Consider the following 44,056-nt stretch of genomic DNA (forward strand, 5'->3'; position numbering starts at 1 on the left):
CATGGTGCCAGACGCGCTGGCCGTGGCGCCACAGCACCTGGGCGGTGAACAGCGTGTGCGTCCGGTTGCGCAATGCGACAAGCTGCTCCCGAGCCGCTTCCCGGTTTTCCGGCTTGCTGAACCACTGGCCGTCGCAAACCAGCAATTGGTCTGCACCGATCACCAGGGCTTCCGGCTCGCGCCGAGCGATCCGGATGGCCTTGGCCTCGGCCAACAGGATGGCGGCATCGGCGGGGGAAAAGCCGTCAGCCCTGGCAGCTTCCTTCAGCGCCGCCTCGTCCACCGCTGCCGGCACGGCCTCGAACTCGAGCCCCGCCGAGCGCAGCAGCGCCTGCCGCGTTGCGGAGGAAGAAGCGAGGATGATGCGCGTCATGCGCCGATCAGTCCCGGCTTCGGCCCGTTCTGTGACCGGCGCGTGTGCCACGCCTCCATCAGCTGCAGAACGGTGGCCGCGGTTTCCTCGATGGATCGGCGGGTCACGTCGATCACCGGCCAGCCATGGCTGGTGCAAAGGCGGCGGGCGGCCTGGATCTCGGCCTTCACCGCCTCGAAATCCACGTAGTCATTGGTGTCCTGCCGCACGCCGCCCGCGCCGATGATCTTCAAACGATGCCGCCGGATATCGATCAGCGCCGTGGTGTCGATGGTCAGCCCGATCACCGGGCAGGGCGAGTTGTCCAGTTCGGGCGGCAAGGGAGAGGTGGGCACGATCGGCACATTGGCCGCCTTGATGCCGCGGTTGGCGAGGTAGAAGCAGGTGGGCGTCTTGGAGGAGCGGGAAACGCCCACCAGCACGCAATCCGCCTCCTCGATGCCGGCCACGCCCTGGCCGTCGTCATGCGCCAGCACATAATGCATGGCGTCGATGCGGCGGAAATAGTCGGCATCCAGCACATATTGCGCCGCACGCTTCTCCTTGGCCTGCTGCCCGAGCTGGGCCTGCAGCAGGTCCATCACCGGGTCGAGCACGGACAGGCAAGGCACGCCGATCTGCTGGCACACCTCTTCCAGCGCATGGCGCAGCGAACGGTCCACCAGGGTGAACATGACCGGCCCGGGCTCGGCCTTGATGCCCTCCAGCACCTGCTCGAGCTGCAGGTGCGATCGCACCAGCGACCAGCGGTGATGCACCACATGCGGGTCGGAGAACCGGGCCAGCGTGGCGCGGGCGATGGAATTCAGCGTTTCGCCGGTGCTGTCGGAGACAAGGTGCAGGTTGAACATGCGGTGCGGCATCGATTCCGGGTGTTTCTCGGCGCGGTCAGGGTGCGATCCCACCCTTTTGCAGGGTGGAGAATAGCGGGGATTGGTGTGGAGAATGGGGACAAGATTCGCCTCCGGCCACCCCACCCTGGAGAAGCGGGGATGAATCGCACGGAATCAATGCCCTGGGTATGATTCCCCGGGATACCACCCGAGAGTCCGGGAAAACGCGAAAAAACCCTGTGCAGCACATGATTCTCTTATGAATCATGCTTGTGGAAAACTTTGTGGACAGAGTGTGTGGGCATTGCGTCCACCTTTTCCACAGGCCCAATAGACTCCCACCTTTCTTAAAGACTCTTTTTCATAGAGAGAGGGCGCATGGAAAACGCGTCAAAGCCCCTGCTGCGTGCCTTCTCCGGAGAGGCCCTCTGGCCGCCGCCCTTCTGGCTCATGCGCCAGGCCGGGCGGTATCTGCCGGAATATCGCGCCACGCGCGCTCAGGCCGGCGACTTCATCAGCCTCTGCACCACGCCGGAGCTGGCAGCGGAGGTGACTCTGCAGCCGATCCGTCGCTACGGGATGGATGGGGCAATCCTGTTCAGTGACATCCTGATGCTGCCCTGGGCCCTGGGGCAGGATCTCCGCTACGCTGAGGGAGAGGGTCCGCTGCTGGCGCCCATCCGCGATGCGGCGGGACTGGCGGCGCTGCAGCCGGCAGCCGTGAGAGCACGCATTGCCCCGATTCTGGAGACCGTGGGTCGGGTACGGGCAGGCCTCGCCCAGGAGGCACCCGGCACGGCGCTGATCGGCTTCGCCGGCAGCCCCTTCACGGTCGCTTGCTACATGGTGGATGGCAAAGGCGGCAAAGAATTCGCTGAAACGCGTCGCCTTGCCCATGCCGACCCGTTGCTGTTCGGCAAGCTGATCCGGCTGCTGGTGGACAGCACGGTGGAATACCTGCTGGCCCAGGCAGAGGCCGGCGCCGAGGCACTGATGCTGTTCGATAGCTGGGCGGGCCTGCTTTCCCCCGCCCAGTTCCGCCGCTGGAGCATCGAGCCCGCAGCGGCCATTGTGCGGGGCATCCGCAAGGTGCGGCCGGACATCCCCTTGATCGGCTTCCCCCGCCTCGCCGGCCCGCTGATCGTGGAGTATGCACAGCGCGTGGGCACTGGCACGGTGGCGATGGACACCGGCATGGATCCGCGGTGGGCGGCCGCCAACGTGCCGTCCGAGATCACGCTGCAGGGCAATCTGGACCCGCAGGCGGTGGTGGCCGGCGGGGCGGCGCTGGAGGCTGAGGCGCGCTCGGTTCTGGCGGCCATGCGGGGGCGGCCTTTTGTGTTCAACCTGGGCCACGGCATCGTGCCGCAGACCCCGCCGGAGCATGTGGCGGCGCTGACGCGGACCATCCGCATCGGGTAAGGGCAGCATCCGCAGTCAGGGCTGAAGCGTTGGCTTTCCGAAAATGGAGGAAAAACGGCCGTTCCTGTGCGCTACAGCCCTGACCTGGAGCCATCAAAGCCCGCTGAGGCGGACACCATCGCCGCGCTGAAGGAAGCGCTGCGCTAGGGACGCGCCGTCCGGTCCCTGAATGCGAAGGGCTACGGGGCTGCGGAAGGGTGAGCTGCAGGTACTGTCAGGACTGGCGGCAGAGCTGCGCAAGGCCTTTTCGCTAGGCCAGGACGTTACAGGGTGGTGATGCGCTTCTCCACCAATCCCGGAGGCCTGCGGGATGACAGCGTCCAGTGCCGCGCGGCTTGGCGCTGAAGATGCCCGGCGAACAGCTGGGGGTCAGGAGACGAGATCAGCCAGGACTTTGTGATGGCCGATGCACCCCCCTCTCCTCGCCGTCGATCCCCAAAGCCCGGGCTGGCAACCTCAAGCTGCTGGCCGCCACCACGGACTAGCCGCGGATCCTGAAGAAGGGTTTTCCGCCATGCAGCGCGGCGCGGAAAAGGTGCTGGGCAGTGGGCACGGGAACACCACGCTGAAAAGCCTGGGCAGCCACCCCAACTCCCACAGCCTCGGCGGACCCTCTGGACCCAGGCTTCGCTACGTTTCGGCGACTATGTGGCCAAGCTGTCCCTGGTTCCGGTTTCCACCGACCTGCTGGCCCTGGCTGGCGAAAGCGTGGCCACGCGCGGCAGCCGGATGCACTACGCGACGCCATAACCGAGTTCTTCGCCACGAATGGGGCGAATGGGAGCGGCGCGCCCCGCTTCTCACCGCTTTGGATTGCATGCCGGTGGAGGACGCCTCCGTGCCATGGCTGGAGGAGAAGCGCCTTCACTGAACTGTTGCGCGCATCACTGCGCCGCCATAATCCGCCTGGGACGAGGCCCTGATTCGTGAGATCGACGCCTTCAATCCCTGGAAGGGCATCAAGGCACACTGTTCACTCGGCGGGATCGCGGGCCCGTCGCGAAGCCTATCCGGCCTCCATCCGCTTCCGCAGCAGCCACAATGTCTGCCCGGTCCATGACCCTGTGATGCCGTAGCGCGGGGGCGGTGATGCCGCAGCCCTACTCCCGCCCCGCCTCCGCCGCCAATGTCCGGAGCCGCGCCGTGTCCCAGCCCGACAAGGTCACATGGCGGCGGCCCGTCTGCTCCGGCGGTGCTCCCCGCTCCGGTGCAAGGGAAAGGCGCAGCGCATTGTCCGGTGTGAGCCAGCCCAGCCGGCCAGGCCATTCCACCAGGACGATGCCGTCCCGGGCCTCGTCCCAGCCCAGCTCCTCCAGCTCATCGGGGCCGGACAGGCGATAAAGATCGAAATGGTGCGCAGGGCCGCTGGGCAGGTCGTAGCCTTGCACCAGCGTGAAGGAGGGCGATGGCACCTCCAGCATCGGGTCGCCCGCCGCCGCGCGCAGAAAGGCGCGGCAGAAGGCGGATTTGCCGGCGCCGAGCGGCCCCTCCAGCAGGATGGCGTCGCCGGCCCGCACGAGCGTGGCGGCACGGGCGGCCAGGGCCTCGGTGGCGGCAAGGTCGAAAAGCGTCAGGTGCAGTGTGTCGGCCATGATTGGCGCTCAATCTGCCCTTGGCGGCTGCGCCAGGGCAAGTTGCGCCCTCGTCGTACCGGTGCCCAAATGATCTCGCCGCTCCGGGAGCCTTGTCATGGAAGAATCGCACCACGTCCTTTCGCTGTTCGAGCCTATGGTGCTGCTGGCGGCGGCAGTTCTGGCCGTGCCGCTGGCGAAGCGGGCGGGTCTGGGCCCGGTGCTCGGCTATATTGCGGCGGGGGTGGCAATCGGGCCCTTCGTCCTGGGCCTGTTTGGCGAGCCAGAACGGGTTGCGGGACTGGCGGAGCTGGGCATCGTGCTGCTGCTGTTCATTATCGGGCTGGAGCTCAACCTCGGACGTCTGTGGGCGCTCAGGCGTGACATTTTCGGCCTGGGCACGGCGCAGATGCTGGGCAGTGGCGGGGTGATGGCGCTGGCGCTGCGCTTCGCCGCCGGCTGGGCCTGGCCGGCGGCCATTGTGGCCGGGCTGGGCTTGGCGCTTTCCTCCACCGCCCTGGTGCTGCCGCTGCTGGAGGAACGGGGCGAGGTGGAGGCGCCGCATGGCCGCACCGCCTTCGCCATTCTGCTGCTGCAGGACCTGGCCATCGTGCCGCTGCTGGCGCTGGTGGCGTTTCTGTCCCCGCTCGCCGTGGCCCAGCAAGGCTCGGCCTGGGCGGCGGCGGGAACTGCCGTCGCGGCCCTGGCCGCCGTGGTGCTGGCCGGACGCTTCCTGCTGAACCCGCTTTTCGGCCTGCTCGCCCGTTCCGGCGCGCGGGAGATCATGACGGCCGCAGCCCTGCTGGTGGTGCTCGGCGCCGCCGCGCTGATGGCCTGGGCCGGGCTCTCCATGGCCATGGGCGCATTCCTGGCCGGCGTGCTGCTGGCGGAGTCGAATTACCGGCACGAGCTGGAAGCCGACATCGAGCCGTTCCGGGGCCTGCTGCTCGGGCTGTTTTTTCTGTCCGTGGGAATGGGGCTTGATCTCGGTGTGATCGCGGCGCGCTGGCCGGTGCTGCTCGCCGGCGTACTGGCGCTGGTGCTGCTGAAGCTGGGCACGACCTATGCCGTGGCGCGGCTCTTCGGCCATCCGCCCGAAGTGGCGCTGCGGGCCGCGTTGCTGCTGGCCCAGGGTGGGGAGTTCGGCTTTGTGCTCTACGGCACCGCGGCGGTGGCGGGGGTGCTGGCACCGGAACAGGCCAGCCTGCTGACCGCGCTGGTGACGCTGTCCATGGCGACGACGCCGCTGGTGATCCGCTTTGGCCCCGCCCTCCTGCGTCGCTGCGGGCAGGACATTCCGGATGAAGACTACTCGGAGGCCCACGGCAGCGTGCTGATGATCGGCTTCGGGCGGTTCGGGCAGCTGGTGACACAGGTGTTGCAGCGACAGGGCGTGGCGGTGACGCTGCTGGACAACGATCCGCGCCGCATCGAGGAAGCGGCGCGCTTTGGCGCCCGGGTCTTCTACGGCGATGGCACACGGCTCGACGTGCTGCGCGCGGCGGGGGCGGAGCGGGCGCGGCTGATCCTGGTCTGCACTGATCGCCCGGAAACCACCAGCCGCGTCCTGGCAATCGTGCGGGAAGCCCTTCCCGAGATTCCTTGCCATGCCCGTGCCTTCGACCGGCCGCATGCGCTGGCGTTGCTGAAGGTCGGGGCCGCCAGCGTGATGCGGGAAACACTGGAATCCGCCCTGGCCTTCGGGCGGGAGGCGCTGGTCGGGCTGGGCCTCTCACGCGATGAGGCCGAGGAGGTGGAAGCCGAAGTGCGCCGGCTGGACCGTGAACGCTTCAAGGCGCAGCGCCTGCATGGTGCGGTGACGCCGCAGGACCTCTTCACCATGCGCCCCGAGCCGCTGACCCCGAGGCGAGGAACGGCCGCCCCCGCGGAGGGGCAAGCGGTGGCGGACTAGTTCAACAGGGGTGCAAGGTGGGGCTCTGTGCCCCTCAATCGTCCGGGAGGGGCGTTATTTCCCGCACCTCCCCTTCTGGACGGATCAGGCCTTTTGAGGCTTCAGGCCTGCGGTGCGGCGGGTCCGGGAGGGGACGCGCTTGCCGTTGCGCTCCGCCGCTTCTAACCCGAAACGGTTCAGAAAAAGGGAAAACCGCGCCATGGCCACTGAAACGGACACGGCCTTGGTGCGGCCGGGCATCGCCCAGCTCTTTCTGGGCTTCCTCCTCCTGGGCCTGACCGGTTTTGGCGGCGTGCTGCCGCTGGCACGGCGCATGATGGTGGAGGACCGGCGCTGGCTCAGTCCGGCGGAGTTCAGCGACCTGCTGGGCCTCTGCCAGTTCCTGCCGGGCGGCAACATCATCAACATGTCAGTCGCGGTGGGGCTGCGCTTCCGGGGGGCGGCGGGAGCGGTCGCGGCGCTGCTCGGGTTGATCGCGGCACCAACGGCCATCGTTATCCTGCTCGGGACCATCTACGATCAGTATTACGACGATCCGCAGGTGCGGCATTTCTTTGCCGGGCTGGCGGCGGCGGCGGCGGGGCTGCTGATCGCGGTTTCGGTGAAGATTGCCGTGCCGCTGCGCGGTAAATGGCCCGGCATCGGCGTGGCCTGTGCCGGCTTCCTGGCCATCGCCATCCTGCGCCTGCCTTTGCTGCCCACCATGCTGGTGCTGGCGCCGCTCAGCATCCTGGCGCATGTGCGGCTCGCACGATGACAGGAACGCTCGCCGCCCTGGCGCTGATCTTCACCCAGCTCTCGCTGCTGGCCTTCGGCGGCGGCAACACCATCCTGCCCGAGATGCAACGGCAGGTGGTGGAGCTTCACCAGTGGATGTCGGCGCAGCAGTTCAGCGCGTTGTTTGCCCTGGCGCAGGCAGCGCCCGGCCCGAACATGATGGTGGTCCCGCTGGTGGGATGGCATGTGGCGGGCTGGCCGGGGCTGCTGGTCACCAGCATCGCCAAGTTCGGTCCCTCATCTCTCGTCACGGCGCTGGTGCTGCACGTCTGGAATCGCTTCCGCGAGGCTCCGATGCGGCGCACCGTGCAGGCCGGGCTGCTGCCGGTGACCGCTGGTCTGGTGGCCGCCAGCGCCGCCATCATCGTGGAGGCCACGGCGCTCAACGCGGTGCTGGCCGGCATTGCCGCCCTTGTGGCGGTGCTGAACCTGACGACGAAGCTGCACCCGCTGCTGCTGCTGGCCGCCGGTGCGTTGCTGGGCCTGACGGGGATCGGCCAGGGATAACGGGCTTCGCTTGCTTGGGCTTGTGTAACCGCCGGGCACTCCGCCGCCTTCCATTCTGCGCAAGTCACAGGAGGAGAAAGCCATGGCCGATCGGATTCCCCTGCCGGAGGAAGCCCGCGCGCCGGAGAATCCCGCCGGCCCGGATGACGGGATCCACCACCTGGCGCCGGACCTGGCCTATGCCAGGCTGATGATCGTCAACGTCGCCTTCCTCGGCCTGCCGGACAGCGGGGACCGGGGCTGGGTGCTGGTGGATGCCGGCCTGCCGGGCACCAAGGGCACCATCCGGGAGGCGGCGGCCCGGCGCTTCGGCAGCACTGCCCGCCCGGCCGCGATTCTGCTGACCCACGGGCATTTCGACCATGTGGGTGTACTGGAGGATCTGGCTGAAGAGTGGGATGTGCCGGTTTACGCGCATCCGCTGGAGAAGCCGTATCTGGATGGCAGCGCCGCCTACCCGCCCCCGGCGCCCGAAGTGGGCGGGGGGCTGATGGCCCGGTTGTCGCCGCTGTTTCCGCGCAAGCCCCTCGACCTTGGAGCAAGGCTGCACATGCTGCCGCAGGATGGTACCCTGCCCTTTGCGCCGGGCTGGCGCTGGTTGCACACGCCCGGCCACAGCGTCGGCCACGTGTCTTTCTGGCGGGAGGCCGACCGGAGCCTCGTGGCGGGCGATGCCGTTGTCACCACACGACAGGAATCCGCCTATGCCGCGGTGGCACAGACGCCGGAGCTGCATGGCCCGCCCGCCTATTTCACGGTGGATTGGGAGGCCGCCGCCCAATCGGCACGGCAATTGTCCACCCTGGAACCCGAAACAATGGTGGCGGGACATGGCCGGGCCATGGCGGGGCCGGCCCTGCGCAGTGCCTTGCACGAACTGGCGGCGAATTTCGAGCGCCTTGGCATGCCGGAGCGCACGCGCTACGCCGAAGCCCCCGCCCGTGCCGAGGATGGCAGCGCCTATCCGAAACCTTGAGGGGCTAGGCAAGGATCGAGGGGGGACTCCGCCCCCTCATGCACCCGGCAGGATTGTTCCCTGCGTCCGGGGGACAGCGCCGCTAGGCTTCCAGCACGATCTTGCCCAGATGCGCCCCTGACTCCTGATGGCGGAAGGCGGCGGCGATCTCCTGCATGGCAAAGGCGCGGTCGATCACCGGGCGCATGCCCGTGCCGTCAATGGCGCGGATCATCTCCCGCTGGTGACGATGGCTGCCGACGATCAATCCCTGGAGCCGCTGCTGCTTGGCCATGAGCAGCGCTGTCGGCACTTCTCCGGAACGGCCCGTCAGCACGCCGATCAGCGCGATGTGGCCGCCGATGCGGGCGGCGCGGATGGACTGCTCCAGCGTGCCGGGACCACCGACTTCGACCACCTGATCGACACCGCGTCCGCCCGTCCAGTCCTGCACTGCCCTCCCCCAGTCCGGTGTGGCCTTGTAGTTGATGGTGTGCGAAGCCCCGAGCTCGCGCATGCGCTCCAGCTTGGCATCGGAGGAGGAGGTGGCGATCACTGTCGCACCCATCATCCGGGCGAATTGCAAGGCGAAGACCGAGACACCGCCGGTGCCCAGCACCAGAACCACGTCGCCTGCCTTGAGGCCGCCATCCACCACCAGCGCGCGCCAGGCGGTGAGGCCGGCGGTGGTCAGCGTCGCCGCCTCAGGGGCCGACCAGCCCCGGGGTGCGGCGGTGAACCAGGAAGCCGGGCGCACCACCGCTTCCCGCGCATAACCGTCGATGCCGTCGCCGGGCACGGTTTTGAAGTCGCCGGTTTCGGCCGGCCCGTCCTGCCAGAGCGGAAAGAAGCAGGACACGGCATGGTCGCCCGGCGCGAAGTCGCGGACGCCCTCGCCCACTGCCTCCACCACGCCGGCGGCGTCGGACATGGGGATGCGCCCGTCCTCGGTCGGGATCGCCCCGATGGCCACGGCGTAGTCGTGATAGTTCAGCGAGCTGGCCTGCACGCGCAGGCGGATCTCACCGGGGCCGGGCGCGCGAGGCTCGGGCAGGGTTGTCCGTTCCAGGCGGTCCAGCCCGCCTGGCGCGCGCAGCTTGATGGCGTTCATCCGCTTCTCCTGATGGCCGTGTCTGGCTCGGGAGGTAGGCGGCTTTCCCGCTGGAACAAGCGAGGCCGGGGTTCAGCCCCGCATCAACCGCTGGAACAATTCGACGCCTTCGGCCAACTGCCGCACCGCCACGGCCTCGCGCGGGCTGTGGGCCGTGTCGATCGAGCCCGGTCCCAGGATCAGGCAGGGGGCCAGGGCCTGCAACTCGCTGGCGTCGGTGCCGAAAGGCTTTGTTTCGGCGCGCTTGCCCGTCGCGGCCTCGGCGGCGCGCACCAGCGGGTGGTCGGCGGGCATTTCCGGCGGCAGGCCCTGACGTGTCACCGTCAGCGCCACGCCCGCACGCTCCGCCGCCGCCTGCACCGCCTCGACAACGGGCGTGGGGTCGACCGAGCGGGAATAGCGGAACTTGATGCGCGCGGTGGCCTTGGGAACAGTCACGTTCAGCGCCGTGCCGTGATTGTCGAGGATCAGGTTGAAGTCGCTGAAGACGGGATCATAGGCCGCATCGTGCAGTGCGGGATCGATGCGCAGCCGCTCGGCGAGCGCCTTCATCTCGGCCAGGAAAGGCACCAGTGCCCAGTTGGCGTTGCGCCCGGTGCCAAGCGAGGAATGCGCCTGCACGCCTTCCGCCACCGCCACGAAGTCGATGTTGGAGCGGTGGCCGCGCACCGGCACCAGCCCGGTGGGCTCGGCCACCACGATGGCACGCGGCGCGGCGCGGCGCGCCAGGGCCGAATGCTCGGCGATCAGCCTGGCGCCCTGCTTGGTGGTTTCCTCGTCGGTGGTGAGGAGCAGGGTGGCGGGCACGCCCTCGGGCAAGGATTGCGCCGCGACGATGCAGGCCGCGACCTGCCCCTTCATGTCCGTGGAGCCCAGCCCATGCAGCACGCCATCGGCATCGATGCGGCCGGAGAAGGGGTCGGTGGTCCAGCCGGTGTCGGGCACCGTGTCCATGTGGCCTGACAGCGCGACGCCTCCCGGCGGGCCGCGATGCGCGACAATCACCTGCTTCGCCACCCCGGCAGGGTCGGTGAAGTCCAGTCGCTCGACCTCGAAGCCGCCCAGTTCGGCGGCGATGCGGTCCGCGACCGGCAGGTTGGAGACAAAGGACCGGCTGTCCAGGCGGACGAGGTCGGCGGCGAGGTGGGCAACGGCATCGGTGTGCATGGCGCAGAGCCTCCCTTGCCGCGAGGCTCAGGGCAAGACAGGCTGCGCCGCCATGCAGAACCCGGCCTATCTCGATCCCCGCAGCGGGGCCACCTTCCCGCTCCACACGCCCCTCTGGTGCGGCCCCGAGGGCCAGCCGCTGATGCTGACCGACCTGCCCGGCCTGAGCCGGGGCCAGATCGACAGCGGCACCCGCAGCCTGTGGCGCTATGCCGCCGCCCTGCCCTTTCAGCCGGCATCGCCTATCACCCTGGGCGAGGGCTGCACGCCGCTGCTACCGGGCGAATGGGATGGCCTGCCGGTCCGGTTCAAATGCGAATGGTTCATGCCGAGCGGCTCGTTCAAGGATCGCGGCGCCTCGGTGATGCTGTCGCTGCTGCGGGAACAGGGGATCGATCATGTGCTGGAGGATTCCTCCGGCAATGGCGGCGCCGCCATCGCCACCTATGCGGCGGCGGGCGGCATGCGCGCCAAGATCATGGTGCCGGAGTCGACCAGCCCGGCCAAGACGGTGCAGTCCCGCGCCATGGGGGCCGCGATCGAGCTGGTGCCCGGCAGCCGGCAGGATTGCGCCGATGCCGCCGTGGCCCAGGCCCGGGACATCTTCTACGCCAGCCACAACTGGCACCCCTTCTTCCTGCACGGCACCAAGACCCTGGCCTATGAGCTGTGGGAGGATCTGGGCTTCCGCGCGCCCGACAACATCATCATTCCCTGCGGCGCGGGCTCCAACGTGCTGGGCTGCGGCATCGGCTTCGGCGAATTGCTGCGGGCGGGCGAGATCACGCGCCTGCCGCGGCTGTTCGCGGCCCAGCCGGCGCATTGCGGGCCGATCGCGCGCGAGTTCCTGGGAATGCCGCCTGAAGAGGCGCGCCCCACCATTGCCGAGGGGACCGCCATCGCCCAGCCCATCCGCGCATCCGAAGTGATGGGCTTCCTGCGCGAGAGCCAGGGCGGGGCCGTGCTGCTGGAAGAGGAGGAGATCGTCGCCGCCACACGTGGCCTGGCGCGGCGCGGCCTTTATGCCGAGCCCACCTGTGCCCAGGCGGCGGCCGCCTTCGGCCGGCTGGTCGCCGATGGCACGATCGGCCGCGACGAGGTGACGGTGGTGGTGCTGACCGGCACCGGGCTGAAATCCACCCAGCGCCATGCCGAGCTGCTGGGGCTTTCCCTGTGAGCGGCCCGCGCATCGCCCTGCTGGGCTTTTCCATCGAATGCAACCGCTTCGCACCTCCCGCCGCCGAGGCCGATTTCCGGGCCCGCTGCTGGCTGGAAGGCGAGGCGCTGCTGGCCGATGCGCGCGCTCCCACCTCGCGCACGCTGGGCGAGATGCCGGGTTTCGTGCAGGCCATGGATGCAGCCGGGCCGTGGCAGCCGCGCCCCCTGCTGCTGGCCTGCGCCGAGCCCAACGGCCCGGTGCTGGAGGCCGATTTCGCCGCCATGATGGAGCGCTGGCGCGAAGGGCTGTCCGCCCTGCGCGGCACGGTGGACGGTGTTTACTGCAACCTGCACGGCGCCGGGCTGACAACGGAACGCGACGATCCCGAAGGCGCCATCCAGGCGCTGGTGCGGGAGGTGCTGGGCGACGTGCCCTTTGCGTGTTCCTACGACCTGCACGCCAATGTTTCGGACGGCATGGTGCGCGACTGCGATGCCTTTGTCGGCTACCGCACCAACCCGCATGTGGACATGCGCGCACGGGGCGTGGAATGCGCCGCGCTGCTGCGCCGGCTGCTGCTGGGCGACCGGTTCCACCGCGCCTTCCGCCGCCTGCCGATCGTTCCGCCCTCCACCAGCCTGCTGACCGCCAAGGGGCCCTATGCCGAGGTGATCGAGTTCGGCCAGGAGCGGCAGAAGCTGCTGGGACCGAAAAAGGTCGCGAACGTCTCTGTGATGGGCGGTTTCGCCTATGGCGACACGCCCTTCAACGGCTTCGCCATCATTGTCACCGGCCCGGACCGCATGGCCTGCGAGGCTCTGGCCGACCAACTGGCCCGTGACGCCTGGGCAAAGCGCGACCGCTTTGTGGCCCGGCTGACGCCGTTGCCCGAAGCCGTGCAGCGGGCGCTCTCCACAGAGGTGCCGCTCTGCTTCGCCGATGTGGCGGACAATCCCGGCGGCGGCGGCGGCGGCAACACCATGCATATCCTGGCCGCCTTCCATGAGGCGGGGGTGGCGGAGACGCTGATCGGCATCATCCACGACCCCGCTTTGGCGGCGGAAGCCCACGCGCTGGGGCTGGGCACAGGCTTTGCCGCCCGTTTCAATCGCGCCCCGCGCGACAGCTTCGCGCACCCCTTCGCCGCGCAGGCCGAGGTGGTGGGGCTGTCCGATGGCCGGGTCACCGGGCGCCGCGGCCTTTATGCGGGCAACATCGTGGAACTGGGGCCAACGGCGGCGCTGCGGCTCGGCGGCATCACCGCGGTGGTCGTCAGCAACCGGGCGCAGTGCGCCGATCCGGTGTTCTTCGAGCATCTGGGGCTGGATGTCGGCGCCGCGCGCTGCGTGGTGGTGAAGTCGCGCGGGCATTTCCGCGCCGGCTTCGACGAGTTCTTCTCGCCTGGCCGGATCATCGAGGTGGATGCGCCCGGGCTGACCTCGCCCGATCTCGCCCGCTTCGCCTGGAAGAAGCTGCCGCGGCCGCTGCTGCCGCTGGATGCGTCGGCGCGCTGGCCGTGATCCTCGGGGCAGCCATGCCTTTCATTTGGCCCCCGTGACCTCGGGCGCCATTGGTATCATATAACGGGCCAACGAACCCGCCCGACCCACTCCGGCAGGAAGGCCAAGCCCCATGAGCGATACCGCCAGCGACACCGTTCCCGTGACCGTCCTCACCGGCTATCTCGGGGCCGGCAAGACCACGCTGCTGAACCGCATTCTCAGCGAAAACCATGGCAAGAAATTCGCCGTGGTGATCAACGAGTTCGGCGAGCTGGGCGTCGACAACGACCTCGTCATCGACGCCGACGAGGAAGTGTTCGAGATGAACAATGGCTGCATCTGCTGCACCGTGCGTGGCGACCTCGTGCGCATCCTGGGTGGCCTGATGAAGCGGAAGGGCAGGTTCGACGGCATCATCGTCGAGACCACCGGCCTGGCCAATCCCGCCCCCGTGGCGCAGACCTTCTTCATGGACGAGGATGTGAAGCGGGCGACCCGCCTCGACGCCATCGTCACCGTGGTGGACGCCAAGAACCTCATTGCCCGGCTGGAGGACAGCAGCGAGGCGGAGGAGCAGGTCGCCTTCGCCGACGTGATCGTGCTGAACAAGATGGATCTGGTGAGCGAGGAGGAGGCAGCCGAAGTGGAGCGGCGCATCAGGGCGATCAACCCCTATGCCGAGATCCGCCGCGCCACCAAGTCCGACGTGCCGGTGGAGGCGGTGATCGGCCGCGATGCCTTCAAGCTGGAGCGCATCCTGGAGCGCGAGCCGGACTTCCTCGAATCCGACGAGCATGAGCACAATGACGATGTGATCTCCATGTCCTTCGAAGTCAGCCAGCCGATCGACGCCGAGAAGTTCAACCAATGGATCGGCAACCTGCTGCAGAGCAAAGGGCAGGACCTGCTGCGCACCAAGGGCATCCTGGCCTACGCCAACGAGGACCGGCGCTTCGCCTTTCAGGCCGTGCACATGATCGCCGATGGCGACTTCATCGGTCCCTGGAAGGAGGGCGATCCGCGCAAGTCCAAGATCGTCTTCATCGGCCGCAACCTGAACCGGCCGCAGCTGCGTCGCGGCTTCGAAGGCTGCGTGGCCGCATGAGCGAAACGGTCAACGACGCCGATTTCCTGCTTTCCACCCGCGGCACCAGCCAGGAGCTGGGGTCCTGGGTGGCGTCGATCGCCTTCGACGAAAAGGGCAGAGGTGCCGCCGTGGCACTGTCGGACGGCACGGTTCGAATGGCCGCCATGGACGCTGAATGGCGGACCGTGGAGGCGCATGACGGTGCCGCCCTGTCCCTGGTGGCTGATGCCGGCGGCGGCTACCTGTCCGGCGGCGACGACGGCAAGCTTCTGCGTGTCTCGGCCGAGGGCGAGATCAGACAACTCGCCGATCTCGGAGCCATGAAATGGGTCGAGCACCTGGCGGTGCATTCCTCGGGCCTGCGCGCCGCGTCGGTCGGCAAGAAGGTGCATCTGTTCGGCAAGGATGGCGCGACGCTGAAGGTGCTGGAGCACCCCTCCACTGTCGGAGGCGTCGCCTTCGACACCAAGGGTAAGCGGCTGGCCGCAGGGCACTACAACGGCGCCAGCCTGTGGTTCGTGAACAGCAAGGACGACAAGGCGCGCGTACTGCCCTGGAAGGGTAGCCACCAACTCGTCAAGTTTAGCCCGGACGGCACCCATGTGGTCACCACCATGCAGGAGAACGCGCTGCATGGCTGGCGCCTGACGGACCAGCAGGACATGCGGATGTCCGGCTATCCCACCAAGATCAAGTCTTTCGACTTCACCAGCAAGGGCCGCTGGCTGGCCACAGCGGGGGCGGACTGCATCGTGCTGTGGCCGTTTTTCGCCGGGGGGCCGATGGGCAAGCCGCCAGTGGAGCTGGCTGGAGGCGACAGCGTGATCTGCACCCAGGTGGCGTGTCACCCGCAGCACGAGGTGGTGGCGGCAGGCTTCCAGGATGGGCTGGTGCTGATGGCCGAGATCGGCTCTGGCAAGATCGTTCCCGTGGCGGCTCCCGGGCGCGGCGCGGTATCGGCGCTGGCCTGGAACCCGGCCGGTACGCAACTTGGCTTCGGCACCGAGACGGGCTTCGCCGGACTTGTGGATCTGTCGAAGCGGTAGAACAAGGCCAGGGCGGCCACCATGCCGCCCTGCTCCGCATCCCGATGGGTCGCACATCGCGTCCTGTGCCGGCATCGCAAGAAGAACCGCACCTTTCTCGGTGTACCACTCGGCGCCACTCAGGACACGCGGCAGGCGACGCTATGGCCAGCTCTGCAACGGCAAAGAACTCGTCGGATTTTACTGAGCTTAAGCTTGGCCGCATAGTTTTATGGGGTCGGGGTGTTGCCTGCTGCTACATTCGTGAATTGAAACTCTTGTGATAAATCGCCTTTAAGTTGTAAGAAACCTGAAAGTTCTTCCTTAAGGTGAGTGGTCAGAGATGGAATTTGTCCTCAACAATCTGAGCCGCCCGCGAATGTTCGGCGCTGCGGCCGTGGCAATGGGCCTGATGGCCGTGGCCCTTCCGGGCCAGCAGGCCCGGGCGCAGAACGCAACTGCAACCTCGACCATGCAGATCACGGCCACAGTGCTGAAGCTCTGTGCCGTGACCGCCACCAACCTGGCCTTTGGCGATTACACTCCCACCGAGGCCAAGGATGGTCAGGCCGAGTTGCAGGTGCTCTGCACAACCAACACGCCCTTCAACGTCGCGCTCAACCTTGGCACAGCCACCACCGCCGCGGCGCGGGTGATGGCCGGCACTGTTGCCGGTTCGACGCTGAACTACGCCTTGTACCGGAATTCCGGCCGTACGGATGTGTGGGGCGATGCGGCAGGCACCGACACCTTTTCCGGCACCGGCACGGGCACCACACAGACCATTCCCGTTTACGGCCGCATTCCCGCCAATCAACGCCCCCAGCCCGGCCTCTACACCGACACGGTGACCGTCACCTTGACCTACTGAGGAAGGACGCCGTCATGCTCACGCGGAAACGTCTTCTTGCCACGCTTTGCGCGCTTGCCCTGGCGGGTCTGTCCGGCCATCCCGCCTCGGCCGGCTCCCTGGAGGTATCGCCCGTATCGACCGACATGGCGCCCGGTCAGCAATCCTCCATCGTGACGGTGACCAATCGCGAGCCGCATCCGACCTCCGTGCAGGTGCGGGCCTTCGCCTGGTCGCAGGATCGCCGCCACGACACGCTGACGCCAACGCAGGATCTTCTTGTCAGCCCGCCCGTGTTTCAGCTCGCACCCGGTGCCTCGCAGGTGGTGCGGCTGGTGCTGCGGCGCACGCCCAACGACGCCGAGCGCGCTTTCCGCCTTCTGGTCGATGAGATTCCGGGCCCGGCGCAGGAAGGGCAGCAGGTGCGCTTCGCCCTTCGGCTGTCGCTGCCGGTGTTTGCCCATTCCACCAACACCGGGCGGGCCGAGCTCGACTGGCGCATCATGCCGGACGGTGTTCTATCGGTGACCAACCGGGGCACGCGGCGAGCTCAGCTCGCGGGCCTGACCCTGGCCGGCCCCGGCGGTGCGCGCATGGCACTGGCCGAGCCCGAAAACCCCTATGTTCTTCCCGGCGTAGACCGGCACTGGCAGCTCCGCGGCGCGGTGCCAAGGCCCGGCTCGGTGCTGCGCGCCAGCGGCGTGGGCGAGGCAGGGCAGTTTGCGGTCGACATTCCTGTCGCGGCCAGCCGGTAGGCGTCGGCGATACGGGCTTTCGGGGGCATTGACCGGCCTGCTGGCCTTCTGGGCTATCGGGCCGGCCTTGGCGGCGGAGCGGGTCATGCTGCTCGACGTCGTGGTGAACGGCCAGAGCCGTAACACCATCGGCACTTTTACCGAGCGGGATGGCGTTGTGGCGGCCCGGGCGGTGGATCTGGGAGAGCTGGGCATTGTCATCCCTTCCGGAACCGCCGCGCCGGAGGCCGAGATCCCGTTGCGCAGCCTGCCCGGCGTGAGCTTCTCCATCGACGAGCCAAACCAGCGCATCAGCTTCACCGCCGATGACCGTGCGCTGCTGGCCGCTGAACTTGGCGCCGCTTCCGCCGCGAGGGCTGCCACGGCGTCGGTCGCCGAGAACCGCTTCGGCGCCCTGGTCAACTACGACATCAATGTGACCTCTTCCGCCGGCCGGACCCTGGGCGCCGGCTATTTCGATGGTCGCCTGTTCGGCCCGCCCGGCGTGCTGAGCACCAATTTCCTGGGTTATACCGAGAGCGGCCCCTATGCGGAGCCGGTGGTCCGCCTCGACAGCACCTTCGTGCGGGAGAATGAGGGGGCGCTGCGCCGCTATGAAGTGGGCGATTTCATTGGCGGCGGACTGGGTTGGACCCGGCCTGTGCGGCTAGGCGGGGTGCGCGTGTCCAGCGATTTTGCGCTGCGCCCGGACCTTGTGACCTTTCCCGTGCCGGTGGTCACCGGCTCGGCCGCGGTTCCGTCCACGGTGGACGTGCTGGTCAACGGTGTGCAGCAGCTTTCCACCTCCACCGGCACGGGCCCCTTCGTGATCCGGCAATTGCCGGTGGTGACCGGGGCTGGGCAGGTGGCCGTGGTGCTGCGCGATGCTCTGGGCCGGGAAACGGTGAGCAGCCTGCCCTTCTATGCATCCTCCGCCCTGCTCGCGCCTGGGCTGCTGGCCTATTCCGCGGAGCTCGGCTGGGTGCGGCGCAATTACGGCTTGGTCAGCAATGACTACGGTACCCCCGTCGCCATGGGCACGGCACGTTTCGGCGTGAATGACTGGCTGACGGTGGAGGGCCATGCGGAGGGCGGCAGCCGGCTGGCCATGGGTGGGGGCGGCGTGGTGCTGGCCCTCGGCGGCTTCGGCGTGCTGTCGGCCGCCGTTGCGGCCAGCCAGGCCCAGGGCGAGCGTGGCGAGGATTCCGGCTGGCAGGCAAGCTTCGGCTTTGAGCGGGTGACAACGGGAATCAGCTTCGGTGCGTCGGTCACCTGGGCCAGCCGCGGCTTCGCCGATGTTGCGGCGCTGGACGGATCTTCCTATCCCCGCAGCATCGCGCGGGCTAGCCTGTCCCTGCCTGTGGCGGGCGGATCCTTCGCCATGGCCTTCGCGGGCGTGGAACGCGACACCGGCCTCCAGCGGCCACGCCAGGGCGAGAGGGAGCTGCAACTTCCTGGTGCGGCCATTCTGTCAGCCACTTATTCCCGCACCCTGTTCGGCAACGTGACGCTCTACGGCACCGCCTTCACCGACATGTCCGGGCAGGGCGGCACCGGCGCGCTGTTCGGTGTGACCTTTCCGTTCGGCCAGCGCAGCACGGCATCGGCCAATGCGTCGCTCGATCAGGGGCGGGGCTATGGCGGCGTGCAGATGTCGCAGGGTGCGGTCACGACGGGCGATTTTGGCTGGCGTGCCTATTCCTCGGCGGGCGGCATCACCCGCCAGCTCGCCGAGGCCGAGTACAAGGCCTCCACCGGGCGGATCATGGCCGGCATCGACCAGTTCGGGCCCGATACCGCACTGCGCGGCGGGCTGCGCGGGGCGATCACCACCATTGGCGGCGGCACCTACCTGTCCGACACAGTGCAGAACAGCTTCGCGGTGGTGGATACCGGCGGCTTGCCCGACGTCACCATCCTGCAGGAGAACCGCCCTGTCGGCCGGACCGACTCCCGCGGCCGCCTTCTGGTTCCGAATCTGAGGCCGCATGAGCGCAACCGAATCGGTGTCGCGCCGGACGACCTGCCGGCGGATGCGGTGGTGGCCGATACCACGCGCATGGTCAGCCCACGCAACCTCTCCGGCCTGGTGGTGCGTTTCCCGATCGACCGGGCGTCCAGCGCCCGCATTCGCCTTGTGGATGCCCAGGGGGTATCGCTGCCGCTCGGCAGCATTGCCACCTTGGCCACGGATGCAGGCATGCCGCCCGGGGAGCGGCTTCCCGTCGGCTATGATGGCGAGGTTTTCGCCACCGGCCTGACCCCGCGCAACCGGCTGGATCTGCGCCTGCCGGGGGGCGGGATCTGCGCCGCCGAGTTCGAGTTCACGCCGGCGCAGAACGACCTGCCACTGCTGGGACCGGTTCCATGCCGCTGACGATCCACCTTCGCCGCGCCGTGCTTGCCGTCGCCGCCTTGGCCCCCGGCTCGGCAGGCTGGGCGGCCTGCACCGTCACCGCGACCCCGATGGCCTTTGGAGAATACCGGCCGACGGCAACGCAGCCAACCGCGAGCGCCGGGTCGATCACCCTGGTGTGCAGCCAGTTGCTGACCCTGATGCCAACCTACAAGATCTCGCTATCCGCGGGCGGTGGGAGCTTTGCCGACCGGCGCATGACATCGGGCGGGTCGCAGCTGCGCTACCAGATCTATCGGGATGCGACCTATCGGCAAGTCTGGGGCGACGGCACGGCGGGAACCACGGCGCTCTCCGATACGCAACTCCTGAACCTCCTGGCAATGGGCAAGAGCTATCCGGTCTATGGTCTGATCCCTGCCCGGCAGAATGTACCGCCTGGCGTGTACGGCGACACCATCCTGGTGACGGTGACGTATTGAGCGGCCCCGTTCCCGAGCTGCCGCATTGACGGGGTCCACGGGTTGTTCCGGCGGCCGCGTCTGTCTGGAACACCCTCAGTAGATGACGGTGACCACCACCGGTCCGCCCTCGGACTCGGTAATGATCCGCGTGAAGGTGGTGTTGGGGTGCGCGGGCGCGGCGGGTTGGCTGGCCGTGCTGGTTGTGCCGGTTGCACGAACCACATGAGGCGCACTGCCTGAGCAGGACACCGTCAGCGCATCGCGGCGCGCCGCCGCCACAAGGCAGGACGGTGCTAACACGCGAGCGCTTACCATCAGGGTGGAGCGGAAATTTTCCGCCTGCGCCTCAGCACAGCCCAGAACCAGAGCCGCCGCAGCCATGATCGGTCCAGCCACTATCCCGCGCATCCGTCACCCTCTGCCAGACCCTCGCGGTACGGGAACACGATTTCAATGTCTTCGACCAGAACGAGGAGGACCATTCTGGGACACAACCGATCACATCAGCGATAGTTCAAGCGGCAACGAGGGATTGTGGTGTCAGCGGCGTTCAACGCGCGAGACAGGCTTCGACCAGCTTGCGAAAGGCAGCCGCGCGGTGGCTGATGGCATGTTTGGCTTCCGTGCCCATCTCCGCAAAGGTCCGGCTCTCGCCGTGGGGCTGAAACATGGGATCGTAGCCGAACCCCTTCTCGCCCCGCGGGGGCCAGATCCACTCGCCGGGTGCACGGCCTTCAAAGGCTTCGGTATGGCCATCCGGCCATGCCAGCGCCAGGGCGCAGGTGAACCAGGCCGTGCGGTCGGGATGCAGGCGTGCCAGGGCCTCCACCCGGTTCATGGCGGCGACGTAGTCGCGCGAGCCGTCTGGCTGCTCGGCCCAGTCAGCCGTGCGCACGCCCGGATCGCCGCCCAGCGACGCCACCGAGAAGCCGCTGTCATCGGCCAGCGCCACCATGCCAGACGCCTTTGCCGCTGCCAGCGCCTTCAGCCGGGCATTACCGATGAAGCTGGTTTCCGTTTCTTCCGGCACCGGCAGGCCCAGTTCGGCGGCGCTGACCACCTGAATGCCGTGCTCGGCCAGCAAGGCGGCATTCTCCGCCACCTTGCCGGCATTGTGGCTCGCCATGACGATGCGCCGCTCGGTGAGCGGACGACGCTCGCCGCTCACAGATGCACCGCGCGGCGCTGGGCGGCGAAAAGTTGCTCCGTTCCCTGGCGTGCCAGTGCCAGCAGCCGCAGGAAATGGTCCTCGGAGAAGGGAGCGCCCTCCGCCGTTCCTTGCAGCTCAACGATGCCGCCTTTGGCCGCCAGTACGAAATTGCCATCCGTCTCGGCGGCGCTGTCCTCGGCATAGTCGAGGTCCAGCACCGGCTCGCCCTTCCAGATGCCGCACGACACGCCGGCCACCTGGTCGCGCAGCGGGTTGCGCTTGATCACGTTCTTCAGCACGCAGTGCTCGAAGGCCTGGTGCAGCGCCACCCAGGCGCCGGTGATGGCGGCGCAGCGCGTGCCGCCATCGGCGGTCAGCACATCGCAATCGATGGTCACCGCCATCTCGCCCATGGCGCGGCGGTCCACCACGGCGCGCAGGCTACGGGCGATCAGCCGTTGGATCTCCTGGGTACGGCCGGATTGCTTGCCGCGCGCCGCCTCGCGCTCGCCCCGTGTGTGCGTGGCGCGCGGCAGCATGCCGTACTCGGCATTGATCCAGCCTTCGCCCTTGCCGCGCAGGAAGGGCGGCACCCGCGTTTCCACGCTGGCGGTGCACAACACCTCGGTATGTCCCAGGCGGATGCGGCAGGACCCCTCCGCGTGGCGTGCCGCACCCGCTTCCAGGATGACGGGGCGGAGCGCGTCGGCGGCGCGACCGGAAGGCCTTGGTGCGGGCATGGGTGGGATCCTGTGCAGTTCTCGGCGGGGCGGCAATGCGCCGGGTGGCGGCGGGCTGTCAAATGTGGGTGGCATGGAACCCTGAACCATGCGGCCGAGTTTGCACTCGCGAAGGAACAGGAGATTGCCCCATGGATGAAAACTCGACCGCCATGACCTCTACCCGGCACCATCCCGTGGCTGCCCGCGAAGAGGAACTGAACCCCGTGCAGCGCGCTGCCTACGTGACCGCCGGACTGATCCTGGCTGCCGCCGCTGCACGGCCCCGTCCGAACTGGGGGCTCTCCTTGCTGGCGCTTGGTGCCGGCAGCCTGCTGGCGTGGCATGGTGCCGAAGGGCGATGCCCGGTGAAGGGAGCCTTGGTCCGCAATGGGTTCATGCAAAGCTGAGCTCTTCAGCCTCCGGCAGGCACAGCCTCCGGAGATAGGGCGATGACGCCGCGATGCAGCTCCTCCAGACAGCTAGCCTCGGTCTGACGTTCGGTGCCGGAAGCGCGTGCGGCCGCGTAGCTGACCCGTAGCGGGCTTTGCGGCGCATCGTCCCGGTCCAGCACCACATCGAGATGGCAGAAGGTGGTTTGGTAAAGCCAGATCTGCGCGGCGCCTTCCCGGCGCCGCAGCCTGGGTTCCCCTAGATACCGGCGCAGCGCGTCAGGTGACTGGCCGAGCAGCTGTGACACGGTCAACGGCGTCTGTTGAAGGCGCGGCATAGCGGGCGCGGATGTGGGCTCCATGCCCGCCAGTCCTGCCCGATAACTGTTCAGCACCTGTTGCAGAACCGCTTGCCGGTCGAGCGCGGGCTCTTGTGCACAGGCGCTGAGCGCCAACAGCAGCGATGCGGGCAGCCAGGGGATGAACCGCATCACGGGCATTTATTGGCCAGGACCCGGCAGGACAACGAAGGCTCGTCAGCCTTCCTCAACCGTCTCCGGTGTCGGCAGATAGGTCGTCTGCGGCATGGAGTCGCTCAGCATCTCCATCCGGCCGGAAAGCTGCCCGCCCTCCTCAACCTGGAGGCGGCGGCAGCGTGCGGTGCCAAGCACCCTGCCGGAAGCACGGATCACCAGGTTGCCGCGCGCGGTGATGGTGCCGTCGAAGGTGCCGACGATCTCGGCATCCTCCACCTCGACCTCGCCGCGGAACACGCCGCTCTGGCTGATGAACAACTCGGTCGCGTGCAGCATCTGGCTGTCGATGGTGCCCTCGACCACCAGACGCTCAGCATCGGTCACCGTGCCCTGCAGGCTGATGCCGCGGCCTACCACCATGGTGCGGCGCTCGGCCGAGACTGGCGTCGGCAGGGTTGGCGCGCTGCGCGGAGCGGCGGGCATGGGGGATGGCGAGCCATGCTGCGCCCCGGCATTCACCGGCGGCCGTGGCGGCATGCCCACTCCGATCGGCGGCTGGCTGGGCTTCGGCGGCATGTTCATGGCGGCCTCCTGGCTTGGCGCGGGGCGGAAGGGCGGCACGGCCAGATCGGGGTCGCGCGCCACCGGCACCGTGGTGGGCGCGGTGTCCTCATGCTCCGCCGCGCCAGGCGCGGGGGCGTTGGTTTCTTCGCGGCGGCGGCGGAAGACGGACATTCTGCGCACCCTGTGTTGCACGGCGGGGATATTGAGGCGCATCCCGGAATGGTTCCGGAAACGTGATGCGTGCTTCCCGGCTATCATGCACCGGCCGTGACCGGCAACGGCACCGCCTGTGGAAAACGTCGCATTTCAGCATCTTCTCCCGGTTGCTCCTCCATCAGGTTGTGAAATGGGGATCTTTTTCGCCAAAAAGGCGATGCGCGGCCTCGGATGTGCCGCTCCTCCCCTGTGGGGCGCCCGCCGCCGCTATGCCCGCGTCGTGCCGGCTGCTATCGGCACGGCTCCAGGCACGACCGAAAGGCTCCGCATTCCATGGCCGCACCCACCCTCGACATCCTCGGCATCGGCAATGCCATTCTCGACGTGCAGGCGCGGGCGGAGGAAGCTTTCCTGGTGGCCCAGGGCATGGAGCGTGGCGCCATGACGCTGATCGACACGGCCCGGGCCCAGGCGATCTACGAAGCCATGGGGCCAGGCGTGGAGAGCAGCGGTGGATCGGCCGGCAACACCTGCGCCGTGGCCGCGGCCATGGGCGCGCGTGTCGGCTTTCTCGGCAAGGTCGCCGAGGACGCGCTGGGCGAGGTCTTCGCGCATGACATCCAGGCCGCCGGCGTTTCCTTTCCGACGCCAAAGCTGAAGGGCGGCGCGCCCACCGCCCGCTGCCTGATCCTGGTGACGCCGGATGGCCAGCGCACCATGAACACCTATCTGGGCGCCTGCGTGGAGTTCGGCGAGGCCGATGTGGACGAGGCGATGGTGGCCTCCGCTGCGGTCACCTACCTGGAAGGCTACCTGTTCGACCCGCCGCAGGCCCAGGCGGCGTTCCGCCGGGCTGCCGCCGTGGCGCACCAGAACGGCCGACAAGTGTCCATGACGCTGTCCGATCCGTTCTGCGTCGGCCGCCACCGCGAGGCCTTCCGCGCCTTTGTCGCCCGTCAGACCGACATCCTCTTTGCCAATGAGGCGGAGATCATGAGCCTTTACGAGACGGACAGCTTCGAGGATGCCGTGGCGGCGGTGCGGGCCGAGGTGAAGCTCGCGGCTCTGACGCGGTCCGAAAAGGGCAGCGTGGTGGTTTCCGGCGATGCCACGCACGAGGTCATGGCCGAGCCGACCAGGGTTGTGGACAGCACCGGCGCCGGCGATGCCTACGCTGCCGGCTTTCTGGCCGCGTTGACCAGCGGCCATGCCCTGCCGGAATGCGGCCGCTGGGGATCGGTCGCCGCCGCCGAATGCATCAGCCATTTCGGCGCCCGCCCGCAAACCGACCTGAAAGCGCTGCTCGCCCGCTGAAGGGGGACGTGCCTTGGCCGCCTGGCTCGACGCCTTTGTCGCCACCTTCGGGCTGATCGGCCTGGGCGCCGTGCTGCGCGCCCGGATGCTGACCGACGGCGCTGTCTGGGCGGGCATGGAGAAGCTGGTCTTCACCGTGCTGCTGCCGGCGCTGCTGGTATCCTCCATCGGTGCGGTGGATCTGTCGAAGCTGCCGCTGGGCAGCCTGGCGGCGACCATCTGGGGCACGCTGGCCGTCGGCGCCGTGTTGTCGGTGGTGCTGGCGCGGCTTCTCGGGCATGGCCATGCCGCCATGACCTCTGTGCTGCAGGGCGGCATCCGGTACAACAACCTGATGGCCTTCGCCGTCGCCGGCGCGGTGCATGGGCCGGCCGGCATCGCCATGGGCGGCATCGCCACCGGGCTGATCGTGCCGTTTGTGCAGGTGACGATCACGGTGGCCTTCGCGCTCGGTGATGGAAGGCGGCCAAGGCCGCTTCGCCTGGTGTGGCAGATCATCACCAATCCGCTGATCCTTGCCTGTCTGATCGGGCTGGCGCTGGCCGTGGCGGGAGGTGTGCCGTTGGGCGTGGGCGGGCTGTTGCGCGCCCTGGCCCAGGGCTCGCTGGCGGTCGGGCTGTTGTGCGTCGGCGCCGCGCTGACGCCCGGGGCGCTGACGGCACAGCCTCCCACCCAGCTTCTGACCGGGTTCCTGAAGCTGTTCATTATGCCGGCGATCGCGACGGCGCTGGCCCTGGCACTGGGTCTGGAGCCATTGGCCGCAGCCGTCGCCATCCTGTTCATGGCGCAGCCCACCGCTTCCACCTCCTATGTGCAGGCACGGGTGATGGGTGGCGATGCACCACTGATGGCGGCGATGATCACCACCCAGCACGTGGCGGCCATGGTCACATTGCCGCTCTGGGTCTGGCTGCTGGCCCGCTGAGCCGCAGCTCCATGATCCGCGCAATGGTCCCGCCAGTGTGCCGGGAGACCAGCGCTGGCGTGGCCGGACCAGGCAGCGCATGATGCACCGCACATTGCCTCGTTGTGTCATGGGTGAAAACGGAATGGATCGGGATGGGGAACCAAGCATGCCGCGGCGGCGGTCCATCCTCGGTGCCGCTGCGTCGGCATGCCTGGGCATAGCTCCGGCGCAGGCCCAGCCTTTATCCTCCTGGCCGGACCGGCCGCTGCGCTGGGTGGTGGGATATCCGGCGGGCGGTCCCAGCGACACCTTTGCCCGGCTGATCGCGGAGCGGATGGCGCCGCAGCTTGGTCAGGCGATGCTGGTGGAGAACCGGCCCGGAGGCGGGGCCGTGGTCGCCAGCGAGGCCGTGGCCCGCAGCGTGCCGGACGGCTACACCTTGCTGCATTCCGACAATGGCAACCTGGTCTACAACCCGGCCCTGTACGGCCGGCTGCCCTATGACCCCGATCGCGACCTGACCGCGGCCGGCTTTATCGGCCGGTTCCCCTTGTTTCTGGTGGTGCGGTCCGGCGGCTCGCCCAGCTTCGACGATTTTGTCGCTGCGGCGCGTGCCCTGCCGCCCAACTACGGCTCGCCCGCCGTTGCCTCGCCGCACCACCTGGCCATGGAGATGCTGAAACGCCGCGCCGATTTTCCCGCCGACCATGTCCCTTATCGCGGCGGTCCGGCGGCGATGCGGGACCTGATCGGCGGCCGCCTGGACAGCGTGCTGATCGACTCCGCCACCGGCATCCCCTTTCTGCGCAGCGGCAGGGTACAGGCCCTGCTGGTGCTGTCGGAAAGGCGTTCGGCGCAGATGCCGGATGTGCCTACAGCGTTGGAGCTGGGCATTGGCGATGCGGTGGCATTCGGCTGGCAGGCGATGCATGCGCCGGCCTACACGCCGCCGGCCATTCTGGATCGGCTGAACCGCGAGTTGCGCAGCGCCGTCGCCTCGGAGGCGATGCAGCAGCGGATGCACGATTTGGGCGTTGAAAGCGCCGCCTGGTCGCCCGGTGAGCTGAACGAGTTCGTGGCGCGTGAAGCGGCGGTCTGGCGCCCGCTGATCCGGGAACTCGGGATCCGGCTGGACACCTGACGAGGACCGGTTCAGCGCCCCAGCCGCTGCCGGACCAGGGCGCGTGCAGCCCGGAACGCCGCCTCCGCGTCCAGTGCCGTGGTGTCCAGCGTCAGCGCATCGTTGGCCGGCTTCAGCGGTGCCACGTCCCGCCCGGCATCCTGCGCGTCGCGAGCCTGCAACTCCTTGAGCACGGTGGCTTCCTCGGTCGCCACGCCCCGGTCCAGCAATTCCAGCCAGCGGCGGTGGGCCCGCGCCTCGGGGCTGGCGGTGACGAACAGCTTCACCGGTGCGTCCGGAAACACCACCGTGCCGATGTCGCGCCCGTCCAGCACGGCGCCATGGGTGCGGCCGAAATCCCGTTGCCAGTCCAGCAGCGCCGCCCGCACGCCGGGAATGGCCGCCACGGCGCTGGCGGCCCGGTCGGCCTCCGGCCCGCGCAGGTCCGGGCGGGCCAGATCGGTGGGCGAGAGACTGCGCGCGGCGCCTTCCGCAGCGCCGGCATCACGCGGGTCAGCCCCTGCATCCAGGACCCGGCGCCCGGTGGCGCGGTAGAGCAGTCCGGTATCCAGGTAGGGCAGGCCCAGCTCTGCGGCCAGGCGGCGTGCCAGGGTTCCCTTTCCCGCCGCCGCCGGACCGTCCACCGCGATCACGGTGCCGCGGAGGCTCACCGCGGCGCCTCGTCCCTGACCGCTTCTTCCCCGGCCGCCCGGTTGATCAGGGCGGCGAAGCCGGGAAAGGATGTGTCGATGAAGCTGGCATCGTCCACCGCCACCGGCTGCGGCGTGGCCAGGCCGAGCACCAGGGCACTCATGGCGATGCGATGGTCCATGTGGGTGACAACCATGCCGCCCCCCGCCGGCGGTCCGCCCACCCCGTGCACGAAAAGGTCGTCGCCCTCGATCGACACGGTTGCGCCGTTCGCTTCCAGCAGTGCTGCGGTGGCCGCGACCCGGTCGCTTTCCTTGACGCGCAATTCCCCCAGGCCGCGGAAGCGGCTCACGCCTGCGGCACAGGCGGCGGCGGCGGCCAGCACGGGGAACTCATCCACCATGGAGGGCACGCGGGAAGGCGGCACGTCCACCGCACGCAGCGCACCGGCCCGGACGGTGATGTCGCCGACGGGTTCGCCGCCCTCAATGCGCTCGCCGCCGATGCTGAGGTGGGCACCCATTTCGCGCAGGGTGGTGAACAGCCCGGTGCGCAGCGGGTTCAGCCCGACATTCTCCACCGTCAGCTCGGACCCCGGCACCAGCAGCGCAGCGACCAGGGGAAAGGCGGCGGAGGACGGATCACCCGGGACAACGATCGGGGCGGCGGTCAGCTCGGGCTGTCCATCCAGCTCGATCACCCGCCCCTCACCCTCGACCATCACGCGAACGCTGGCGCCGAAATGACGCAGCATGTTCTCCGTGTGGTCGCGCGTCGCATGCGGCTCCACCACGCGCGTCGTGCCCCGCGCGCAAAGCCCGGCCAGCAGCACCGCCGACTTCACCTGGGCCGAGGCCATGGGCAGGGTGTAGTCCAGCGGCATGGGCTCCGCCGCGCCTTCCACGGCGAGCGGCAGGCGCCCGCCCGCGCGCCCGGTGAAGCGTGCGCCGAAGGCGGCGAGCGGTTCCATCACCCGCTTCATCGGCCGGGAGCGCAGCGACGCGTCGCCGGTCAGAACGGCGAAGATCGGGTGGCCGGCCAGCAGCCCGCAGATCAGCCGTGCGGCGGTGCCGGAATTGCCCATGTCCAGCACATCGGCCGGCTCCACCAGACCGCCGACGCCGCGCCCGGCCACAATCCAGTGGCCCTCGCCCAGCCGCTCCACCGTGGCGCCTAGGGCGCGCATGGCGGCGGCCGTGCGCAGCACGTCCTCGCCTTCCAGCAGCCCGGTGATCTCGGTGCGGCCCACGGCCAGGGCGCCGAACATCAGCGCGCGATGGCTGATGGATTTGTCGCCGGCGACCGCGAAGCGGCCCGAAAGCCCGCCTGAGGGGCGATGCGACCGCAGCGGACGGGGTGAAGGGATGGAGGCTGTGTCGTGACCCATGGCGTTCGGGGTTTGACATGGGGCCAGGGTGCGTGGCAATGCGCCCCGTGCTTCTCCGGGCCGGCCCATCTCTGGCCCGACTATCCCCGGGATCAATACGCTGATGGCCAAGCCCGAACTGGGTCTGAAACGCACCTGCGTCGCCTGCGGTGCCAAGTTCTACGATCTGACCCGCCAGCCGGCGGTCTGCCCGAAATGCGACACCGAGCAACCGGCCGAACAGCCGCGCGCCCGCCGCGCCGCGGCGCCGGTGGAGGAAAAGGTCAAGAAGCGTGTGCCGGCTGCCGCCGACACCGATTCGGAAGACGATGTCGAGCTGGAGGATGTCGGCGACGACGACGCCCTGGACGACAGCGACGACCTCGAGGACAGCGAGGACGATCTGGATAGCGAAATCGAGGTCGAAACCGACCGCGAGGACGAGAACTGATCTGCCGCCGGGCGCCCTGGCGCCCGGCGCTTCCCGCGGATCTTTCTGGCCAGAAGGCCTTCCACCGCGCTCCGCCATCGGGCAACCGCTTGGCAGGCGCTGGCGTTTTCCTGCGCACTGCAGGGAAGCCCAGGGAAGCAAGGCCATGGCAGCCACCGCTAAAAAGACCGACCCGACCCTCTGGGAGCGGGTGAAGCATCGCGTCACCGAGGGCGACAAGGGCGGCAAGTCCGGCCAGTGGTCGGCCCGCAAGGCGCAGCTCGCCACCTCCGAATACAAGAAGGCCGGTGGCGGCTACCGTGGCTCCAAGGGCTCCGACAACCACCTCCAGCAATGGACGGAGGAGGAGTGGGGCACAAAGTCCGGGCAGAAAAGCGGCCACACAGGCGAGCGCTACCTGCCGAAGAAGGCGCGCGAAAAGCTTTCCGACTCGGAGTACAGCCGTTCCACCGCCAAGAAGCGGGCCGACACCAAGAAGGGCAAGCAGTTCAGCGCGCAGCCCAAGGATGTGGCGCGCAAAGCGGCCAGCACCCGGCGCACCGACGGGCGGAGCGGCGGTGGCACCACCAAGCAGGCCCTGATGCAGGAAGCGCGGAAGCGCAACATCCCCGGCCGGTCACGGATGGACAAGGCGGCTCTGGCCAAGGCCCTGGGGCACAAGGCATGAGCTCGCCGAAGCATGACCCGAAGGACACGCTGGCGGAGTTCAAGGAGGCGGTGAACATGACCCCCGCCGCCCTGCGCAAGTGGCTGCAAAGCGAGGAAAGCCGCTCAGTCGGCATGACCAGCGAAGGCGAAAAGGTCACCGGCCAGGATGGCGGCGAGGCGGTCGGACACCGGATGGGCGAGCGCATCCTGGAGCTGAAGGGCAAAAAGCAGGCCGATCTCGACGATGATGATTATGCCGCCATGCGCAAGGTGATCGGCTATGTTCACCGGCATATCAAGCAGCGGCCGAGCGGCGATGTCAGCGACACACGCTGGCGTAAATCGCTGATGAACTGGGGCCACGACCCGGTGAAGGACTGAAGCGCCGGGAATTCTCGGCTCAATAGCCCAGGGAAAAGGCGGCGATCCGAACCAGGGCACTGACCACCAGAAGCACCAGGATGATGCGGGACAGGGTGGGAATGGAGGGCATCACCGGCAGATGGGGGCCTGCCCCGCCTTCCGGCAAGCCCCGGCCTTTGGCTACTCCGTCCCCTGGCAAGCCCGCTCCGCATCGCTTATCCGGAATGCCATGGACGCCATCGATGCCCGCCTCGCTGCCCAGTACGAGGCATACCCCTACCCTCAGCGCGATCCGCGGGACGAGACGAAGCGCCTGATCGTCGGCAGCCCCAGCCATCTGCGCGAGATCGACCACTGGATCTTCGGCGCGCGCCGTCCGACTTCGGTGCCGCTGCGCGTGCTGGTGGCCGGCGGCGGCAGCGGCGACGGCACGATCATGCTGGCGCAGCAGATGCAATCGGCCTCGCGCCCGGGCGAAGTGGTCTATCTGGACCGATCCGCCGCCGCGCGCGGCGTGGCCGAAGCGCGCGCGCGGCAGCGCGCTCTGCGCAACATCCGTTTCGAAACCGGCTCGCTGCTGGACCTGCCGGGGCTAGGCCTGGGCGCGTTCGACTACATCGATTGCTGCGGCGTGCTGCACCACCTGCCGGACCCGGCTGCAGGACTGGCCGCGTTGGCCGGCGCGCTGGCGCCGGGCGGCGGCATCGGTCTCATGGTCTATGCCCCGCATGGCCGCACCGGCGTCTATATGATGCAGGACGCGCTGCGCCTGCTGGCCCCCGACAGCGAGGCGCCACCGGCCCGTGTGGACATTGCCAGGCGCCTGTGGAAGCAGACGCCGGACACCGCCTGGCTGCGCCGCAACCCCTGGATCACCGACCACATCGATGGCGGTGATGCCGGACTCTATGACCTGCTGCTGAACCCGCGCGATGTTTCATTCAGCGTGCCGCAGCTGGCGGCGCTGATCGAGGGTGCCGGCCTGACACTCCGCTGCTTCGTGGAGCCGTTGCGCTACGATCCGGACCGCTACCTCAACGATCCTCGCCTGCGGGCCCGCACAGCTGCCATGGACCCGGTGGCGCGTGCCACCCTGGCCGAGGCGATCTGCGGCAATATGGGCATCCACATCGCCTATGTGACGCGGGACGAGGCGCCCCGGCCAGACTGGAACAGCGATGCCGCCGTGCCGGTGCTGCGCGAGCTGGACGGGCCCACCCTGGCCAAGGGGCTGGCCACCGATGGGGTGCTGCGCGTGACCTATGACAATCTGCGCGTCGGCGTGCCGATGCCGCGCCTCGCCGCCGCCATCCTGGCGCTGGTGGACGGGCAACGCAGCCTGGGGGAGATCGGCGACATCCTGGCCGGCCGCGGCATCGCGCGCGACACCTACCGCCGTGACCTGGCACAGTTGCGCGACGGGCTGGAGCCGCTGAACCGGCTGCTGCTCGCGGCACCTGCGGCATGAGCGAGGCCGACAGCCGCCCCGTGCTGGTGATTTTCGGCGCAGCCATCCGCCCCGATGGCGGCCCCAGCCTGACCCTGCGCCGCCGCGTCATGGCGGCGGTGGAGTTCGGCGCGACGCTGGACAGCCCGCTCTACATCCCCACCGGCGGACAGGGCCGGCATGGCCCACCCGAAGCCGAGGTGATGGCACGGCTGCTGCAGGATCTGGGTGTGCCCGGTCCTGCCATCCGGCAGGAAGCGACTGCCCGCGACACGCTGGAGTCGGCGCGTGCGTGCGCCGCCATGCTGAAGGGCCGTACGGGCCTGGTCTGGGCGGTGAGCAGCGGTTACCACCTGCCGCGCTGCGTGATGCTGTTGCGTGCCTTCGGCCTGCAGGCGCGCGCCGCGCCGCCGCCCGAAGCCGCTCACGGCTTCCGCGAGCGCTGGTGGTGGCGCGGCCGCGAGGCGCTGGCCCTGCCCTATGACGCGGTGCTGGCGGGATGGGAGCGGCTGCGGAGGCACTGAGGTGCACCGTCTGGCCGGCGCCCGTCCCGCATGTCAGTCTTCCCGGCCAGAAATCCAGGGAGACGCCGCATGAGCATCGCCAACGAGACGCCTTGGGAACCCAGCCAGCGTTATCCGGAGCCGCGCTTCCGCGCCTTCGACCCTTCCTTTCTGCGCTTCCGGGCCATGAACGGCACGGTGGAGAAGATCGCCGGCGGCTGCCGCTGGGCCGAGGGGCCGGTCTGGTTCGGCGACCACAACTGCCTGCTCTGGTCCGACATCCCGAACAACCGCATCCTGCGCTGGGACGCGGCGGGCGGGCAGGTCTCGGTGTTCCGCGGGCCGGCCAACTTCGCCAACGGCAACACGCGGGACCGGGAAGGGCGCCTCGTCACCTGTGAGCACCTGACCCGCCGGGTCACCCGCACCGAGCATGATGGCCGCATCACCGTGCTGGCCGACAATCACGGGGGCAAACGGCTGAACTCCCCCAATGATGTGGTGGTGAAGTCGGACGGCTCCGTCTGGTTCACCGATCCGCCTTTCGGGATCCTGGGCTATGTCGAGGGCGAGAAGGCGGAACCGGAACTGCCCCAGGGTGTCTGGCGCATCGATGGGCAGAGCGGCGCGCTGACGCTGGTAACGGACGAACTGGCCGGACCGAACGGCCTCGCCTTTTCCCCGGATGAGCGCATCCTCTACGTGGTGGAAAGCCGAGCCGAGCCGCGCCGCATCGTGGCTTACGACATCGCGGATGACGGCCGCGCCACCAACCGCCGCACCGTGGTGCAGGGGGAGCCGGGCGAAACGCCGGATGGCTTCCGCCTCGACACGGAAGGCAACCTCTGGTGCGGCTGGGGCATGGGCAGCGCCGAGTTCGACGGGGTGCGCGTGTTCAGCCCCGGGGGCGATGCGCTCGGTCATATCGACCTGCCGGAACGCTGCGCCAACCTCTGCTTTGGCGGGGTGCACCGGAACCGGCTCTTCATGGCGGCCTCGCGCTCGGTTTATGCCGTGTACCTGAACGCGCAGGGCGTGGCCGGTGGCTGAACGCCCGATGAATGCCTGCTCAACGGTTTGCAACGCACCATGAAAGTGGATATGCAAACCACTCGCAATGGCATGCGCTAGGCTTGAGGCAGGGCCAGGGCGGGGCGGTTGCGCCCCTCCTTCAGCCGAGGCCGCCATGACCGACCGACTGCACCGCCGTTCCCTGCTGGCTGGGATGGCCGCCCTGCCCTTCCTGGGAGCCGCCGCCTCGGCGCAAGGTGCGGGGCGAGCGGTTCAGCATGGCCAGGGCAGCACCTCCATTCCTGCGCGACCGGGTCGGGTGGCGGTGTTCGACGTGGCGGCGCTCGACATCCTGGCAGCCTTGGAGGTGACAGAGCCGGTGGTGGGCATTGCCAACAGCAATGCCTGGCCGGCCCCGATCGCCACCTTCCAGGACCAGCGCTTCACCAGGCTGGGCACGCTGTTCGAGCCGGATTACGAGCGGGTCAACGCCGTCCGGCCGGAACTGATCGTCACTGGCGGCCGCTCCAGCGCCAAGTACCAGGAGCTGGCGAAGCTGGCTCCCGCCATTGACCTGTTCCGCGACACCGCGGCGCCGCTCGATACCACCTTCCGCAACACCGACCTGCTGGCAGGCATCTTCGGACGGGAAGCGCAGGCCGAGGCGCTGAAGCAAAAGGTGACCGATGCCGCCGCTGCGTTGCGGGCCGAAACGGCGCGGCGCGGGCGCGGCCTCATTGTGCTGACCACCGGCACCCGCATGAGTGCCTATGGCGCCGGCTCGCGTTTCGGCGTGATCCACAATGATTTCGGCGTGCCGCCGGCGGTGGAAGGGCTGAACACCGCAATCCACGGGCAGTCCGTGAACAACGAGTTCATCCTGCAGACCAATCCCGACTGGCTGTTCGTGGTGGACCGCGACGCGGCCATCGAACGGGGCGCGGACGCCGCGCGCAAGGCGCTGGACAATCCGCTGGTGCGGCAGACCCGCGCCTGGAAGGACGGGCAGGTCGTGTATCTGGAACCGGCGAGCTGGTACCTCACCAATGGCGGCATCCGCACCGCGCAGATGATGGTGGAGGAGATCGCCGCCGCCTATGCCAGCAAGGGCTGACGCGGCGCGGTGACGATGCGGCTCGGCCTCGGCCTCGTGGGGGTGGCGCTGCTGGCGCTGATGAGCCTCGCCACTGGCGTCGGCAACATGGACTGGTGGGGCCTCCTCACCGGCGCCGAGGATGGGCGGACGCTGCAATTGCTGCTGGTGAGCCGTATCCCGCGCACCCTGGCCATCATCCTGGCGGGCATGACGCTGGGCGTGGCAGGGCTGATCATGCAGATGCTGGCACGCAACCGCTTCGCCGAGCCCACCACCGCGGGCACGGCGGAGTCCGCCAGCCTCGGCCTGCTGGCCGCCGTGGTGCTGGTGCCCGCCGCGCCGGTCTTCGCCAAGATGCTGATCGCCTCGGCCTTCGCCCTCGCGGGCACGGCAGTGTTCCTGGGCCTGTTGCGACGCATCCCGCTGCGCTCGGTGCTGATGGTGCCGCTGGTGGGGCTGATGCTGGGCGGCATTGTCGAGTCGGTTACGGTTTTCTTCGCGTACCGGCTGGACCTGCTGCAATCCGTCACCGCCTGGACGGCGGGGGATTTCTCCGGCGTGCTGGAAGGACGCTACGAGCTGCTCTGGGTGGCGGCGGCCCTGGCGGTCGCGGCTTATCTGATGGCGGACCGCCTCACCCTCGCCGGAATGGGCGAGGATTTCGCCACCAATCTCGGCCTCAATCACCGGAGGGTCGTGACGCTGGGCCTGATCATTGTCGCCATGGTCACGGCGGTGGTGGTGGTGACGGTGGGGATGGTGCCCTTTCTCGGCCTGATCGTGCCCAACCTCGTGGCCATGGCCATGGGGGACAACGCTCGCCGCAGCATTCCCTGGGTGGCACTCTCGGGCGCGGCGCTGCTGCTGCTCTGCGACATGGCGGGGCGAATGGTGCGCTATCCCTACGAAATCCCGGTCGGGCTGATCGTCGGCGTGATCGGCGGCGCCGCGTTTCTGGCACTGATGCTGCGCAGGCAGGCGCGGCTTGGATAGGGCGATGGCCAAGGGCTCGTCCCATGGGGCCTCGCGCCCGCAGGGCGGAAGGGTGCTGCTGCTGCTGGGCGGCCTGCTCGCGCTCTGCCTTCTGCTGTTCATGACGCTGGGCGCCGCCGGGAGCTGGGGCTTCGTGCTGCCTTTCCGCGGTGCCAAGGCGGCGGCGATGCTGCTGGTCGCCTATGCCGTCGGTGTGTCCACCGTGCTGTTCCAGACGGCAACGGGCAACCGCATCCTGACGCCGGGCATCATGGGCTTCGACTGGCTCTACATGCTGCTGCAGACGGTGCTGGTGTTCTTCCTCGGCTCCGGGCTCGTGGCCGGCGCCGACCGCACCGGCCAGTTCTTCGGCCAGGTCGTGCTGATGGTCGGCTTCTGCCTGCTGCTCTACCGCCTGCTTTTCGCCGATGGGCGCCGCAGCCTGCACATGCTGGTGCTGACGGGCGTGGTGATGGGGGTGCTGTTCCGCAGCCTGTCGAGCTTCCTGCAAAGATTGATCGACCCCAACGAGTTCGCCTTTTTGCAGGACCGGCTCTTCGCCAGCTTCAACAACCCCGACCGCTCGCTGCTGCTTTACGCCGCCCTGCTGATGCTGGCGGTCAGCCTGCCGGCGCTGCGCTACCTCCGGGAATGGGATGTGCTGGCGCTGGGGCGGGACGCGGCGATCGGCCTCGGCATCGATCACCGCCGCGCGGTGGCCCGCATCCTGGCCATCGTCGCGGTGCTGGTCTCGGTTTCGGCGGCGCTGGTCGGACCGGTCACGTTCTTCGGGCTGCTGGTGGCCAACCTGGCCTATGCGCTGATGCCGGTGGCACGCCATTCGCGCGTGTTGCCGGCGGCGGTGATGATCGGCGCCATCGCGCTGATCGGCGGGCAGACGTTGCTGGAGCGGGTCTTCGCCTTCGACACCAATCTGCGCGTCATCATCGATTTCCTGGGCGGCATCGCCTTCATTGTTCTGCTGCTGAGGGGTTCGGCACGATGATCGAGGCCAGGGGCGTTTCCCGCCGCTACGGCGATGCGCTGGTGGTGGACAACGTCAGCCTTGCCCTGCCGGCGGGCGGCATCACCGCCATCATCGGCCCGAACGGCGCCGGCAAATCCACCTTGCTCTCGATGATCAGCCGTTTGCTGCCAATGAGCGCCGGGCGCGTCACGGTGGATGGGCTGGATGTTTCCGCCACGCCGGGCGATGTGCTGGCCCGCCGCCTGGCCATCCTGCGCCAGGACAACCACCTTCCCGCGCGGCTGACGGTGCGCGAGCTGGTGACCTTTGGCCGATACCCGCATTCCAGGGGCCGCCCCACGTTGGAGGACCGCGCCCATGTGGAACGCGCCCTCGCCTATCTGAACCTGGAGGCGCTGTCGGAACGTTTCCTCGACGAGCTGTCCGGCGGGCAGCGGCAGCGCGCCTTCGTCGCCATGGTGCTCTGCCAGGACACGGACTACGTGCTGCTGGACGAGCCGCTGAACAATCTGGACCTGAAGCACGCGGTGGCCATGATGCGGCAGCTGCGCCGGGCGGCGGACGAGCTGCGGAAGACGGTGGTGCTGGTGCTGCACGACATCAACTTCGCCTCCTGCTACGCCGACCACATCGTGGCGATGAAGAATGGCCGCGTCGCCGTGCAGGGCAGGCCCCGCGACATCCTGCAGAGCGCGGTGCTGCGCGATGTCTATGACCTCGATGCCAGCATCCACGAGATCGCCGGGGACCGGATCGCGGTGTATTACCGCTGACCATGAAGACTCCCGATCCGCCGCCCACCCGGCTGGCCGTGCTGCGATACGGCACGCCGGATTTCGCCGTCATCGAGCCGGGCGACCATGTGCTCTGCGCCATCACCTTCAGGCCCATTCCGCTGGAGGCCCTGGAATACTGGAGCGTGGCTGCACAGGAGCCCTATGCCGGTGCGGTGGAGGCGGCGGAAGCCGTCGCGCGGCGCGGCAACGGCCGGCAATAGCGCCACCGCGTCAGGCTGGCCGACGCGCCTTCAGCGCAGCCGCGAGCGTGCCGTCATCCATCACGTCCAGCGCGCCGCCCATCGGCACGCCCTGGGCCAGCCGCGTGACGGCCAGGTGCGGCGCGGCGGCCCGCAGGCGGTCGGTCAGGTAATGCGCGGTGGTGGCGCCATCCACCGTGGCAGGCAGGGCCAGGATCACCTCCTGGATCTCGCCGGCAGCGATGCGTTCCACCAGCGCTCCAATCCGCAGGTCTTCCGGGCCGACGCCGGACAACGCCGACAGCACCCCTCCCAGGATATGGTAGAGGCCGCGATGCACATGCGCCCGCTCCAGCGCCCAAAGGTCGGCTACGCCCTCCGTCACGCAGAGAATGTCCTGCTCGCGCGACGGGTCGGTGCAGATGCGGCAGGGGTCCTGGGTGTCGATGTTGCCGCAGACCCGGCAGGGCCGCACCGACTCGGCGGTTTCCCGCAGCTGCTCGGACAGCGGCAGCATCAGACCGCCGGGGTCCTGCAGCAGCTTCAGCGCGGCGCGACGGGCGCTGCGGCGGCCCATGCCGGGCAGGCGGGCCAGCATGGCGACCAGCCGCTCGACCTGATCCGGACCGCGAACGCCTGACAAGCGCGGCGCCTCAGAAGGGCAGCTTGAAGCCGCCGGGGCCGCCCATGCCGGGGATGTTGATGCCGGCCGTTGCCTTCTGCATTTCCTCGGACATCATGGCCTCCACCTTCTGCTTGGCGTCGGCATGGGCGGCCACGATCAGGTCCTCCATCACCTCGCGCTCTTCCGGATCCACCAGGGACGGATCCACCGACAGCTTCTTCAGGTCGCCCTTGCCGGACAGCGTCACCTTCACCATGCCGCCGCCGGAAGCGCCTTCCACGGTCATGGCGTCCAGCTTGGCTTGCATTTCCTGCATCTTGGCCTGCATCTGCTGGGCCTGCTTCATCATCGAGGCGAGGTTCTTCATAGGTCCTCCAGGGGGAAAAACGGGCGGAAGGTCAGCCGGGAAAATCGTCTAGGTCGGCGGGTTCGGCGTCGGGCGGGGCGAATTCCGGGCCATCATCCAGCATGGCGTCCTCCGGCTCGGGCAGCGGCACCAGCCCGTAGGCGTCCAGCGTTTCGTCGCGCATGGCCTGCACCTCCGTGCCCGGAAAGGCCAGCAGCACAGCCTGCACCAGCGGATGCGACCTCGCCATCTCCAGCCGCTCGCTGGCGATGTGGCTGCGCTGCTCGGCCAGCGTCGGCTCGCCGGGCTGGTTGGAAAGGGAGATCGTCCAGCGCTGCCCGGTCTGCTCCTGCAGCAGGGCCGAGAGCTGACCGGCCATGTCGCGCGGTGCCGCGTCGGTCTGGCGGAGTTCGATGCGGCCGGGCGCGAAGGACACCAGATGTGTGCTGTGCAGCAGATGGGCGTGCAGCATGGGCGCGCGGCCTGAGGCCAGCGCCACGACCTCGCGAAAGGCGCGGGGCTGAGCCAGGGGAGGAGAGGCCGGCTGTGCCTCGGGCGCGGCGGCCAACATGGCCGGGCCGTTGACCTGCGCGCGCAGCCCGCCACCGTCGCCATTCGGAGCCGGCCCGATGGGCGCCGGAGCCGTGCCGCCCTCAGTCAGGCGCTTCACCAGGTCTCCCGGCGTCGGCATCTCGGCCAGATGCGCCAGGCGGATGAGCACCATCTCGGCCGCCATGCGGCGATCCGGCGCCTCGGCCACCTCGGAAATGCCCTTCAGCAGCACCTGCCAGGCGCGGCCGAGCACGGGGATGGAGAGCTTTTCCGCCATGGCCACGCCGCGCACCCGTTCGGCCTCGGGCAATGAGGGGTCGGCCCGCAGCGCCGGCACGGCGCGCAGCCGGGTCAGGGTGTGGGTCAGCTCCAGCAGGTCGGCCAGGATGACGCCGGCATCGGCACCGCGCTCATGTGCCCGGTCCATGGCGGCCATCACCGCCGGCAGCTCGCCGCGGAAGGTGGCTTCCAGCAGGTCGAACAGCAGGGAGCGGTCGGCCAAGCCCAGCATGTCCCGCACCAGCTCGCCCTCGATGCCTTCAGCGCTGCCGGCGGCCTGGGCAATGGCCTGGTCCAGCAGCGACAGACCGTCGCGCACCGAGCCATCGGCGGCACGGGCGATCATGGCCAGGGCGGCGTCAGAGGCCTGCGCGCCTTCCTTCTCCGCAATGCGGGCGAAATGCGCGCGCAGCGCTTCCTGCGGCACGCGCCTGAGATCGAAACGCTGGCAGCGGGACAGGATGGTGGCCGGAACCTTTCGGATCTCGGTGGTGGCGAAGATGAACTTCACCTGGGGCGGGGGCTCCTCCAGCGTCTTCAGCAGCGCGTTGAACGCGGCCGTGGACAGCATGTGGACCTCGTCCAGGATGTAGACCTTGTAACGGGCCTGGGCCGGGCGGTAGCGGACCGCTTCGCGCAGCTCGCGAATGTTGTCGACGCCGTTGTTGGAGGCGGCGTCCAGCTCCAGAACGTCCGGGTGGCGGTCGGCCAGAATGGCGCGGCATTCGGGGCAGACACCGCACGGATCGGCGGTGGGCCCGCCCTTGCCGTCCGGCCCGACGCAGTTCATGGCGCGGGCGATGATGCGGGCGGTGGTGGTCTTGCCCACGCCCCGCACGCCGGTGAGCATGAAGGCATGCGCCACGCGGTTCTGCGCGAAGGCGTTGCGCAAGGTGCGGACCAGCGCTTCCTGACCGATCAGGTCGTCAAAGGTTTGGGGACGGTATTTGCGGGCCAGGACCCGGTAGGGCGTGGCCGGCGCCTCCCCCGCAACAGGCGGGCCAGGCGGATGCTCCGCAACGCTCAGGGTCGCGGCGGAGGTGGCCTGCGCAGGCGCCTCACCGAACAGGCCTGGGCCTTCGGGGATGGGCGGCTGGCCCAGCTCGTCATTCGGATTGGAAAGATCGGTGTCGCTGGTCATGCGCGCGGCGTCGGTCCGGTCCTGGCCGCGGGCGGGCCGTTGGCAGCGATAGGTGGAAGACCGACGGAACGACCCGAGCGGAAACTCGCTGCGGCTGCTTCCTTCCGGACCTGACCGGGTTGGCAAGGCGCCCGTCCGCCGCCGACCTTCCGATGCGCAATATCGGGGCTCGGCGGCTCCGGAGCAAGGGGGGCATGAGTTGCCCATCGGCCGGTGCCGTGGCAGGGTCGCGCACGATGCTTTCCATCCCGGCTTCCCGTCCCAATGCCTATACCGGCAGCCCCCTCGACCGTGCCTCAGGCCGGCGGGAGGATGCGGAATTCATCGCCCGGGCCTTGGGCTCGGACGATGCGCTGTTCGTGCCGGTCTGGCGCTCCCGGTCGCTGATGCGCGGCGTGGAGCAGGGCCGACCCGAAGCCGTGCTGCTTTCCGCCCCCGCCGCCGAGGCGGTGCGCATGGCCGAGGGGCCGTGGGCTTTTCTCGGCCTGTGGGACGAGCGCCCGGTCTTCGCCGTGGATTGCTCCGGCACCGAGGACCCGCTGCCGCTGCTGCCTGCCGGCATGGGGGATTTCACCGACCTGCGCGCCGTCGCCGGATTGCTGCCCGAGGGCGAGGCCAGCGTCCTGGCCCATGCACGCGGCCTGATGCACTGGCGCATCAAGCACCGCTTCTGCGGTGTTTGCGGCTCCGCCTGCGAGCCACGCTCGGCAGGCAACGCCATGGCCTGCACCTCCTGCGCCGCGCAGCATTTCCCGCGCACCGACCCGGCCGTGATCATGCTGGTGACCGACGGCGCCCGTGCCCTGCTGGGCCATTCCGTGCGCTTTCCCAACAGCACCATGTATTCGACGCTGGCCGGGTTCGTGGAACCGGGCGAAAGCCTGGAGGAGGCGGTGCGCCGCGAGGTGCTGGAGGAAACCAACATCCGGACCGGGGCGGTGCATTACCACTCCTCGCAGCCCTGGCCCTTCCCGGCCTCGATCATGCTCGGCTTCCATGCCGAGGCCCTGTCCGAGGACATCACCTTTGACCCGGAGGAATTGCGCGACGCGCGCTGGTTCACCCGGGACCAGATCCGCCACCCCGATCGGCATGGCTTCGCCCTGCCGCGCCGCGACTCGATCGCCCGCCGCCTGATCGAGGACTGGCTGGAGGCCGAATGACCTACCGATCCCTGCCTCTTCTGCTGCTGCCGGTCCTGCTGGCCGCCTGTTCCCTTGGCGGCACCCCGGCCCGGCATGACCCGCTATCCGGTCCCGCGCTGACGCCAGGCCACGCCGCCTGCCGCGACGAGGCCCGCAGCAGCAGCAGCGTCACCGAGGTGGCACGGCAGCGGAATCCGAATAACTGGGAGAACGAGCAGCGCATCTCGCACGAGCTGCGGGTGGCCGAGCTCAGCGCCTATCGCGACTGCCTGAGGCGGCGCGGCCTCGCCTCGCCCGGCGGCGTGGAAGCAGTGCGCGCTCCCTGATGGCCGCTTCCTGATCCCGGGCGGCGCGGGCCCCCGGGAACCCGCGCCGCGTCTTCTATCAGCCGAAGATGAAGTCGCTGGCCGACAGGGTGGACATCTCCACCCCGGCCAGCAGAACAGCATCGCCCTCCGCCAGCTCGATCCGGGTGTGGCGTCCGGCAGGCTTCAGCACCAGCGCATCGAAACCGTCCAGCCCGTAGGCACCGAGATCGATGCGGTCCTCGCCCACGGTGAAGTCGGCGATGCGGTCCTGCCCCGAGCCCGGACCGAAGACGAAGCGATCCTCTCCGGCACCGCCTTCCAGGCGGTCATGTCCGGCGCCACCCTCGATCCAGTCATCGCCATCGCCGCCATGGAGGAAGTCGTTGCCGGCGCCGCCTTGCAGCCGGTCATCGCCTGCGCCGCCATCCATGCGGTCATCGCCATCACCGCCGAGCAGGATGTCCAGCCCTTCGCCGCCGTAAAGGCGGTCGTCGCCCGCGCCGCCTTCCAGCCGGTCATTGCCTTTGCCGCCGGTCAGACGGTCATCGCCGGTCCCCCCCAACAGCGCATCGTCGCCTGCACCGCCATCGAGCACGTCGTTCCCGTCGCCACCATCGAGGTGGTCGATGCCCGAGCCGCCCTTCAGAACATCGTTGCCCGCGCCGCCGAAGAGGCGGTCATTGCCGCCGCCACCCAGCAGGGTGTCCTTGCCGGCGCCGCCGTTCAGCAGATCATTCCCCGAACCGCCATCCAGCACGTCGTCGCCGCCCTGGCCGTGCAGCACGTCATCGCCCGCACCGCCTGAGATGAAGTCGATGCCGCTGCCGCCCGAAACGGCGTCGTCGCCATCGGTGGCATCGGCGGCCAGGTAATCGGCCAGCGCCTCCAGGCCAATATCCGGCTGGTCGGTGAAGACGCCGTCGACGCCGAGAGCGATCAGCGCCGCAATCTCCGCCGCCGCCGTCTGTACCGAGCCGTCAGGGTTCAGCGTCTGGAATCCTTCCTCCGCGCGAACGGTGTAGGGGATCACACCCAGGCCGAGCGCGTGGGCGTTCTCGACCAGTGGGCTCACCTCGCCGGTCAAACGGAAGTTGATCTCCGCAACACCGTCGCCATCGCCGTCGGCGGGAGCTTCCAGCCGCTCGCGCAGGCGGATCGCGTCCTTGCTCGGTCCGACATAGTCGGCATAGCGGGCGATGGCCTTCAGCCCTTCGATGTCGGAGGTGTTGCCGAGCTGCAAGAGCGGAAGGTCCACACCTGCCGCCGGCATGATCGTGTCGTGCAATGCCTCGAGATTGGCCGTCTCGAAGGATTGGATATAGACGCGGGCAGGATCGGTGAAATCCAGCTCCACCAGCTTGTCGATCAGCATCTGGCTGGTGTTGAGGCCGATGCCTTCGAAGAAGGACGGGCTCTTGGTCTCGGGCGCGATGGCAATGACCTTGCCGGTCTCGGCTTCCACGCGCTTCACCAGGGCGATGATCTCGTCCAGCGTCGGGATCTGGAACTGCCCGTCAAAGGAAGCGCTTTCCGGCCGCTGCTCGCCAAGACGCTCCACCGTCCGCAGCGTTTTCAGCTCGGCCAGGGTGAAATCCTCGGTGAAGTAGTTGGTGTATTCGCGGCCGTTGATCACCTTGGTGGTCAGACGGTCGGCGAATTCGGGACGGTCGGCCACGTCGGTGGTGTCGGACAAGGTATGCTCATGCCGCGCCACCAGCACCCCGTCCTTGGTGGACACCAGATCCGGCTCGATCACCGTGACGCCCATGTCAATGGCCAGCTCATAAGCCTCGATGGTGTGCTCGGGACGATATCCGCTGGCGCCGCGATGCGCGACGATGAGCGGCGGCAGGCCGCTCAGGGTGTTGAAGCTGACCATCTCTCGGTTTCCATCCATTCTGGAAGAGACGGAAGGCCGTGGTGGCCCCGTCTCCCTGGGAAAGCGGGGTTAGGCGAAGCAGATGGCCACGAAGTGATGGAATTGTTAAGGCGAAGTTAATTCGCACACGGTGAGCGGGTGTTCGCTGTGGTGTACGCTCTCAGAGGTTGTGCCTTGCCCGTGCAGCCAGGACTTCATAGGCAGCCCGCACCGCTTCCGCGCCATATTCCCGTTCCAGGCGCCGCACGGTGAAATGCGCGCGGCCCAGTGTCCGGAAATGCTCCAGAAAGGCAAGGTTCACCGCCGCTCCAGCCGCCGCACCGAGCACAGGCGCCGCCTGGGCGCCGAATTTCAACATCAGCGGCCCCATGAAGCGCGCGGCAATGGCGGCAATGAAGTTGGGCAGCAGCGCCACGCTCATGTTCGGCAACAGGCGCGACAGGGCAAGGCGGGTGGCGAAGTAGCCCGTCTCGCCGGCATCGTCACCGGCCCCCGGACCACCCAGGGCAAAAACCTTCAGGCACTCCGCACCGGTTTCCGGAAGGCTGGTATCCTCCCCCTGTGCCGCCGCCTCCGCACCGATCTGGCGCAGCAGAAGCGTGGTCGAGATCGGCAGCTCCACCAACGTACCGGCCAGGCCGAAGGCGCCGCCGGCGGCTCCGCTGGCCGCCGCCATGCCGCGATGCATCCAGTCGGTGCTGAGGCC

At 68.7% G+C, this 44,056-nt stretch carries 47 protein-coding genes and 1 other RNA gene (1 of these 48 cut by a window edge); 30 read left to right on the top strand and 18 right to left on the bottom strand.

Annotated features, from left to right (window positions below; genetic code table 11):
* Positions 1–373, bottom strand: the 5' portion of a protein-coding gene (locus ACFOD4_RS08130) for a Maf family protein (protein ID WP_379595453.1). Its footprint begins 224 nt before the window's first position; the window shows 373 of its 597 coding nt (coding positions 1–373); the start codon lies at positions 371–373; the stop codon falls past the left edge of the window.
* Positions 370–1,236, bottom strand: coding sequence for a pyruvate, water dikinase regulatory protein (locus tag ACFOD4_RS08135; RefSeq protein ID WP_379595455.1), 867 nt, complete (start codon positions 1,234–1,236; stop codon positions 370–372). The genes ACFOD4_RS08130 and ACFOD4_RS08135 overlap by 4 nt, the downstream gene beginning before the upstream one ends.
* 348 nt (positions 1,237–1,584) lie before the next feature.
* Between ACFOD4_RS08135 and hemE the strand changes: the two genes are divergently transcribed.
* Complete coding sequence (gene hemE / locus ACFOD4_RS08140; RefSeq protein WP_379595456.1) at positions 1,585–2,628, top strand: uroporphyrinogen decarboxylase; 1,044 nt, start codon at positions 1,585–1,587, stop codon at positions 2,626–2,628.
* Positions 2,629–3,728: 1,100 nt separating this feature from the next.
* Here hemE and tsaE read toward each other — a convergent pair.
* Positions 3,729–4,220 (bottom strand): tRNA (adenosine(37)-N6)-threonylcarbamoyltransferase complex ATPase subunit type 1 TsaE, encoded by a 492-nt coding sequence (gene tsaE / locus ACFOD4_RS08145; protein WP_379595458.1) that lies wholly within the window; start codon positions 4,218–4,220, stop codon positions 3,729–3,731.
* A 97-nt stretch (positions 4,221–4,317) separates the two neighbouring features.
* Here tsaE and ACFOD4_RS08150 point away from each other — a divergent pair, with 97 nt between their 5' ends.
* From ACFOD4_RS08150 to ACFOD4_RS08165, 4 genes are all read left to right on the top strand, one after another.
* Positions 4,318–6,111, top strand: a complete 1,794-nt coding sequence (locus ACFOD4_RS08150) for a monovalent cation:proton antiporter-2 (CPA2) family protein (protein WP_379595460.1) — start codon at positions 4,318–4,320, stop codon at positions 6,109–6,111.
* Between the two features lie 199 nt (positions 6,112–6,310).
* Positions 6,311–6,868: a chromate transporter gene (locus tag ACFOD4_RS08155; protein ID WP_379595462.1), complete on the top strand. Its 558-nt coding sequence runs from the start codon at positions 6,311–6,313 to the stop codon at positions 6,866–6,868.
* Positions 6,865–7,395: a chromate transporter gene (locus ACFOD4_RS08160; protein WP_379595464.1), complete on the top strand. Its 531-nt coding sequence runs from the start codon at positions 6,865–6,867 to the stop codon at positions 7,393–7,395. Before ACFOD4_RS08155 ends, ACFOD4_RS08160 begins: the two co-directional genes overlap by 4 nt.
* 82 nt (positions 7,396–7,477) lie before the next feature.
* Positions 7,478–8,371 carry an MBL fold metallo-hydrolase gene (locus ACFOD4_RS08165; protein ID WP_379595466.1) on the top strand — a complete coding sequence of 298 codons (894 nt, stop codon included), beginning with the start codon at positions 7,478–7,480 and terminating at the stop codon, positions 8,369–8,371.
* A gap of 82 nt (positions 8,372–8,453) precedes the next feature.
* On the opposite strand, the gene ACFOD4_RS08170 is transcribed toward ACFOD4_RS08165, so the two are convergent.
* Together ACFOD4_RS08170 and ACFOD4_RS08175 are read right to left on the bottom strand one after the other, a co-directional pair.
* Complete coding sequence (locus tag ACFOD4_RS08170; RefSeq protein ID WP_379595468.1) at positions 8,454–9,461, bottom strand: zinc-dependent alcohol dehydrogenase family protein; 1,008 nt, start codon at positions 9,459–9,461, stop codon at positions 8,454–8,456.
* A 72-nt stretch (positions 9,462–9,533) separates the two neighbouring features.
* Complete coding sequence (locus ACFOD4_RS08175) at positions 9,534–10,628, bottom strand: M20/M25/M40 family metallo-hydrolase (RefSeq protein ID WP_379595470.1); 1,095 nt, start codon at positions 10,626–10,628, stop codon at positions 9,534–9,536.
* On the opposite strand from ACFOD4_RS08175, the gene ACFOD4_RS08180 reads away from it, so the two are divergent.
* The 8 genes from ACFOD4_RS08180 to ACFOD4_RS08215 all read left to right on the top strand — a co-directional run bounded on the left by ACFOD4_RS08180 (position 10,627) and on the right by ACFOD4_RS08215 (position 19,823).
* Positions 10,627–11,805 (top strand): pyridoxal-phosphate dependent enzyme, encoded by a 1,179-nt coding sequence (locus ACFOD4_RS08180; RefSeq protein WP_379595472.1) that lies wholly within the window; start codon positions 10,627–10,629, stop codon positions 11,803–11,805. The two genes, ACFOD4_RS08175 and ACFOD4_RS08180, sit on opposite strands and share 2 nt — an antisense overlap.
* A complete protein-coding gene (locus tag ACFOD4_RS08185) occupies positions 11,802–13,307 on the top strand; it encodes a M81 family metallopeptidase (RefSeq protein ID WP_379595474.1) in 1,506 nt (501 codons plus the stop codon). The genes ACFOD4_RS08180 and ACFOD4_RS08185 overlap by 4 nt, the downstream gene beginning before the upstream one ends.
* Positions 13,308–13,419: 112 nt before the next feature.
* Positions 13,420–14,394: a CobW family GTP-binding protein gene (locus ACFOD4_RS08190; protein WP_379595476.1), complete on the top strand. Its 975-nt coding sequence runs from the start codon at positions 13,420–13,422 to the stop codon at positions 14,392–14,394.
* Positions 14,391–15,422, top strand: coding sequence for a WD40 repeat domain-containing protein (locus ACFOD4_RS08195; protein WP_379595478.1), 1,032 nt, complete (start codon positions 14,391–14,393; stop codon positions 15,420–15,422). Before ACFOD4_RS08190 ends, ACFOD4_RS08195 begins: the two co-directional genes overlap by 4 nt.
* 322 nt (positions 15,423–15,744) lie before the next feature.
* Positions 15,745–16,272 carry a Csu type fimbrial protein gene (locus ACFOD4_RS08200; protein ID WP_379595479.1) on the top strand — a complete coding sequence of 176 codons (528 nt, stop codon included), beginning with the start codon at positions 15,745–15,747 and terminating at the stop codon, positions 16,270–16,272.
* Between the two features lie 14 nt (positions 16,273–16,286).
* Positions 16,287–17,006, top strand: a complete 720-nt coding sequence (locus tag ACFOD4_RS08205; protein ID WP_379595481.1) for a fimbrial biogenesis chaperone — start codon at positions 16,287–16,289, stop codon at positions 17,004–17,006.
* A gap of 28 nt (positions 17,007–17,034) precedes the next feature.
* Positions 17,035–19,362 carry a fimbria/pilus outer membrane usher protein gene (locus ACFOD4_RS08210; protein WP_379595483.1) on the top strand — a complete coding sequence of 776 codons (2,328 nt, stop codon included), beginning with the start codon at positions 17,035–17,037 and terminating at the stop codon, positions 19,360–19,362.
* A complete protein-coding gene (locus ACFOD4_RS08215) occupies positions 19,353–19,823 on the top strand; it encodes a Csu type fimbrial protein (RefSeq protein ID WP_379595485.1) in 471 nt (156 codons plus the stop codon). The genes ACFOD4_RS08210 and ACFOD4_RS08215 overlap by 10 nt, the downstream gene beginning before the upstream one ends.
* 75 nt (positions 19,824–19,898) lie before the next feature.
* Here the strand turns inward: ACFOD4_RS08215 and ACFOD4_RS08220 are convergent, their stop codons facing one another.
* From ACFOD4_RS08220 to rph, 3 genes are all read right to left on the bottom strand, one after another.
* Positions 19,899–20,201, bottom strand: a complete 303-nt coding sequence (locus ACFOD4_RS08220) for a hypothetical protein (RefSeq protein ID WP_379595487.1) — start codon at positions 20,199–20,201, stop codon at positions 19,899–19,901.
* Between the two features lie 154 nt (positions 20,202–20,355).
* Complete coding sequence (locus ACFOD4_RS08225; RefSeq protein ID WP_379596057.1) at positions 20,356–20,931, bottom strand: non-canonical purine NTP pyrophosphatase; 576 nt, start codon at positions 20,929–20,931, stop codon at positions 20,356–20,358.
* 38 nt (positions 20,932–20,969) lie between these two features.
* Positions 20,970–21,695: a ribonuclease PH gene (rph, locus tag ACFOD4_RS08230; RefSeq protein ID WP_379595489.1), complete on the bottom strand. Its 726-nt coding sequence runs from the start codon at positions 21,693–21,695 to the stop codon at positions 20,970–20,972.
* A 131-nt stretch (positions 21,696–21,826) separates the two neighbouring features.
* Here rph and ACFOD4_RS08235 point away from each other — a divergent pair, with 131 nt between their 5' ends.
* The gene (locus ACFOD4_RS08235; protein WP_379595491.1) at positions 21,827–22,084 is read left to right on the top strand and encodes a hypothetical protein; all 258 of its coding nucleotides are present in this window, start codon (positions 21,827–21,829) and stop codon (positions 22,082–22,084) included.
* 5 nt (positions 22,085–22,089) lie between these two features.
* Here ACFOD4_RS08235 and ACFOD4_RS08240 read toward each other — a convergent pair whose 3' ends face one another.
* Together ACFOD4_RS08240 and ACFOD4_RS08245 are read right to left on the bottom strand one after the other, a co-directional pair.
* The gene (locus ACFOD4_RS08240) at positions 22,090–22,557 is read right to left on the bottom strand and encodes a hypothetical protein (protein ID WP_379595493.1); all 468 of its coding nucleotides are present in this window, start codon (positions 22,555–22,557) and stop codon (positions 22,090–22,092) included.
* 45 nt (positions 22,558–22,602) lie between these two features.
* Entirely contained in the window at positions 22,603–23,277 is a 675-nt protein-coding gene (locus ACFOD4_RS08245; RefSeq protein ID WP_379595494.1) for a bactofilin family protein, read from the bottom strand.
* A 318-nt stretch (positions 23,278–23,595) separates the two neighbouring features.
* Here ACFOD4_RS08245 and ACFOD4_RS08250 point away from each other — a divergent pair, with 318 nt between their 5' ends.
* The 3 genes from ACFOD4_RS08250 (at position 23,596) to ACFOD4_RS08260 (ending at position 26,624) form a co-directional block, all read left to right on the top strand.
* Positions 23,596–24,576 carry an adenosine kinase gene (locus tag ACFOD4_RS08250; protein ID WP_379595496.1) on the top strand — a complete coding sequence of 327 codons (981 nt, stop codon included), beginning with the start codon at positions 23,596–23,598 and terminating at the stop codon, positions 24,574–24,576.
* 13 nt (positions 24,577–24,589) lie between these two features.
* Entirely contained in the window at positions 24,590–25,501 is a 912-nt protein-coding gene (locus ACFOD4_RS08255) for an AEC family transporter (RefSeq protein WP_379595498.1), read from the top strand.
* 148 nt (positions 25,502–25,649) lie between these two features.
* The gene (locus ACFOD4_RS08260; protein ID WP_379595499.1) at positions 25,650–26,624 is read left to right on the top strand and encodes a Bug family tripartite tricarboxylate transporter substrate binding protein; all 975 of its coding nucleotides are present in this window, start codon (positions 25,650–25,652) and stop codon (positions 26,622–26,624) included.
* Between the two features lie 11 nt (positions 26,625–26,635).
* On the opposite strand, the gene cmk is transcribed toward ACFOD4_RS08260, so the two are convergent.
* Both cmk and aroA read right to left on the bottom strand, forming a co-directional pair.
* On the bottom strand, positions 26,636–27,274 hold the full coding sequence (cmk, locus tag ACFOD4_RS08265; protein WP_379595501.1) for a (d)CMP kinase: 639 nt from the start codon (positions 27,272–27,274) through the stop codon (positions 26,636–26,638).
* Positions 27,271–28,641, bottom strand: coding sequence for a 3-phosphoshikimate 1-carboxyvinyltransferase (gene aroA / locus ACFOD4_RS08270; RefSeq protein ID WP_379595503.1), 1,371 nt, complete (start codon positions 28,639–28,641; stop codon positions 27,271–27,273). Before aroA ends, cmk begins: the two co-directional genes overlap by 4 nt.
* Before the next feature lie 103 nt (positions 28,642–28,744).
* Between aroA and ACFOD4_RS08275 the strand changes: the two genes are divergently transcribed.
* The 11 genes from ACFOD4_RS08275 (at position 28,745) to ACFOD4_RS08325 (ending at position 37,096) form a co-directional block, all read left to right on the top strand.
* Positions 28,745–29,071, top strand: coding sequence for a TIGR02300 family protein (locus ACFOD4_RS08275; protein ID WP_379595505.1), 327 nt, complete (start codon positions 28,745–28,747; stop codon positions 29,069–29,071).
* 145 nt (positions 29,072–29,216) lie between these two features.
* Positions 29,217–29,738 (top strand): hypothetical protein, encoded by a 522-nt coding sequence (locus ACFOD4_RS08280; RefSeq protein ID WP_379595507.1) that lies wholly within the window; start codon positions 29,217–29,219, stop codon positions 29,736–29,738.
* Positions 29,735–30,100: a DUF3140 domain-containing protein gene (locus tag ACFOD4_RS08285; protein ID WP_379595509.1), complete on the top strand. Its 366-nt coding sequence runs from the start codon at positions 29,735–29,737 to the stop codon at positions 30,098–30,100. The genes ACFOD4_RS08280 and ACFOD4_RS08285 overlap by 4 nt, the downstream gene beginning before the upstream one ends.
* Positions 30,101–30,311: 211 nt before the next feature.
* On the top strand, positions 30,312–31,550 hold the full coding sequence (locus tag ACFOD4_RS08290) for a class I SAM-dependent methyltransferase (protein ID WP_379595511.1): 1,239 nt from the start codon (positions 30,312–30,314) through the stop codon (positions 31,548–31,550).
* Positions 31,547–32,053 carry a YdcF family protein gene (locus tag ACFOD4_RS08295; RefSeq protein ID WP_379595513.1) on the top strand — a complete coding sequence of 169 codons (507 nt, stop codon included), beginning with the start codon at positions 31,547–31,549 and terminating at the stop codon, positions 32,051–32,053. Before ACFOD4_RS08290 ends, ACFOD4_RS08295 begins: the two co-directional genes overlap by 4 nt.
* A gap of 69 nt (positions 32,054–32,122) precedes the next feature.
* On the top strand, positions 32,123–33,082 hold the full coding sequence (locus ACFOD4_RS08300) for an SMP-30/gluconolactonase/LRE family protein (RefSeq protein ID WP_379595515.1): 960 nt from the start codon (positions 32,123–32,125) through the stop codon (positions 33,080–33,082).
* Positions 33,083–33,218: 136 nt separating this feature from the next.
* Positions 33,219–34,157 (top strand): siderophore ABC transporter substrate-binding protein, encoded by a 939-nt coding sequence (locus tag ACFOD4_RS08305; RefSeq protein ID WP_379595517.1) that lies wholly within the window; start codon positions 33,219–33,221, stop codon positions 34,155–34,157.
* A gap of 15 nt (positions 34,158–34,172) precedes the next feature.
* A complete protein-coding gene (locus ACFOD4_RS08310) occupies positions 34,173–35,132 on the top strand; it encodes an ABC transporter permease (protein ID WP_379595519.1) in 960 nt (319 codons plus the stop codon).
* 4 nt (positions 35,133–35,136) lie between these two features.
* The gene (locus ACFOD4_RS08315) at positions 35,137–36,117 is read left to right on the top strand and encodes an iron chelate uptake ABC transporter family permease subunit (protein ID WP_379595521.1); all 981 of its coding nucleotides are present in this window, start codon (positions 35,137–35,139) and stop codon (positions 36,115–36,117) included.
* Positions 36,114–36,872 carry an iron ABC transporter ATP-binding protein gene (locus tag ACFOD4_RS08320; RefSeq protein WP_379595523.1) on the top strand — a complete coding sequence of 253 codons (759 nt, stop codon included), beginning with the start codon at positions 36,114–36,116 and terminating at the stop codon, positions 36,870–36,872. The genes ACFOD4_RS08315 and ACFOD4_RS08320 overlap by 4 nt, the downstream gene beginning before the upstream one ends.
* Positions 36,873–36,874: 2 nt before the next feature.
* Positions 36,875–37,096: a DUF2093 domain-containing protein gene (locus ACFOD4_RS08325; RefSeq protein ID WP_379595524.1), complete on the top strand. Its 222-nt coding sequence runs from the start codon at positions 36,875–36,877 to the stop codon at positions 37,094–37,096.
* A gap of 10 nt (positions 37,097–37,106) precedes the next feature.
* Here ACFOD4_RS08325 and recR read toward each other — a convergent pair whose 3' ends face one another.
* The 4 genes from recR to ffs form a co-directional block, all read right to left on the bottom strand.
* Positions 37,107–37,718 carry a recombination mediator RecR gene (gene recR, locus ACFOD4_RS08330; RefSeq protein WP_379595526.1) on the bottom strand — a complete coding sequence of 204 codons (612 nt, stop codon included), beginning with the start codon at positions 37,716–37,718 and terminating at the stop codon, positions 37,107–37,109.
* A gap of 10 nt (positions 37,719–37,728) precedes the next feature.
* Entirely contained in the window at positions 37,729–38,067 is a 339-nt protein-coding gene (locus ACFOD4_RS08335) for a YbaB/EbfC family nucleoid-associated protein (protein WP_379595528.1), read from the bottom strand.
* A 31-nt stretch (positions 38,068–38,098) separates the two neighbouring features.
* On the bottom strand, positions 38,099–40,018 hold the full coding sequence (locus ACFOD4_RS08340) for a DNA polymerase III subunit gamma/tau (RefSeq protein ID WP_379595529.1): 1,920 nt from the start codon (positions 40,016–40,018) through the stop codon (positions 38,099–38,101).
* 52 nt (positions 40,019–40,070) lie between these two features.
* Positions 40,071–40,168: signal recognition particle sRNA small type (ffs, locus tag ACFOD4_RS08345), an RNA gene on the bottom strand.
* 86 nt (positions 40,169–40,254) lie between these two features.
* Between ffs and nudC the strand changes: the two genes are divergently transcribed.
* Positions 40,255–41,181 (top strand): NAD(+) diphosphatase, encoded by a 927-nt coding sequence (nudC, locus tag ACFOD4_RS08350; RefSeq protein WP_379596059.1) that lies wholly within the window; start codon positions 40,255–40,257, stop codon positions 41,179–41,181.
* Entirely contained in the window at positions 41,178–41,489 is a 312-nt protein-coding gene (locus ACFOD4_RS08355) for a phosphoribosylamine--glycine ligase (protein ID WP_379595530.1), read from the top strand. Before nudC ends, ACFOD4_RS08355 begins: the two co-directional genes overlap by 4 nt.
* 58 nt (positions 41,490–41,547) lie before the next feature.
* Here ACFOD4_RS08355 and ACFOD4_RS08360 read toward each other — a convergent pair whose 3' ends face one another.
* Both ACFOD4_RS08360 and ACFOD4_RS08365 read right to left on the bottom strand, forming a co-directional pair.
* Complete coding sequence (locus ACFOD4_RS08360; protein WP_379595532.1) at positions 41,548–43,350, bottom strand: glycerophosphodiester phosphodiesterase family protein; 1,803 nt, start codon at positions 43,348–43,350, stop codon at positions 41,548–41,550.
* 160 nt (positions 43,351–43,510) lie between these two features.
* A partial coding sequence (locus ACFOD4_RS08365; protein WP_379595534.1) for an EcsC family protein occupies positions 43,511–44,056 on the bottom strand: 546 nt, incomplete at its 5' end.

Source organism: Teichococcus globiformis (genome assembly GCF_042646265.1).
Taxonomy (GTDB): Bacteria; Pseudomonadota; Alphaproteobacteria; order Acetobacterales; family Acetobacteraceae; genus Pseudoroseomonas; species Pseudoroseomonas globiformis.

What these genes read in the sequence shown, in the direction of transcription:
- hemE (WP_379595456.1), top strand. Translation starts at nt 1,585, where the DNA reads ATGGAAAACGCGTCAAAGCCCCTGCTGCGTGCCTTCTCCGGAGAGGCC.
- ACFOD4_RS08275 (WP_379595505.1), top strand. Translation starts at nt 28,745, where the DNA reads ATGGCCAAGCCCGAACTGGGTCTGAAACGCACCTGCGTCGCCTGCGGT.
- nudC (WP_379596059.1), top strand. Translation starts at nt 40,255, where the DNA reads ATGCTTTCCATCCCGGCTTCCCGTCCCAATGCCTATACCGGCAGCCCC.
- ACFOD4_RS08300 (WP_379595515.1), top strand. Translation starts at nt 32,123, where the DNA reads ATGAGCATCGCCAACGAGACGCCTTGGGAACCCAGCCAGCGTTATCCG.
- ACFOD4_RS08195 (WP_379595478.1), top strand. Translation starts at nt 14,391, where the DNA reads ATGAGCGAAACGGTCAACGACGCCGATTTCCTGCTTTCCACCCGCGGC.
- ACFOD4_RS08215 (WP_379595485.1), top strand. Translation starts at nt 19,353, where the DNA reads ATGCCGCTGACGATCCACCTTCGCCGCGCCGTGCTTGCCGTCGCCGCC.
- ACFOD4_RS08315 (WP_379595521.1), top strand. Translation starts at nt 35,137, where the DNA reads ATGGCCAAGGGCTCGTCCCATGGGGCCTCGCGCCCGCAGGGCGGAAGG.
- ACFOD4_RS08340 (WP_379595529.1), bottom strand. Translation starts at nt 40,018, where the DNA reads ATGACCAGCGACACCGATCTTTCCAATCCGAATGACGAGCTGGGCCAG.
- ACFOD4_RS08150 (WP_379595460.1), top strand. Translation starts at nt 4,318, where the DNA reads ATGGAAGAATCGCACCACGTCCTTTCGCTGTTCGAGCCTATGGTGCTG.
- ACFOD4_RS08305 (WP_379595517.1), top strand. Translation starts at nt 33,219, where the DNA reads ATGACCGACCGACTGCACCGCCGTTCCCTGCTGGCTGGGATGGCCGCC.
- ACFOD4_RS08280 (WP_379595507.1), top strand. Translation starts at nt 29,217, where the DNA reads ATGGCAGCCACCGCTAAAAAGACCGACCCGACCCTCTGGGAGCGGGTG.
- ACFOD4_RS08355 (WP_379595530.1), top strand. Translation starts at nt 41,178, where the DNA reads ATGACCTACCGATCCCTGCCTCTTCTGCTGCTGCCGGTCCTGCTGGCC.
- ACFOD4_RS08360 (WP_379595532.1), bottom strand. Translation starts at nt 43,350, where the DNA reads ATGGTCAGCTTCAACACCCTGAGCGGCCTGCCGCCGCTCATCGTCGCG.
- ACFOD4_RS08205 (WP_379595481.1), top strand. Translation starts at nt 16,287, where the DNA reads ATGCTCACGCGGAAACGTCTTCTTGCCACGCTTTGCGCGCTTGCCCTG.
- ACFOD4_RS08225 (WP_379596057.1), bottom strand. Translation starts at nt 20,931, where the DNA reads ATGGCGAGCCACAATGCCGGCAAGGTGGCGGAGAATGCCGCCTTGCTG.
- ACFOD4_RS08175 (WP_379595470.1), bottom strand. Translation starts at nt 10,628, where the DNA reads ATGCACACCGATGCCGTTGCCCACCTCGCCGCCGACCTCGTCCGCCTG.
- ACFOD4_RS08320 (WP_379595523.1), top strand. Translation starts at nt 36,114, where the DNA reads ATGATCGAGGCCAGGGGCGTTTCCCGCCGCTACGGCGATGCGCTGGTG.
- ACFOD4_RS08240 (WP_379595493.1), bottom strand. Translation starts at nt 22,557, where the DNA reads ATGCGGTTCATCCCCTGGCTGCCCGCATCGCTGCTGTTGGCGCTCAGC.
- ACFOD4_RS08165 (WP_379595466.1), top strand. Translation starts at nt 7,478, where the DNA reads ATGGCCGATCGGATTCCCCTGCCGGAGGAAGCCCGCGCGCCGGAGAAT.
- ACFOD4_RS08180 (WP_379595472.1), top strand. Translation starts at nt 10,627, where the DNA reads ATGGCGCAGAGCCTCCCTTGCCGCGAGGCTCAGGGCAAGACAGGCTGC.
- ACFOD4_RS08295 (WP_379595513.1), top strand. Translation starts at nt 31,547, where the DNA reads ATGAGCGAGGCCGACAGCCGCCCCGTGCTGGTGATTTTCGGCGCAGCC.
- ACFOD4_RS08260 (WP_379595499.1), top strand. Translation starts at nt 25,650, where the DNA reads ATGCCGCGGCGGCGGTCCATCCTCGGTGCCGCTGCGTCGGCATGCCTG.
- ACFOD4_RS08250 (WP_379595496.1), top strand. Translation starts at nt 23,596, where the DNA reads ATGGCCGCACCCACCCTCGACATCCTCGGCATCGGCAATGCCATTCTC.
- ACFOD4_RS08190 (WP_379595476.1), top strand. Translation starts at nt 13,420, where the DNA reads ATGAGCGATACCGCCAGCGACACCGTTCCCGTGACCGTCCTCACCGGC.
- ACFOD4_RS08135 (WP_379595455.1), bottom strand. Translation starts at nt 1,236, where the DNA reads ATGCCGCACCGCATGTTCAACCTGCACCTTGTCTCCGACAGCACCGGC.
- ACFOD4_RS08245 (WP_379595494.1), bottom strand. Translation starts at nt 23,277, where the DNA reads ATGTCCGTCTTCCGCCGCCGCCGCGAAGAAACCAACGCCCCCGCGCCT.
- ACFOD4_RS08155 (WP_379595462.1), top strand. Translation starts at nt 6,311, where the DNA reads ATGGCCACTGAAACGGACACGGCCTTGGTGCGGCCGGGCATCGCCCAG.
- ACFOD4_RS08160 (WP_379595464.1), top strand. Translation starts at nt 6,865, where the DNA reads ATGACAGGAACGCTCGCCGCCCTGGCGCTGATCTTCACCCAGCTCTCG.
- tsaE (WP_379595458.1), bottom strand. Translation starts at nt 4,220, where the DNA reads ATGGCCGACACACTGCACCTGACGCTTTTCGACCTTGCCGCCACCGAG.
- aroA (WP_379595503.1), bottom strand. Translation starts at nt 28,641, where the DNA reads ATGGGTCACGACACAGCCTCCATCCCTTCACCCCGTCCGCTGCGGTCG.
- ACFOD4_RS08285 (WP_379595509.1), top strand. Translation starts at nt 29,735, where the DNA reads ATGAGCTCGCCGAAGCATGACCCGAAGGACACGCTGGCGGAGTTCAAG.
- ACFOD4_RS08200 (WP_379595479.1), top strand. Translation starts at nt 15,745, where the DNA reads ATGGAATTTGTCCTCAACAATCTGAGCCGCCCGCGAATGTTCGGCGCT.
- rph (WP_379595489.1), bottom strand. Translation starts at nt 21,695, where the DNA reads ATGCCCGCACCAAGGCCTTCCGGTCGCGCCGCCGACGCGCTCCGCCCC.
- ACFOD4_RS08310 (WP_379595519.1), top strand. Translation starts at nt 34,173, where the DNA reads ATGCGGCTCGGCCTCGGCCTCGTGGGGGTGGCGCTGCTGGCGCTGATG.
- ACFOD4_RS08235 (WP_379595491.1), top strand. Translation starts at nt 21,827, where the DNA reads ATGGATGAAAACTCGACCGCCATGACCTCTACCCGGCACCATCCCGTG.
- ACFOD4_RS08170 (WP_379595468.1), bottom strand. Translation starts at nt 9,461, where the DNA reads ATGAACGCCATCAAGCTGCGCGCGCCAGGCGGGCTGGACCGCCTGGAA.
- ACFOD4_RS08335 (WP_379595528.1), bottom strand. Translation starts at nt 38,067, where the DNA reads ATGAAGAACCTCGCCTCGATGATGAAGCAGGCCCAGCAGATGCAGGCC.
- ACFOD4_RS08325 (WP_379595524.1), top strand. Translation starts at nt 36,875, where the DNA reads ATGAAGACTCCCGATCCGCCGCCCACCCGGCTGGCCGTGCTGCGATAC.
- ACFOD4_RS08290 (WP_379595511.1), top strand. Translation starts at nt 30,312, where the DNA reads ATGGACGCCATCGATGCCCGCCTCGCTGCCCAGTACGAGGCATACCCC.